The organism is Acinetobacter sp. Brlt_5, assembly GCF_051949055.1.
Taxonomy (GTDB): domain Bacteria; phylum Pseudomonadota; class Gammaproteobacteria; order Pseudomonadales; family Moraxellaceae; genus Acinetobacter; species Acinetobacter indicus.
In genome coordinates this window covers 1-57671 of record NZ_JAYJLP010000008.1, presented here as the reverse complement: position 1 = coordinate 57671, position 57671 = coordinate 1, and the positions used below count along the sequence as shown (strand labels likewise).

Annotated in this window: 58 protein-coding genes; 32 read left to right on the top strand and 26 right to left on the bottom strand. The window is 48.1% G+C overall.

The features are described from left to right. Window positions 1-16: 16 nt before the first annotated feature. Complete coding sequence (locus VF685_RS07070) at window positions 17-499, bottom strand: RNA pyrophosphohydrolase (protein WP_005182032.1); 483 nt, start codon at window positions 497-499, stop codon at window positions 17-19. A 183-nt stretch (window positions 500-682) separates the two neighbouring features. Between VF685_RS07070 and VF685_RS07065 the strand changes: the two genes are divergently transcribed. Next, the gene (locus VF685_RS07065) at window positions 683-1342 is read left to right on the top strand and encodes an HAD family hydrolase (RefSeq protein WP_005182034.1); all 660 of its coding nucleotides are present in this window, start codon (window positions 683-685) and stop codon (window positions 1340-1342) included. Between the two features lie 183 nt (window positions 1343-1525). Next, entirely contained in the window at window positions 1526-1774 is a 249-nt protein-coding gene (locus VF685_RS07060) for a DUF2789 family protein (RefSeq protein WP_005182035.1), read from the top strand. Between the two features lie 76 nt (window positions 1775-1850). Here VF685_RS07060 and ovoA read toward each other — a convergent pair whose 3' ends face one another. The 3 genes from ovoA to VF685_RS07045 all read right to left on the bottom strand — a co-directional run bounded on the left by ovoA (window position 1851) and on the right by VF685_RS07045 (window position 5470). Beyond that, complete coding sequence (gene ovoA, locus VF685_RS07055; RefSeq protein ID WP_286385022.1) at window positions 1851-4025, bottom strand: 5-histidylcysteine sulfoxide synthase; 2175 nt, start codon at window positions 4023-4025, stop codon at window positions 1851-1853. Between the two features lie 136 nt (window positions 4026-4161). Beyond that, window positions 4162-5028 carry a LysR family transcriptional regulator gene (locus tag VF685_RS07050; RefSeq protein WP_005182039.1) on the bottom strand — a complete coding sequence of 289 codons (867 nt, stop codon included), beginning with the start codon at window positions 5026-5028 and terminating at the stop codon, window positions 4162-4164. A 205-nt stretch (window positions 5029-5233) separates the two neighbouring features. Continuing rightward, the gene (locus VF685_RS07045) at window positions 5234-5470 is read right to left on the bottom strand and encodes a DUF2061 domain-containing protein (RefSeq protein WP_286385023.1); all 237 of its coding nucleotides are present in this window, start codon (window positions 5468-5470) and stop codon (window positions 5234-5236) included. A 257-nt stretch (window positions 5471-5727) separates the two neighbouring features. Between VF685_RS07045 and leuC the strand changes: the two genes are divergently transcribed. The 4 genes from leuC (at window position 5728) to leuB (ending at window position 9672) form a co-directional block, all read left to right on the top strand. Continuing rightward, window positions 5728-7161: a 3-isopropylmalate dehydratase large subunit gene (gene leuC / locus VF685_RS07040; RefSeq protein ID WP_005182046.1), complete on the top strand. Its 1434-nt coding sequence runs from the start codon at window positions 5728-5730 to the stop codon at window positions 7159-7161. Window positions 7162-7236: 75 nt separating this feature from the next. Further along, window positions 7237-7887 carry a 3-isopropylmalate dehydratase small subunit gene (leuD, locus tag VF685_RS07035; RefSeq protein WP_005182049.1) on the top strand — a complete coding sequence of 217 codons (651 nt, stop codon included), beginning with the start codon at window positions 7237-7239 and terminating at the stop codon, window positions 7885-7887. Between the two features lie 101 nt (window positions 7888-7988). After that, on the top strand, window positions 7989-8552 hold the full coding sequence (locus VF685_RS07030; protein ID WP_016659592.1) for a hypothetical protein: 564 nt from the start codon (window positions 7989-7991) through the stop codon (window positions 8550-8552). A gap of 40 nt (window positions 8553-8592) precedes the next feature. Next, a complete protein-coding gene (gene leuB, locus VF685_RS07025) occupies window positions 8593-9672 on the top strand; it encodes a 3-isopropylmalate dehydrogenase (RefSeq protein WP_005182055.1) in 1080 nt (359 codons plus the stop codon). Window positions 9673-9752: 80 nt separating this feature from the next. Here leuB and VF685_RS07020 read toward each other — a convergent pair whose 3' ends face one another. After that, window positions 9753-10148 carry a hypothetical protein gene (locus tag VF685_RS07020; protein WP_127799033.1) on the bottom strand — a complete coding sequence of 132 codons (396 nt, stop codon included), beginning with the start codon at window positions 10146-10148 and terminating at the stop codon, window positions 9753-9755. Window positions 10149-10311: 163 nt separating this feature from the next. Continuing rightward, entirely contained in the window at window positions 10312-10533 is a 222-nt protein-coding gene (infA, locus tag VF685_RS07015; RefSeq protein WP_001284370.1) for a translation initiation factor IF-1, read from the bottom strand. Between the two features lie 230 nt (window positions 10534-10763). Here infA and VF685_RS07010 point away from each other — a divergent pair, with 230 nt between their 5' ends. Continuing rightward, window positions 10764-11771: an AraC family transcriptional regulator gene (locus tag VF685_RS07010; RefSeq protein WP_152342197.1), complete on the top strand. Its 1008-nt coding sequence runs from the start codon at window positions 10764-10766 to the stop codon at window positions 11769-11771. A 135-nt stretch (window positions 11772-11906) separates the two neighbouring features. On the opposite strand, the gene truA is transcribed toward VF685_RS07010, so the two are convergent. From truA to asd, 5 genes are all read right to left on the bottom strand, one after another. Then, window positions 11907-12704: a tRNA pseudouridine(38-40) synthase TruA gene (truA, locus tag VF685_RS07005; RefSeq protein WP_152342198.1), complete on the bottom strand. Its 798-nt coding sequence runs from the start codon at window positions 12702-12704 to the stop codon at window positions 11907-11909. Window positions 12705-12722: 18 nt separating this feature from the next. Further along, window positions 12723-13691: an asparaginase domain-containing protein gene (locus VF685_RS07000; RefSeq protein ID WP_286385026.1), complete on the bottom strand. Its 969-nt coding sequence runs from the start codon at window positions 13689-13691 to the stop codon at window positions 12723-12725. Window positions 13692-13737: 46 nt separating this feature from the next. Continuing rightward, complete coding sequence (locus VF685_RS06995; RefSeq protein WP_152342200.1) at window positions 13738-15084, bottom strand: fimbrial protein FimV; 1347 nt, start codon at window positions 15082-15084, stop codon at window positions 13738-13740. Window positions 15085-15150: 66 nt separating this feature from the next. Beyond that, on the bottom strand, window positions 15151-16563 hold the full coding sequence (locus VF685_RS06990; RefSeq protein WP_286385030.1) for a type IV pilus assembly protein FimV: 1413 nt from the start codon (window positions 16561-16563) through the stop codon (window positions 15151-15153). A gap of 125 nt (window positions 16564-16688) precedes the next feature. Further along, a complete protein-coding gene (gene asd, locus VF685_RS06985; protein ID WP_005182074.1) occupies window positions 16689-17807 on the bottom strand; it encodes an aspartate-semialdehyde dehydrogenase in 1119 nt (372 codons plus the stop codon). Between the two features lie 194 nt (window positions 17808-18001). On the opposite strand from asd, the gene VF685_RS06980 reads away from it, so the two are divergent. Then, complete coding sequence (locus VF685_RS06980; protein WP_152342202.1) at window positions 18002-19129, top strand: endonuclease/exonuclease/phosphatase family protein; 1128 nt, start codon at window positions 18002-18004, stop codon at window positions 19127-19129. A 331-nt stretch (window positions 19130-19460) separates the two neighbouring features. Here the strand turns inward: VF685_RS06980 and lpxL are convergent, their stop codons facing one another. Both lpxL and VF685_RS06970 read right to left on the bottom strand, forming a co-directional pair. Continuing rightward, entirely contained in the window at window positions 19461-20396 is a 936-nt protein-coding gene (lpxL, locus tag VF685_RS06975) for an LpxL/LpxP family Kdo(2)-lipid IV(A) lauroyl/palmitoleoyl acyltransferase (protein WP_127801829.1), read from the bottom strand. Window positions 20397-20496: 100 nt separating this feature from the next. Then, on the bottom strand, window positions 20497-22407 hold the full coding sequence (locus VF685_RS06970) for an ATP-binding cassette domain-containing protein (protein WP_127799023.1): 1911 nt from the start codon (window positions 22405-22407) through the stop codon (window positions 20497-20499). A 35-nt stretch (window positions 22408-22442) separates the two neighbouring features. Between VF685_RS06970 and VF685_RS06965 the strand changes: the two genes are divergently transcribed. The 11 genes from VF685_RS06965 to VF685_RS06915 all read left to right on the top strand — a co-directional run bounded on the left by VF685_RS06965 (window position 22443) and on the right by VF685_RS06915 (window position 33848). Further along, entirely contained in the window at window positions 22443-22688 is a 246-nt protein-coding gene (locus VF685_RS06965) for a SlyX family protein (RefSeq protein ID WP_005182087.1), read from the top strand. Window positions 22689-22908: 220 nt separating this feature from the next. After that, window positions 22909-23931 carry a hypothetical protein gene (locus VF685_RS06960; protein WP_440203596.1) on the top strand — a complete coding sequence of 341 codons (1023 nt, stop codon included), beginning with the start codon at window positions 22909-22911 and terminating at the stop codon, window positions 23929-23931. A 70-nt stretch (window positions 23932-24001) separates the two neighbouring features. After that, window positions 24002-24451, top strand: a complete 450-nt coding sequence (locus VF685_RS06955; RefSeq protein WP_005182089.1) for an ammonium transporter — start codon at window positions 24002-24004, stop codon at window positions 24449-24451. A gap of 33 nt (window positions 24452-24484) precedes the next feature. Then, window positions 24485-27121: a type I DNA topoisomerase gene (gene topA, locus VF685_RS06950; protein ID WP_005182090.1), complete on the top strand. Its 2637-nt coding sequence runs from the start codon at window positions 24485-24487 to the stop codon at window positions 27119-27121. Window positions 27122-27214: 93 nt separating this feature from the next. After that, complete coding sequence (locus VF685_RS06945) at window positions 27215-28018, top strand: NYN domain-containing protein (protein ID WP_005182091.1); 804 nt, start codon at window positions 27215-27217, stop codon at window positions 28016-28018. A 4-nt stretch (window positions 28019-28022) separates the two neighbouring features. Further along, the gene (locus VF685_RS06940) at window positions 28023-28781 is read left to right on the top strand and encodes a hypothetical protein (protein ID WP_286385037.1); all 759 of its coding nucleotides are present in this window, start codon (window positions 28023-28025) and stop codon (window positions 28779-28781) included. Between the two features lie 56 nt (window positions 28782-28837). Then, the gene (locus VF685_RS06935) at window positions 28838-29977 is read left to right on the top strand and encodes a glycerate kinase (protein WP_440203595.1); all 1140 of its coding nucleotides are present in this window, start codon (window positions 28838-28840) and stop codon (window positions 29975-29977) included. 472 nt (window positions 29978-30449) lie between these two features. Next, the gene (locus tag VF685_RS06930; RefSeq protein ID WP_127799017.1) at window positions 30450-32441 is read left to right on the top strand and encodes an ATP-dependent helicase; all 1992 of its coding nucleotides are present in this window, start codon (window positions 30450-30452) and stop codon (window positions 32439-32441) included. A 92-nt stretch (window positions 32442-32533) separates the two neighbouring features. Next, the gene (locus VF685_RS06925) at window positions 32534-32785 is read left to right on the top strand and encodes an RNA recognition motif domain-containing protein (protein WP_005182105.1); all 252 of its coding nucleotides are present in this window, start codon (window positions 32534-32536) and stop codon (window positions 32783-32785) included. A gap of 178 nt (window positions 32786-32963) precedes the next feature. Then, the gene (locus VF685_RS06920) at window positions 32964-33467 is read left to right on the top strand and encodes a DUF6586 family protein (protein WP_005182107.1); all 504 of its coding nucleotides are present in this window, start codon (window positions 32964-32966) and stop codon (window positions 33465-33467) included. A 102-nt stretch (window positions 33468-33569) separates the two neighbouring features. Next, entirely contained in the window at window positions 33570-33848 is a 279-nt protein-coding gene (locus VF685_RS06915; protein WP_005182110.1) for a hypothetical protein, read from the top strand. Between the two features lie 60 nt (window positions 33849-33908). Here the strand turns inward: VF685_RS06915 and VF685_RS06910 are convergent, their stop codons facing one another. The 4 genes from VF685_RS06910 to VF685_RS06895 form a co-directional block, all read right to left on the bottom strand. Continuing rightward, a complete protein-coding gene (locus tag VF685_RS06910; protein WP_005182113.1) occupies window positions 33909-35627 on the bottom strand; it encodes a cation:proton antiporter in 1719 nt (572 codons plus the stop codon). Between the two features lie 147 nt (window positions 35628-35774). Continuing rightward, window positions 35775-35930, bottom strand: a complete 156-nt coding sequence (rpmG, locus tag VF685_RS06905; RefSeq protein ID WP_003654787.1) for a 50S ribosomal protein L33 — start codon at window positions 35928-35930, stop codon at window positions 35775-35777. 16 nt (window positions 35931-35946) lie between these two features. Next, window positions 35947-36183 (bottom strand): 50S ribosomal protein L28, encoded by a 237-nt coding sequence (gene rpmB / locus VF685_RS06900; protein ID WP_000048256.1) that lies wholly within the window; start codon window positions 36181-36183, stop codon window positions 35947-35949. Between the two features lie 164 nt (window positions 36184-36347). After that, a complete protein-coding gene (locus tag VF685_RS06895; protein WP_286385042.1) occupies window positions 36348-37811 on the bottom strand; it encodes a coniferyl aldehyde dehydrogenase in 1464 nt (487 codons plus the stop codon). A 115-nt stretch (window positions 37812-37926) separates the two neighbouring features. Between VF685_RS06895 and VF685_RS06890 the strand changes: the two genes are divergently transcribed. The 7 genes from VF685_RS06890 to yddG all read left to right on the top strand — a co-directional run bounded on the left by VF685_RS06890 (window position 37927) and on the right by yddG (window position 43578). Further along, window positions 37927-38637, top strand: a complete 711-nt coding sequence (locus tag VF685_RS06890) for a TetR/AcrR family transcriptional regulator (protein WP_005182118.1) — start codon at window positions 37927-37929, stop codon at window positions 38635-38637. 70 nt (window positions 38638-38707) lie between these two features. Next, window positions 38708-39574 (top strand): formyltetrahydrofolate deformylase, encoded by an 867-nt coding sequence (purU, locus tag VF685_RS06885; protein ID WP_005182122.1) that lies wholly within the window; start codon window positions 38708-38710, stop codon window positions 39572-39574. Window positions 39575-39781: 207 nt separating this feature from the next. Beyond that, entirely contained in the window at window positions 39782-40567 is a 786-nt protein-coding gene (locus tag VF685_RS06880; RefSeq protein WP_286385045.1) for an energy transducer TonB family protein, read from the top strand. A 20-nt stretch (window positions 40568-40587) separates the two neighbouring features. After that, window positions 40588-41211 (top strand): MotA/TolQ/ExbB proton channel family protein, encoded by a 624-nt coding sequence (locus tag VF685_RS06875; protein WP_005182127.1) that lies wholly within the window; start codon window positions 40588-40590, stop codon window positions 41209-41211. Beyond that, complete coding sequence (locus VF685_RS06870; protein WP_005182129.1) at window positions 41211-41615, top strand: ExbD/TolR family protein; 405 nt, start codon at window positions 41211-41213, stop codon at window positions 41613-41615. Before VF685_RS06875 ends, VF685_RS06870 begins: the two co-directional genes overlap by 1 nt. Before the next feature lie 158 nt (window positions 41616-41773). Then, window positions 41774-42688 carry a DMT family transporter gene (locus tag VF685_RS06865; protein WP_127799009.1) on the top strand — a complete coding sequence of 305 codons (915 nt, stop codon included), beginning with the start codon at window positions 41774-41776 and terminating at the stop codon, window positions 42686-42688. Beyond that, a complete protein-coding gene (gene yddG, locus VF685_RS06860) occupies window positions 42688-43578 on the top strand; it encodes an aromatic amino acid DMT transporter YddG (RefSeq protein ID WP_163146149.1) in 891 nt (296 codons plus the stop codon). Before VF685_RS06865 ends, yddG begins: the two co-directional genes overlap by 1 nt. Before the next feature lie 43 nt (window positions 43579-43621). On the opposite strand, the gene VF685_RS06855 is transcribed toward yddG, so the two are convergent. Further along, window positions 43622-44869 (bottom strand): YihY family inner membrane protein, encoded by a 1248-nt coding sequence (locus VF685_RS06855; protein ID WP_286385049.1) that lies wholly within the window; start codon window positions 44867-44869, stop codon window positions 43622-43624. Between the two features lie 112 nt (window positions 44870-44981). Between VF685_RS06855 and wrbA the strand changes: the two genes are divergently transcribed. Further along, a complete protein-coding gene (gene wrbA, locus VF685_RS06850; protein WP_286385051.1) occupies window positions 44982-45578 on the top strand; it encodes an NAD(P)H:quinone oxidoreductase in 597 nt (198 codons plus the stop codon). A gap of 302 nt (window positions 45579-45880) precedes the next feature. Next, window positions 45881-46063, top strand: coding sequence for a hypothetical protein (locus VF685_RS06845; RefSeq protein ID WP_045796412.1), 183 nt, complete (start codon window positions 45881-45883; stop codon window positions 46061-46063). 57 nt (window positions 46064-46120) lie between these two features. Here the strand turns inward: VF685_RS06845 and VF685_RS06840 are convergent, their stop codons facing one another. From VF685_RS06840 to VF685_RS06825, 4 genes are all read right to left on the bottom strand, one after another. Beyond that, window positions 46121-46501, bottom strand: coding sequence for a hypothetical protein (locus VF685_RS06840; protein WP_005182135.1), 381 nt, complete (start codon window positions 46499-46501; stop codon window positions 46121-46123). Between the two features lie 217 nt (window positions 46502-46718). Next, window positions 46719-47294, bottom strand: a complete 576-nt coding sequence (locus VF685_RS06835) for a xanthine phosphoribosyltransferase (RefSeq protein WP_005182137.1) — start codon at window positions 47292-47294, stop codon at window positions 46719-46721. An 89-nt stretch (window positions 47295-47383) separates the two neighbouring features. Continuing rightward, window positions 47384-48097 carry a DUF3108 domain-containing protein gene (locus VF685_RS06830; RefSeq protein WP_163146148.1) on the bottom strand — a complete coding sequence of 238 codons (714 nt, stop codon included), beginning with the start codon at window positions 48095-48097 and terminating at the stop codon, window positions 47384-47386. 153 nt (window positions 48098-48250) lie between these two features. Further along, complete coding sequence (locus VF685_RS06825; protein ID WP_016659565.1) at window positions 48251-48934, bottom strand: hypothetical protein; 684 nt, start codon at window positions 48932-48934, stop codon at window positions 48251-48253. Between the two features lie 239 nt (window positions 48935-49173). Between VF685_RS06825 and VF685_RS06820 the strand changes: the two genes are divergently transcribed. Further along, a complete protein-coding gene (locus VF685_RS06820) occupies window positions 49174-50052 on the top strand; it encodes an energy transducer TonB (RefSeq protein ID WP_005182159.1) in 879 nt (292 codons plus the stop codon). Here the strand turns inward: VF685_RS06820 and VF685_RS06815 are convergent. From VF685_RS06815 to miaB, 4 genes are all read right to left on the bottom strand, one after another. Further along, the gene (locus VF685_RS06815) at window positions 50049-50339 is read right to left on the bottom strand and encodes an antibiotic biosynthesis monooxygenase family protein (protein WP_163169943.1); all 291 of its coding nucleotides are present in this window, start codon (window positions 50337-50339) and stop codon (window positions 50049-50051) included. The genes VF685_RS06820 and VF685_RS06815 overlap by 4 nt on opposite strands. 88 nt (window positions 50340-50427) lie before the next feature. Further along, entirely contained in the window at window positions 50428-50910 is a 483-nt protein-coding gene (ybeY, locus tag VF685_RS06810) for an rRNA maturation RNase YbeY (protein ID WP_163146146.1), read from the bottom strand. Between the two features lie 19 nt (window positions 50911-50929). Then, the gene (locus VF685_RS06805) at window positions 50930-52003 is read right to left on the bottom strand and encodes a PhoH family protein (protein ID WP_016659561.1); all 1074 of its coding nucleotides are present in this window, start codon (window positions 52001-52003) and stop codon (window positions 50930-50932) included. Window positions 52004-52044: 41 nt separating this feature from the next. After that, window positions 52045-53499: a tRNA (N6-isopentenyl adenosine(37)-C2)-methylthiotransferase MiaB gene (gene miaB, locus VF685_RS06800; protein ID WP_005182171.1), complete on the bottom strand. Its 1455-nt coding sequence runs from the start codon at window positions 53497-53499 to the stop codon at window positions 52045-52047. Window positions 53500-53822: 323 nt separating this feature from the next. Between miaB and VF685_RS06795 the strand changes: the two genes are divergently transcribed. The 3 genes from VF685_RS06795 (at window position 53823) to VF685_RS06785 (ending at window position 57630) form a co-directional block, all read left to right on the top strand. Continuing rightward, the gene (locus VF685_RS06795) at window positions 53823-55736 is read left to right on the top strand and encodes a lytic transglycosylase domain-containing protein (RefSeq protein WP_286385055.1); all 1914 of its coding nucleotides are present in this window, start codon (window positions 53823-53825) and stop codon (window positions 55734-55736) included. A 75-nt stretch (window positions 55737-55811) separates the two neighbouring features. Next, complete coding sequence (locus tag VF685_RS06790; RefSeq protein ID WP_045796419.1) at window positions 55812-56465, top strand: ribonuclease T2 family protein; 654 nt, start codon at window positions 55812-55814, stop codon at window positions 56463-56465. A 178-nt stretch (window positions 56466-56643) separates the two neighbouring features. After that, complete coding sequence (locus VF685_RS06785) at window positions 56644-57630, top strand: malate dehydrogenase (protein ID WP_005182191.1); 987 nt, start codon at window positions 56644-56646, stop codon at window positions 57628-57630. Window positions 57631-57671: the final 41 nt, after the last annotated feature.

The following is a 57671-nucleotide window of genomic DNA, read 5'->3' as shown; positions in this document are numbered from 1 at the left end:
GATCATACAGCTTTTTTCAGGCTTTCTTAGATGGCAATTGATGACATAATTCCACCATCGCCTTGCGGTACACATCGCGTTTGAAATTCACGACCTGACCCAGTGGGTACCAGTAACTGACCCACTGCCATTGATCAAACTCGGGCGGATCGGACAGGTTGAGCTGAATCAACTGGGCCGAGGCCGTGAGTTTGAGTAAAAACCATTTCTGTTTTTGACCAATACATACCGGATCGGAATCGGGCCGGATGTAACGGTGCGGCAAACGGTAACGCAGCCAACCTTTCGTTTGTGCGATAATTTGAACGTGTTCGGGCAGTAAGCCAACTTCTTCTCTCAGCTCACGATAAAGTGCCTGCTCAGGGGTTTCTCCATGCTGGATACCTCCTTGTGGAAATTGCCATGCATTGTGTCCAATGCGTTTTGCCCATAAAACCTGTCCAAAGTCGTTTGCCAAAATGATCCCGACATTGGGTCGGAAACCTTCTGAGTCGATCATTTGGCTACCTAAATATTCTGTAAATTATGCCTTTGCTTCCGGGGATTTTTATTTCTGTATCCAACACGAAAAAAAGCAAAGTTTAAAAATGTTAAAATTGCTATGATCTTAACGAATTTCTATCGACTAGCGGAGATAGATTTACAAATTTTTTCTTAAATTTCAGTTTTTACGAGTATTTTCATGAAATTGGCGCTATTTGATCTCGATCACACCTTGTTAAATACAGATTCGGATCATTCCTGGGGTGAGTTTTTAGTCAATGAAGGTCTGGTCGATCCGGTTCATCACCGCGCCATGAATGACAAATTTTATGAAGATTACAAAGCTGGCCAGCTTGACCCGATTGCCTATAACGAATTTGTATTCGAATTTCTGACCCAGCACGAGTCACACTACCTGACCGAACTGCATGAGTTGTTTATGCAAAAAGTGATTCGTCCACAAATGCGCCCGGAAGGTTTTAAGGCGATTCAGCGTCATCGTGAGGCCGGACATGCCCTGGTCGGTATTACCGCGACTTCGGATTTTATTACTGCACCAATTTTCCGTGAATTTGGCATTAGCGAAATCATTGCCACCAATGCGGAAGTGGTCGATGGCAAATATACCGGTAAAGTGATCAATACCGCCTGTTATCAGCAGGGCAAACTGGTACGTCTGGAACAGTGGCTGGCCGGACGTGAGGTGACCGAATCCTGGGCCTATTCAGATTCAATTAATGACCGTTTCTTGCTGGAATATGCAGACCACGCTATTGCGGTGAATCCGGATGATCGTTTGCGAGCCTTGGCGGTTGAGCAGGGCTGGGAGATTCAGGACTGGTCGATTGCTGCCGAATAAAAGCGCAGTTCATCTACACCAAGATCAGCAGACAGGGCCGCTATAACTGGCCCTGTTTTTTGTCTGAGCTGGTTGTCATCTATCTTGCAAATTTATGAAAAGGTGAAATTTTTTTAACAACACTAGGATTTGCAGTTTTATATGCTATGGTGAAGACAAGAACAACAACAGGGAGATTCACGCATGCGCCAAACCCGACCAAGAATGACCAATCTGTTTGAACAACTGGGCCTGGACTCCAGCGAACAGGCGATTCAAGATTTTATCGGCCAGCATCAACTGGCGGCGGAAATTCATATTATGGATGCAGAATTCTGGAGTGATGGTCAACGTCAGTTTTTAGCTGAAAAAATTGCCTCGGATGGGGAGTGGGCCATTACGGTCGACCAGCTGAATGAAGCGCTGCATGAAGACTCTGTGCCTCGCCGTTAAATCGTTCGTTCAAATCTCCAGATCATCAGGCCAAATCCGGAATTTGGCCTGATCCCTCACTTTCTTTTCTATCCATTTAGGCAATCCGTTCCCAGAAGCTGACCTGCGCATAGGTATGCTGAAACTTGCGCTGGGTTTCCCGAATCACAAAGGGGATGTCTTGCGGTTCGGTTATTAAACGGAAATGCGGCTCTAGCAAGGCTTTTAAGCCATCCAGACTGCTCCAGTTTTCGCCATCTTTTTTAAAGCCACCCAGCCATTCACTGCGGACAGTGTGTTCTTCCATCCAGGTATAGGGTGAGCTGAGCATCAGAATGCCGCCCATATTCAGCCGTGTATGAATCTGGCTTAAAAACTGCGCCGGATGATGCAGCCGGTCAATTAAGTTGGCTGCCAGAATAAAATCATAGCCTCTGAAAATCGCTTTAAGATTACAGGCATCACCCTGGTAAAACTGGACTTTGTCCCGGACCTCCGCAAGTCCAAGCTGGGCTAAATCACAGGCATGATAATCCACCAGTTCACCTTCGGTGCAGATGCTGTAATGCAGGGTTTCGCCCTGTGCCAGTTTGACGCCGTTCTGGATAAAGCGCGCTGAAAAATCAATCCCGACCACTTCATCAAAATAACGGGCCAGTTCAAAGCTGGCGCGGCCGGTAGCACAGCCAATATCCAGTGCTTTACGTCGTGGTCTGTCGGCCAGCTGGGTCAGGGCCAGTTGCACCAGTGTCTGGGCAAAATTGGCCACGCCAAAATATTCACGGCCATACTGAAATTCCAGATATTCAGACACCAGTCGGTCGGTTTCATATTGTGAGTGAATCGCCGGCGGCTCCTGATCAGAAACCACATAGCGGAAACCGGCATGCTGGAAAAAATGCCGGCGAAAGGCATAGCGTGAGGCCAGCTCGGCTTCATTGCCGGCAGAAATCCAGGAGCCGCCTTTGAGCAGATTATGCCGGCCATCAAAGGTTGGGGTGCTGAAATCATCATAAATCGGATGCACCACAAAACCGGGAAATGGATAAATCGGGGTTTCGGTCCATTGCCAGACATTGCCGCGCAGGTCATAAAAATCGCCATGCGGGAAGGTATTGACCGGACAGGAGGAAGCACCATAGGCCAGCGCCAGATTGGCAGGTGCAGACGGCTCATTTACGCCAGCCAGCTGTACCAGCCGATACCATTCCTCTTCGGTGGGCAGTCGTACTGGCTGACCAGTTTGCTTCGCTTTCCAGTGGCAAAAGGCTTTGGCCTCATGATAATTTACCTCCGCCGGCCAGTCCCACGGCATTGGTACTTCTTCGGTCAGCAGCCGGAGTGACCAGTCCGGCCCGTGTTTACGCCAGAAGGTCGGATATTTGGCCTGGGCAAAGCTGCGCCATTGCCAGCCTTCATCTTCCCAATAGTTTGCGTTCTGATAGCCGGCATCTTCAACAAAGGCCAGAAATTCCTGATTGCTGACCAGATAGCGGCTGGCCGCAAACGCCGCTACCTCTGCCTGATATTGGCCATATTCATTGTCCCAGCCGTAAACCGGGTCGTGCCGCTCCTTACCGAGCTGTACCCGGCCGGCTGCCACTGGAAGCAACGCATTCTCTGGTGCGGTGTTAGTCAGGATATTTGGCCGCCATGGTGGCTGTGTCTGGACATAGTCAAGGGCATGCTGGCGAATCAGCACGGAGGAGGTTTCCAGATGAATCCGCTCGTGTTCAATGCCCATCAGAATCGACCACCACGAATGCTGCCAGTCAATTGGCGTGCTCAGCGGTGCCTTTTCAATAATTTCCAGCACCGTGGCACGCACCTGATCGCGGTAGTGTTTGACCTGCGCGGGTGTCGGCCAGTCATAACGGCTGTCATCCAGGTCATCCCAGCTCATCTCATCCACACCCACCGCAAAGATGGATTCAAAATGTGGATTGATACGCTGTTCAATCAGTTTGCTGAGCAGCAGTTTGTTGATGAAAAATGTCGCGGTATGGCCATAGTAAAAAATCAGCGGATGGCGCAGCGCAATCGGTTTGTGATAAAAGGCCTCATCGCCGTTGAGGCAGCTAAACAATGATTCATAACAGTCAAAGGTTTGCAGAAAATACTGCTTGAGGGTGGCACGTAGCGTATCGGCCTGCATAACATCCAGCCGTGGACTGGGCTGTAAAGGCGGTGCACTGCCGGCTAGGCGCTGCTGGAGCGCCTGGGCTGAACTGAACGAAGGGGAATAGGCAAGCGGGGAAGTGGTCTGGTTCATCACTCTGCTCCTGCATCATTTTTATAAAGATCCTGGTGTCTTGTGCGGGCACCTTGTCTTTTCAAATTACGCCAATTTGGAGCAGCGTGCTGTTTTGTTCAGTAACTGTACAGAAGGATGCGACCGGTCGATGAACCTAGTCCGGCTGCTGCATAAAGTTAACCAGCGCCTGCGCCGCTTTGGACTGTGTGCGTCCCGGATGCCAGACCATGCCCAGCTGGCGGTTCATTTCCAGATTAATATCCAGCTGTTGCAAGTCCTGATTAATCAGGGTTTTCGGTAACACTGACCAGCCCAGTCCAATCGACACCAGCATGCGGATGGATTCCAGCGGGTTATTGCTCATGGTGATCTTCGGCTTCACGCCCTGTTTTTCAAACTCGGCCAGGGTAATCTGGCTGGTATAGGTCTGTGCTGCTGGTAGCAGGCTCGGGAACTGGGTTAAATCTTCCAGTTTCAGTCTTTTCTGCTGGGCCAGCGGATGAAAAGGCGCAGCCACAAACACCAGCGGATCATTCCAGATGGTGACATATTGCAGCCGGTCATCACCTTGCGGCGGCAGGGTTAAAAAGGCCAGTTCCAGATCACCGGCCAGCACCTGTTCATGCGCCTGTTCCGAATCGACAAAATGCACATCTAAGGTGACATCGGGGAAATCTTGGACATAGCGACGCAAATGATCGGGCAGATGATGCAGGCCAATATGATGACTGGTGCCAATTTTCAGGCGACCCTGCACCTGGCCCTGTTCATGGCTTAAAGTATGATGAATATCGCCCAGTTCATTTAGCCAGTTTTTGACTTTGGGTAACAGCGAATGCGCAGCATGGGTTGCCTGCACGCCACGGCCGGCCGACTCAAACAGCTTGACCCCAAAATATTCTTCCAGGCTATGAATCCGTTTGGTGACTGCGGGCTGGGTAATAAACAGCTGATCGGCGGCCAGAGAAATCGAACCGGTTTCCATGACTTTTACAAAAGCTTCAAATGCTGCAAGATTCATCGCAATCACCTATAAAGATTTTTTATGCTTAAAATTATTATTTAGAAATTTTTAGAATTAATCAAAGATTATTTTTCTATAAATTGAAGTTCAACAACCATAACTTGAATATAAATATTTTAAAAACAGTAATTTAAGTTATATTAAAATAAAAAAGATCATCCTGAAGATGATCTTTTGGGAGGAACACCGGGCGAAAAATAGGCTAGGCGGTGATTTCCTCTGTGCCGTCTTGTGCTTTCTTTTCCCACATGCGTTCATGAATAAAATAGGCCACCGCCTGTACTGTTGGTTCCAATAAGCTTAAGGTAATGGCCATCCACAGACTGCCGGTAACGAAATAGCCGACAAGCATGGTCACCGTAATGTGCATCACATAGTAGCTAAAAGTCTTTTTAAACATTCGCTGGTTGTTTGCGACAAAGTTTTGAATATGCGCCATGATGATGTTCCTCGTATCTACAATTCAGTGCTGATAACATCATCATAGTCAGTACGAATTAATTTGTAAAAACGAATATTTTGTAAAATTCAATCGGAAAATTGAATTTTTAATCAGATGTTAATCTGAGCAAAAATCAATTATATTTATTCCATAAAGTTTTTTAACTGATAAAAATGATAAATTAGATTTATGTAATTGTGTGGTTATAATCGAAATTAATGACAGAATTACCCAGTCCAGTGGAGCACATCGACATGGCAGGCGAAACCCAAAAAGCAAAAACATTATATGACAAATTGTGGGATGACCACTTGGTAAAACAGCGTGATGATGGTTCGGCTTTATTGTACATCGACCGTCATTTGTTGCATGAAGTTACCTCTCCACAGGCCTTTGAAGGTTTGCAACTGGCTGGCCGTCAGCCATGGCGTTTAAGTGCCAATATTGCGACTCCGGACCATAATGTACCGACCTCGAAAAAAGAGCGTGAGCAGGGCGTAGCCGGTATTGAAGATGATACTTCGCGTATTCAGGTGCAAACCTTAGACGATAACTGTAAGACTTTTAATATCGTTGAATTTGATATTAACGATATCCGTCAGGGGATTGCTCACGTGGTTGGACCAGAGCAGGGTTTAACCTTGCCGGGAATGACGGTGGTATGTGGCGACTCGCATACCGCGACCCATGGTGCCTTTGGCTGTCTGGCACACGGGATCGGAACTTCAGAAGTTGAGCACGTGTTGGCCACGCAATGTTTAATTCAGAAGAAAATGAAAAACATGCTGGTACGCGTAGATGGTCAGTTGGGTCAGGGCGTGACCCCGAAAGACGTGGTGCTGGCGATTATTGCCAAAATCGGTACAGCAGGTGGTACGGGCCATGCCATTGAATTTGGCGGTCAGGTGTTCCGTGATATGTCGATTGAAGGCCGTATGACCGTGTGTAACATGGCAATTGAAGCCGGTGCACGTGTCGGTATGGTCGCGGTTGATGAAAAAACCATTGAATATGTAAAAGACCGTCCTTATGCACCAAAAGGCGAGCAATGGGATCAGGCTGTGGCGTACTGGAATACCTTGCATTCAGATGCCGATGCGCATTTTGATACTGTCGTGGTATTACAGGGTGAAGAGATTGAGCCGCAAGTGTCTTGGGGTACTTCACCTGAAATGGTCATTCCGGTTTCTCAGGCAGTACCAACTTTGGAACAGGCCAAAGATGAGGTACAGCGCAATGACTGGACCCGTGCTTATCAATATATGGGCTTAACTGCTGGTCAGGCTTTGGCAGATATCCAGCTGGATCGTGTTTTTATTGGTTCATGCACCAACTCGCGTATTGAAGATATCCGTGCTGCGGCAGATGTGATCAAAGGCCGTAAAGTGGCGCCAAGCATTAAACAGGCGATGGTGGTACCGGGTTCTGGTTTGGTCAAACAGCAGGCGGAAGCAGAAGGTTTGGACAAGGTCTTCCTGGAAGCCGGTTTTGAATGGCGTGAACCTGGCTGCTCGATGTGTCTGGCCATGAATGCCGACAAGTTACAGCCAGGCGAGCACTGTGCATCGACCTCAAACCGTAACTTTGAAGGTCGTCAGGGCAATGGTGGTCGTACCCATCTGGTCAGCCCGGCCATGGCAGCAGCAGCGGCAATTGCCGGTCACTTTGTGGATGTTCGTTCATTCTAAGTTTAAGCCCTCATCCCAGGCCGCTCCTTGCTGGAGCGGATGTGAGAGAGACTACGGATTCATTGGAACATAAATATGAAAGCTTATACCGTTGAACAGGGTATCGTTGCACCTTTAGACCGTGCCAATGTCGATACCGATTTAATTATTCCAAAACAGTTCTTGAAATCAATCAAACGTACCGGTTTCGGTGACAACCTGTTTGATGAATTGCGTTATTTAGATGAAGGCTATCCGGGTCAGGACAATTCAACCCGTCCTAAAAACCCAGATTTCGTCTTGAACCAGCCGCGTTATCAGGGCGCCAGCATTTTAATTTCACGTGCCAACTTTGGTTGCGGTTCCAGCCGTGAGCATGCGCCGTGGGCTTTAAGTGAATACGGCTTGCGTACAGTCATTGCCCCAAGTTTTGCGGATATCTTCTTTAATAACTGCTTTAAAAACGGCATGTTACCGGTGATTTTAACCGAAGCACAGGTTGATCAGCTATTTAAGGAATGTGCAGCCAATGAAGGTTATCAGTTAACTATTGACCTTGAAGCACAGGAAGTCCGTACGCCAAACGGTGAAGCATTCAAGTTTGAAGTTGATCCATTCCGTAAGCATTGCCTGTTAAACGGTCTGGATGATATTGGTTTGACCTTGCAAGATGCCGATGATATTCGCGCGTATGAGGAGAAAACCAAAGCCGCGCGTCCGTGGGTGTTTGCGGAAATTCAAGCTTAAGTTATTTCGTAAATAGGCATAGCACGTGCGTCGAACTCTTGTTAACATTCAAGGCATAATAATTTAAATATTCTGCTTTTTGATGAGGTTGGGCTCGGGCTATGTTGAAGGTTTTTCGTCGGCTTGCTGTATTGGGGGGAGTGGCTACGCTGTTAACAGCATGTCAAACCTGGGATACAGCACGTCTAAAACAGGTAAAAGAGACACAGGCATCCCAATCCAATGCACGTATTTATTGTTCAGGTACCGAGCATTGCGAGTTTGAACGCTTGAACCGGGTCATGATCATGGATGCTGAAAGTCAGCGTCTGAGTCGTGAAGCCATCAAGCAGGGACTGGTGCGCTTGCAGGCAGATTCACTACGGCAGCCTAATCCGCTATATCTGTCGGTTCCAGCTAAACAGCATGAAGTGGTGATCCGGTTCTATCCGATTTCCCGTGATCAGGCCGAAACCCTGCACGTCATTCATCAGTTTAAGCCGCGTCAAACGTACACTTTTAAAATGTACCGTGACCGCAGCAAGCATAAAGGCAGTCTGCTGAATGTTTCGGCGCCAGAGCCGCTGTGTGTGGATCTTTTACAAAACCAGAAAATTATTCGACGTTTCTGCAAACCTTATAATGTCTTACATGGACTGGGGGAATTTGTGGAACAGAAAATTTAGTCTCCACAGTCGTTGACTGCTACAGGAAATGGAAAAACTCATGTCAAAACATATTTTGATTCTTGCCGGTGACGGTATTGGCCCAGAAATCGTCACAGCAGCGGAGCAGGTGCTTACGCGTGTTAATGAAAAGTTCAATCTGGGCTTGACGTGGGAACAGGGATTGTTAGGTGGTGCCGCGATTGATGCGCATGGTTCACCTTATCCGGATGTGACGTCTGAACAGGCGAAAAAAGCCGATGCTTTATTGCTCGGTGCAGTTGGTGGTCCAAAATGGGATACGATTGAGCGTTCGATCCGCCCGGAACGTGGCCTGTTAAAATTACGTAGCGAATTAAACCTGTTTGCTAACCTGCGTCCAGCGATTCTGTATCCGCAACTGGCTGATGCGTCTAGCTTAAAGCCGGAAATTGTATCGGGTCTGGATATCCTGATTGTACGTGAACTGACGGGTGGGATTTACTTTGGTCAGCCACGTGGTATTCGCGAGCTGGAAAATGGCGAGAAACAGGGCTTTAACACCGACGTCTATGCTGAATCAGAAATCAAGCGTATTGCCAAAGTGGCTTTTGAAATGGCCAAACTGCGTGGTGGTAAAGTCTGCTCGGTGGACAAAGCCAACGTGCTGGAAGTAACTGAGCTGTGGAAACAGACCGTGACCCAGTTACACGCTGAACAATATCCAGAAATCAACCTGTCACACATGTATGTCGACAATGCGGCAATGCAATTGGTACGTGCACCAAAACAGTTTGACGTACTGGTAACCGGTAACCTGTTTGGTGACATCCTGTCTGATGAAGCAGCAATGCTAACCGGTTCTATAGGTATGTTGCCATCAGCGTCGCTAGATGAAAATGGCAAAGGTATGTATGAGCCATGTCATGGTTCAGCACCAGACATCGCTGGCCAGAACATTGCCAACCCGTTAGCGACCATCTTGTCTGTGGCAATGATGCTGCGTTATACCTTCCGTGAAGAAGCTGCCGCGAAAGCGATTGAAGATGCAGTGGGCAATGTGCTTGATCAAGGTTTACGTACGGCTGACATCATGTCTGAAGGCATGAATAAAGTGGGTACTCAGGAAATGGGTCAGGCTGTGGTTGCGGCATTGGGCTAAGTCTCGACAGCAAATCAAAAAACGCAGCTGCAGGCTGCGTTTTTTTATGGCTATTGAATAGCTAGGTCTAGATTCAGCGCTTAACAGGTGCGACCGGTATAGTGTACAGAGTGGGCAATATTCTGTTCCAGCCGGAACACAATCTGGCAGTGCAGGTTAACATCATAGCTGTTGGCTGGGCCAATGGGCGCTGGAATATGGGCTGGACCGGTGGCCGGGGCATTCGCTACAGGAATCGGAATGCTGATTGGGCGTATAACGGTGTAGGTGAGCGCCTGTGGGCTGATTTGTGGTGAACTGACCTGTTCGTAACCGAGCAGGCTTAAATCGAGCTGCTGGCGAATCTGCTGGCTGGACTGGCCGACAAATTGGGCCAGATAGGCATCACGTTCAGCTCGGGTACTGGACGGCGTGGTTACACAAGCGGAGAGACTGAACGCGAGGAGCGCCAAAGCAACGGAGCGAGAGACAAACATGCGCGATCTCCATTGAATAAAACTTCATTCTAGGCAAGGACAGCCTAAAAATATGTGTATATTCGATAAGCGGCAGATCTTGACGCCATTTTTCGCTATTACGCAGCATCAGCAGCCAATAAAAAAGCCACTGTTGAAGGTGGCTTTTTGCTTGCGCTAAAACTTAGCGTGCACGATAGGTAATACGACCTTTCGTTAAGTCATAAGGCGTCATTTCAACTTTCACGCTGTCGCCAGTTAAAATGCGAATATAGTGCTTGCGCATTTTACCTGAAATATGGGCAATCACCTCGTGACCGTTTTCTAAACGTACACGGAACATAGTATTAGGAAGCGTTTCGGTGACAACGCCTTCGAACTCGATGAGTTCCTCTTTATTGGCCATAGCCTACCTGATGATCAAATTGGAAAGGCGCAAATTATAGTCAATTTTTTTGAAAAAATCAAGGTGAAACCCGCCGCAGATGAATCATCTGTCAGTAAAATAAGCGAACAAAACATTTAAATTTTTTCTACAAAAAAACGTGGTGGATGGTTGTCAGTTTGGTCAATCACAGTTAATCTAAAATCAATCTTTTTAAGTATAAATGAAGAACATACAAGGAAGGTCTTTGCGTGGGTCAGCTAACTGATGCATCGGTTGTATTGCGATTAGGCTACCAAGCGATTCGTCGTGCCGGTTTGCCAACCGAAGAAATATTAACAAAAGCAGGTGTCGCACTTAATCAGGTTGAGGCCAATGATCGTACGCCTTTGGGCGCGCAGTATGCGTTTTGGGTGGCGGCGGAAGAAGTCAGCCGTGACCCGGATATTGGTTTGCATCTGGGTGAATATTTGCCGCTCTATCGTGGTCAGGTGATTGAGCATCTGTTTATTTCTTCGGAAAATTTTGGTGAAGGTTTAAAACGGGCATTGGCCTATCAGCGTTTAATCAGTGATGCCTTTGATGCCAAACTGGTGATTGAAGATGACCGCTGTTATTTAACCAATGGTCAACAGCCGTGGGCTGACAATATTGTCAATCGTCACTTTTCTGAATGTGCCATGTCGGGCATTTTGCGTTTCTTCAAGTTTATTACCGAAGGCAAATTCCAGCCGCTGTATATCGACTTTAATTTCCAGCAGGGCGCTGCCGATGATGAATATTTCCGGGTCTATGAGTGCCCGGTCAGTCTGGGGCAGAATGAAACACGACTGTATTTCGATCCCTCTATTTTAGAATATCCGCTGTGGCAGGCCGAGCCGGAGCTGTTGCAGTTACATGAGCAGCTGGCGCTGGAGAAGCTGCAGGAACTGGCGCGTTATGATCTGGTCGGTGAAGTACGCCGGGCGATTGGGTCGACCCTAGAAAGTGGGGAAACCACATTGGAAACCGTGGCAGCGCAGCTGAATATCACGCCGCGTCGTTTACGCACCCAGCTGAGTGAGGCCAATACCAGTTTCCAGCAGATTCTCTCGGATTATCGTTGCCGTCTGGCTAAAAAACTGCTGGCCAATACCAATGAAAGCGTGGAGCGGATTGTGTATCTGACCGGATTTTCTGAACCGAGCACCTTTTACCGGGCTTTTAAACGCTGGACCAATGAAACACCGGTCGAGTACCGGAAACGTAAACAGCGTTAAGCATCTCCGCAGTCCCCCTTGATTAAAGGGGGATTTTTTTAGAGTTGCCGCTTGATGCAAGGGTGACTTTCGTTTTTAAAGCTTGGAGTGGCAAGAATGAAACCACTCCCTGAGTAAAAGGGGGGCGGAATACAATTATTCCGGCATATTCAGCCAATGCGGACCTAAAGACACTTGAGGCAAGTCAAACTGCTCTGGATAGTGCGCCTGGATAAAGTACAGGCCATCGGGTGGGGCGGTAATGCCAGCCGCTTTACGATCCTGTGCGGCAAAAATTGTATCAATATGGTCAATATCATACATACCTTGGCCAATTTCCAGCAGACAGCCCATGATATTCCGCACCATATGATGCAGGAAACCATCGGCCTGAATATCGAGCACCAAATAATGCCCATGACGGATCAGGCGGCAATGGCTGACGGTACGGACCGGCTGATTGGACTGACAGGCTGCGGCACGAAAACTTTCAAAATTATGCGTGCCTTCAAACTTTTGCGCGGCAGCAATCATCTTGTCGACATCCAGCGCATAGTAGGCATGGGTGACCTGTTTATGCAGCAGGGCCGGGCGCTGTGGATGGTTATAGACCACATAACGGTAGCGGCGGGCACAGGCCTTAAAGCGGGCATGAAAATCCATGTCCATAGCCTTAATCCACTGAATGGCAATGTCTTTGGGTAGCTGGCTATTGGCTCCCATCAGCCAGCCGCGTTCAGGGCGAATGGCTGCCGTGTCGAAATGTGCCACCATATTGGTGGCATGCACGCCGGCATCGGTACGGCCAGCGCCATGCAGGATAATCGGTTCATCGGCAATTTTGGAGAGGACCTTTTCCAGCGTTTCCTGCACGCTCGGGACGCCTGGTTGCTGGGTTTGCCAGCCCCGGTAGCGAATACCACAAAATTCAATCCCGACCGCAAAACGTTGCATATTCACCTCAAATTGGCCTTAGTCATACCAATGCTGTTGCCATTGTTCTCTGCGCGGGTATTGTAAATACATTTTTAATGCTTTTGCATACAGATCTGCATGTCCAAAGCCATCATTGACTAAAATTTTACTGTTCTGGATCCAGCTGCTGATCGCATAACGCTGATCCAATGGGCCAAATGGCACTTGGGTGGTCAGAATCACGGCACAATCTTGCGCCTGTATGGACTGCAGCAACGTCAGGAGTGTTTCATTTACAGCCAGATTACCAGTACCAAAGCCTTGTAAAATCAGGCAATGCGGTGGCTGCTGGGCGATCAGTTTCAAATTGGCGAGCTGCTGCTCTAAACCAATCGGCTGCATCATCACACTCATGCAGTTGAAGTGTTGTGCTTTGTCCAGATCTGCAGCCTGTACCAAGTAGGCGGCTTGTTCTTTTTGATGTAAAGCACTGCTGGCGGCCTGACCCTGAAAAGCATCTAATTCAGTGGTGTGGCATTTTAAGGCGCTGCGACCATGGAAACATTGATGATGAAACGCCAGATACACGCCAACCGGCAATTGCAGCACCGATTCCAGGGCGAAATTCAGGTTATCCAGCGCATCGCTGAAGTCACGGGTGTTCTGTCCATCTATGGTCAGCAGTGGATACTGGCTGCCAGTCAGCACTACATGTGCAGACTGCGCGATAAAGTGTGCCAGCACGGCACAGGCATAGCTTAAAGTATCGGTGCCATGAATGACGACAAAATGCTGAAACTGTTGTAACTGCAGCTGCTGGATAAACTGCACCAGACGTAACCAGTCGGTCGCGGTACAGCGGCTGCTGTCCTGAATCACCGGCGCCACAAAACATTCTACCGATAGATGCAGCGGTAGCACATGACGCAGCTGGGGAAGAAACTGCTTTGCAGGCATGGGGCTGAGTGGCTCGCCGACACAGCCAAAGGTACCGCCCATATAAATTAATGCAATTTTTTTCATCATAAAAAAAGCAGCCAAGGATGACTGCTTTATCTTAGTGAGATTTGCTTCAAGAAGCTATTTGATTGAGTAACTGCGTGGCGTGTTGCTGCTGCGCTGCAGAATAGTTTGCTTCTTTTTCTGCCAGCAGGGCACGGGCCGCATCATAGGCACCCAGCTCAATATATTGCTGAGCTAGCTCCAGATTCAGCTGGATTTCATTGACTTCGGCCAGTTCAGGGAAGGACTGAATCAGCGGATCATGCGGATCAACCGCGGTTGCCGCCACCGCAGCAATAGCGGGCTCTTCAACCATTGGTGCTTCAGGTGCTGCTGGTGTCGCTTCAATGGTTGGTGCGCTATCTAAGTCAAACTGGAATAGCGGTGCAGTGTCTGCTGGTGCGGTAACTGCAGGCTCTACCGGCTGTTCAGCCACCGGTGTAGGACTGATCGAGAAGTCAAAACTAAAGTCTGATTTTTCTTCCGCAGGTGGGGTGGTGACGGCCGGTGTGGTCGCAGGTGTGGCTTCAGTTGCGGTCTTTTCCAGCTCAAACGAGAAATCCAGTGCCTGAGGTTCTTGTGCAGCCGGAGTCACTGGCTCAACCGGTGTTACCGGTGCAGCCACTTGGGTGCTGTCAGCCGAGTCAAAAGACAGATTAAATTCAAGAGGTTGAACCTCTTCTGCTTTTGCTGGCGCAGGGGTGTTAACAGGCGCAGCCGAGGTACTTGGGGTAAATTCCAGATCTGGTACCGGAGCACTTTCGGTTTTTGCGACTGGCGTTTCGGTTTTGAGTGACTGTTGTAACTGGTCAAATGACGTGCTGGCTGTGCTTGAACTGCTGGATTGAATCAGTGCATCAAAATCCGCAGGGGGTTGTGTTTTTGCGCTAACTGGTGTTTCAGAAAATGCTGCAGTAGTTGGCGCTGCAGAGGCCGGTGTTTCTGCTTTGGTTTGAGAAGCTTTCTGTGCTTCGATTTTAGCTTCAGCCTGAGCCAGAATATCTTCCAATCCCAGATTCTTCAGATGATCCAGCAATTGGCGGGTGGCAAATTCATCTTTTTGGGTCAGATGCACGTCCAGTAATAGCAGATACAGTTCATGCAACGACGGGTCACGTTTCAGCGCCTGATTAATCTGCGCTTCGGCCGAGAAAAAGTTACGGTCACGAATCTGGGTCTCAATGGTCTGGCGTAAATCTGCCGGAAGTGGTGTGCTTCCTTGTGGTTCGGCAACAGGCTCGGCCACTATAGTGCTTTTAAGCGTAGTTTTCTTCGTAGTGGTGCTTTTTTTGGCCTTGGTTTTACTGGCTGCAGCCGGTTTTTTTGCTGCTGGTTCGGATTCTTTATTGGCTTCACGCTTTTTTAACACCAGCGCGATGACCAGTAACAAAATAAATGGAATCACATAAATCAGCATGTTGCTACCCCTTAGGCAGAGAGGGATAAACCATCTCTCCTGAAAAAAATCATGTTGAGTAATACGTTAGAGTTTTGGCTTATTTTCGGCTTGTTGCTTTTTCAACTGTTGTTGCAATTCAGCAAGACGCGCATTGAGTAATTGAATTCTTTGATCCTTCTGACTTAATGCCAATTCTAACTGTGTTACGTTTCTCTGTAATTTAACGGTTTTCTCACGCGCTGTCATAACTTTTAGTGACAACTCTTCTGAGGTTTGCGCGCTTTGTGTGTTCTTTTTGGCAGAACCTTGGGCAGAATCTTGCTGATTTTCTGCCACCAGGCTCATTTCGGCCTGACTGATCCGGTATTTGGCCTTGCCAGACTGGCGTGAAGGCTGAGTTGCTGGGATCGGCACGGTCTTTTTCGCGGCTTTTTGCCCGCTGCTGACGGCCTGTAAATTCAAGGTGGCACCGCGGCGTAAACGGTTGGCATCGCCCTGAATAAAGGCATGTTCATTATGGGCTTTAATCTGTTGCATCACTTCGCCGACCGGCTGCTGGTTCTCTGCGGCGATACGTGAGGCAATGGCCCATAGCGATTCATTGGATTGCACCACATGCCGTGCTGTGGTTGATGCTGGCGCAGATGGAGCTGGCGCTTTGGGTGCTGTAACCGGTGCCGGCTTTGCCGGTGCTTGCTGTTGCTGCGCTTTTAACTGCTCGGCATATTTCTTGACCAGTGGATCTGCTGAAACCGAGGCAGATGTATTTACGGCAGCTGTGTTGCCCGCGTTATTTGTAGAGGCCGGTTGAGCTGATGTCGCCGGAGTTGATGGCGTAACCGCTGACACAGGGCTTGCAGCCGGCTGTGCTGCTGCGCTGACAGCTGGTGTGGTTGATGGACTTAAAGCCGGTGGCGGGCTGGCTTGAATCGCTAGGGGTGCTTCTACACTGCGCGTGGTGCTGGCAGATGCCGTGGCTGTGGTATAGGCGGTACTGGTCGGCAAGTTTAAGGCAATGTCCCGTTCATTCACGACCATGACCGGTGTTAGTGGCTGCTCTTTCGGTTGCAACTGCGCGCGTTGTTCTGCCAGGGTACTGCGTTTTAGTGAGGTTTTAATATGCTGTAAACGCGTGGCCGAGCCTTCACGAATTTTGACCACAATATTCAGTTCGGTATCGGTCAGTGGCCGAGAAGAGGTAATGGTAATCACCCCGTTGCCGGCACCATCACGTCGGGTAAAGAAATTTAAATGACCCGGTGGACGATGGCTGGCACCAATGGCCATCAAGTCTTCTGCCGAGGCCAGACTGACTTCAATTGGCGCATTGACATTGGACTGACGGAAGTTCATTTCAGCATACAGCAATTCCCCAGGTGCTGACTGAATCTGAACAGGATCGACATTAATCGCATGAATATGTTGTGAGGCAAGAATAGCTAAAATCGCGATCTTTAATTTGTTATATACGGTCATCTTAATCGTTAGCTCGGTCATTTATCGCATAGCGAAAAGAATAGATTAGCGAGTTGTAAGTCGATTGTAAAATATTTACAGGCTAGTTACATAAAAAGCCGATCTTTTCAGATCGGCTTTTTGTAATTTACTTTTGCTTAAAAGGCTTACGCGTTTTTGTAGTCAATTAAGATGCGTAGCATACGGCGTAACGGTTCTGCCGCACCCCACAGTAACTGGTCACCGACGGTGAACGCGCCCAGGTATTCTTTACCCATGTTCAGCTTGCGTAAACGGCCCACAGGAACAGTTAAGGTACCGGTTACTGCAACAGGGGTTAAATCTGTCATAGAGGCTTCACGGGTATTTGGTACCACTTTCGACCAGTCATTGGCACTGGCGATGATATCTTCGATTTCATCCAGAGGTACATCTTTACGCAGTTTCAGGGTAAGGGCCTGAGAGTGACAACGCATGGCACCAATACGGACACAGTGACCATCAATTGGTACGATTTGCTGGTTGCCTAAAATCTTGTTGGTTTCAGACTGACCTTTCCATTCTTCTTTCGACTGGCCATTTTCCAGCTGTTTGTCGATATATGGAATTAAAGAACCGGCAAGCGGTACACCGAAGTTGGCTGACGGGAAACCTTCGCCACGTTGCAGTTCAGCAATTTTAGAGTCGATGTCCAGAATTGGAGAGCGTGGGTCATCCAGCAGTTCTTTGGTGTTGTTATACAGGTAGCCCATACCGGTGATCAGTTCACGCATGTTTTGTGCGCCTGCACCCGAAGCTGCCTGATACGTCATCGAGGTTGCCCATTCTACCAGATTGTTCTGGAACAGACCGCCTAAGCCCATCAACATGAGTGAAACCGTACAGTTACCGCCAACAAATGTTTTGGTGCCTTTCACCAGACCGTCTTTAATCACGTTCATGTTCACCGGATCAAGTACGATAATTGCTTCATCATCCATACGCAGGGTAGATGCTGCATCAATCCAGTAACCGTTCCAGCCTTCGGCTTTCAGTTTCGGGAACACGTCTGAGGTATAGTCGCCACCTTGACAGGTAATAATGACATCCATTTGCTTCAGACTGTTAATGTCCGTTGCATCCATAAGTGCTGGGGCAGTTTTACCGCCAAACGCTGGTGCTTCACCACCGGCATTACTGGTAGAGAAATAAAATGGCTCAAAATGAGCAAAATCATTCTCTTCAACCATACGTTGCATAAGGACGGAACCTACCATCCCGCGCCAACCGACCAGACCTACTTTCATGTCACTTTGCCTCGGTGCGTAAAAAAACAAAAAGGAGTATGAGTGTATCAAAAGGGGACACAACTGCAAGCTCTACATAATCAAAACATCATTATTATTGAGTGAAATAACTTGTTTGTGTTACATACAAAATTGATAACGTTAGATTTCTATTTAAAAAAAACGAGAAAAATGAACTTTCTAAGTAGGTGCATATGATTTGGGTGGAAATGCTGGCCATTTTCGTCATCTGGATCAGCTTCTGGTCGCTGATTCCGCGGGATGAATGGTGGTTTCGAGGTGCCGATTTTCCCAGATTACAGGTTCTGGTGCTGGGGATTGTGGCCTTTGTGCTGATGCTGCTGTGGAATGCGGCCTGGGATACGCCGCGCTATGTGATTTTAACCGGTCTGATTGCCGCCCTGGCGTACCAGCTGAAAATGGTGCTGCCTTATACCTTTATCTGGAAAAAGCAGGTTAAAAAGGTTAAGCCGGAGCAGCTGAACCCTGATCAGCAAATTTCGTTAATGGTTTCCAATGTATTGACCACTAACCAGAAATATCACCTGCTCATTGCTGAAATCCGGAAATACCAGCCCGATTTGGTACTGACACTGGAAACCGATACGGTCTGGCAGCAGCAGCTGGCAGTGATTGAGCCGGATTATCCTTATCGCGTGCCGGTGCCGCTGGACAATTTATATGGCATGCATCTCTATAGCCGCCTGCCCTTAAAAGAAACCGAAGTGAAATTTATCCTTAGTGATGAAATTCCGTCAATTCACACCACAGTGATCCTGCGTTCAGGCCAGCCGGTGCAGCTGTATTGTCTGCATCCGAAACCGCCGAGTCCGACTGAAGCCAAAGATTCGACCCTGCGTGATGCCGAGCTATTAATTGTTGGCGATCAGATTAAAGATCTGGATGAAAGCTGTATTGTGATGGGCGACCTGAATGATGTGGCCTGGTCACGCACCACACGTCTGTTTCAGCGCATCAGTGGCCTGCTGGACCCGCGCGTCGGCCGGCATTATGTCAATACCTTCCATGCCGATTATCCCTTATTGCGCTGGTCGCTGGACCATGTGTTTCACAGTACCGATTTTGCCCTGGTGGAGATGAAGCGGCTGCCACATATGGGCTCAGATCATTTTCCGGTCTATGTGGTATTACAGACCAGTCGGGTGTTTGAGCACATTCAGGAAGAGCTGGAACAGACTGAAGCCGATGAAGAGGAAGCGCAGGAGGCAATTCAGGAAGGCATTGAAAAAGCCGAGCGGGAAGAAAAAATCGTGACCGATGATTTGGCTCAGGATTATAAGCAGGGTAGCAAGACGCCATGAAATTTGAGGAAAAGTGTAGGAAATGGCTTACACAGATTTAGGCCGATGGCCAATAGCTGAAACCGGGCAAGCTGCGTATTCTAAGCATATCGGCAGATGGAGTTGGGAAAGGAGAGTCCCGTTAAGGAAGTTGAAGCCGGTGGATTGTCATCATGGAGATGATGCAGGAATGGAAAGCCAGAGATAACAACAAAAAAGTTTTGAAAGCACAACCTCATAAGCCCGAGTTTTGCAGGATGCAGAACTCGGGTTTAACTTTATGGGCTGTCGTGTCCTTGTATTTTAATCAGTATATGGTATTTGGCTTGTAGAAAGATTGGCGCTGTATTGCTTAGTACAGCTGCTCATAGCCTTGTGGACGGGTCTTAAAACGGCGATGGAACCACATATATTGAGTCGGCGCGATGCGCAGCTGACGTTCAATAATCAAATTAACACGCGTCGCATCATCGACTTCATCCTCACTTGGTAAACGCTCAACCCGTGGCTCAATCAAGACATGATATTTCGGATTTTTAAGATCACCATGGCGGTAGAAATACAGCGGAATTGCGGCGGCTTTGGTCATTTTCAGTAAACGACGATGCGCAGTCACGGTGGCTGCCGGCACGCCAAAGAATGGCGCCATTACGCCTTGTTTCAGGCCAAAATCCTGATCCGGACTGTACCAGATGGCATGGCCATTTTTCAGGTTACGTACCAGACCACGCATATCATCATGGTCAATCTGATGGGCATAAATGGTGGCCCGGCAGCGGTAAATCAGCATATCTAACAGCGGATTGTTCTGCGGACGATAGACCACATCGGGTTCAAAATACTGGGCACATAAATAGCCGCCGGCATCAAGCAGGGTCGAGTGGGTGCCCAGCAACAAGACGCCTTTGCCTTCCGCTTGCGCCTGCTGAATATATTCCAGACCTTCAATACTGACCCGGCCCTGGAACCATTTCGGGCTATACCAGGCATTTAGGGTTTCAAATACGCCAATCATCTGGTCAACAAAAACCTGGCGCGCGTTGTCCTGCACCTCTTGCGCAGACCATTCTGGAAAGCAAAGCTCCAGATTGCGGACAGTGGTTTTACGGCGTGAATGCAGATAGCGAAACGCCAGCTGGCCCAGCCACTGGCCTAAACGGTACTGAATGGCCCACGGCAAGATTGCCAAAATCATCAGGAAGATAATACCGATCCAGATGCTCCAGTATTTCGGTAGCAGAAAGGACCATTGAAATTCACCAGGTTGATAATCTTGCGGTTGCGGCATAGTGACGTTTTAAAATGAAGGTTAAATGCAGTGTAGCATGAACGATTTTGAAGATGAAAAGCATCTGCCGCTGTCCGGCAGATGCTGTGAAGCGGGTGAATTAACTGCCTTTGCTCATATTTTCCAGCTCATCCCAGCGTTCCAATTTTTCCAGCAGAATCTCTTCAATTTCTGCCAGACGCTGCGAGGCTTGGGTTGCAGCTTCGGCATCGGATACAAACCAGGAACCATCAGCCAGTTTCTCTAACAGTTCAGCCTGTTCTGTTTCCAGCGCTTCAATTTCAGCCGGCAGCTGGTCCAGCTCACGCTGATCTTTATAGCTGAGTTTCTTTTTCACAGGCGCCGGAGCAGCTTCTACTTTTGCTGCTTCTGCCTTGGCCTGGGCTTTTTTCACCGCCATTTTCTGGTCAACCACGGTTTGATCCGGACGCTGCTGTAAATAGTCCTGATAGCCGCCGACATATTCTTCAATATGACCTTTGCCATCAAACACCCAGGTCGAGGTGACCACGTTGTCCATAAAGGCACGGTCATGCGAAATCAGCAGCAAGGTGCCTTTGTATTCAGCCAGCATTTCTTCCAGTAGTTCCAGCGTGACCATATCAAGATCGTTGGTCGGCTCATCCATCACAATTAAATTGGATGGTTTCAGCAAGAGTTTGGCCAGTAGCACGCGGTTACGTTCACCGCCGGACAAGGCTTTGACCGGGGTACGCGCACGTTCCGGGTTAAACAGGAAGTCTTGCAGATAGCTGTAGATATGACGGCGCTGTCCATTGACATCAACAAAGTCGGAACCTTCAGAAACGTTGTCCTTGACCGATTTTTCCAAATCGAGCTGGTTACGCAGCTGATCAAAATAGGCAATTTCCAGCTGGGTGCCGATTTTAACGGTACCGCTGTGTTCTACTTCATCCAAAATGGCTTTAATCAGGGTGGTTTTACCGACCCCGTTATCTCCGACCAGACCAATCCGGTCGCCACGCATGACAATGGCCGAGAAGTCTTTGATTAGCGGCTTGCCATCATAGCTGACGCCCAGATGTTCAATATCAAAGACCAGTTTGCCTGAACGCGTAGCTTCCTGTACGCCCATGTTGACTTTGCCTTGCTGGAAGCGACGCGCTTTGGATTCTTCGCGTAAGGCTTTCAGGGCACGAACACGACCTTCGTTGCGGGTACGACGCGCTTTAATACCCTGACGGATCCAGGCTTCTTCTTCGGCCAGTTTTTTCTCAAACAGGGCATTCTGTTTTTCTTCTGCTTCCAGCTGCTGGGCTTTGAGATCCAGATAGCGTGAATAGTTGCCTTCATAACTGCGCAGAATCCCGCGATCCAGTTCGACAATACGGGTTGCCAGACTGTCGACAAAGGTCCGGTCGTGCGAAATAAACAATAAGGTCAGGTTGTTCTGATCGAGCAGGAATTTTTCCAGCCATTCGATACTTTCAACATCTAAATGGTTAGTCGGCTCATCCAGTAACAGGATGTCCGGTTGGGTCAGCAGGGCACGGGCCAGCAGCACGCGGCGTTTACGGCCACCGGAAAGATCTGCCAGATCGGCATTCGGGTCCAGCCCCATTTTGCTTAAAATAGAGTTGACCTTGTTTTCCAGTGCCCAGCCATCAAGCTGATCCAGTTTGTGTTGCAGTTCACCCATGCGCTCGCAGGCGGCCATATCGCCCAGTACGCAGGCATCATTGGCGGCATGATAGGCACGCAGGACTTCTGCTGCTTCACCGGCACCATCGGCGACAATATCGGCAACCTTGCCCGAATCCATCGGGACATCCTGGGTGAGCATGGACACGGTTAAGCCATTTTGAATCGAGACTTCACCGGCATCGGGCAGTAAGCTTCCTTCAATCAGTTTAAGTAAGGTAGACTTACCTTCACCATTACGGCCAATCAAACACACTCGTTCGCCACGTTCAAGAGTAAAGTTCGCGCCGTCGAGCAGGGCGGGTCCACCAAACGCGAGTTGGACATCCCTTAGGGTAATATAGGCCATAGTGTTTCCTGAAAAATCTCAAATGAGGATTTAAAATGACTAAACAACAAAATCTAAATGATCAGGCGTCATTTTCCGCACCCATTGAAGATTTGCAAGTCCGAATTGCATTTTTAGATGATTTAGTTGAACAGCTGAATGAGCAGGTGACTAAACAGAATCTGGAAATTGCCGACCTCAAGAAACAAATGCAGCTGCTTTATCAACGGGTTGAGTCAGCTGACCTGTCTGAAGGCATTGCTCCCTTCGATCCGCTGACCAATATTCCGCCGCATTATTAATCTGTCAATTGCTAGAACATTCCGCACAATCTATGAATACACCCGCAGCCTGAATGCGGGTTTATTTTAAGGTATCCATATAAAGAAGATACTGGTAGATCGGTTTAGCTCCAGCCGCTTTTGAGGCAGCGATCACAGCGCCACAATAAAAAAATTTGACCTTTATCTCACTTCCGGCTCTAATGCCCACTTTCGGCTCTCAGATCCTTTATTTTTTGTCATGACCCAGAAAGTTGTACTTTTAGATCTTGAACAGAATATGCCTACGGCACAACTGCTGCGAGATATTCTGCAGCATTATTCGACACTCTACCTGTTTAACTGTGCCGGACGCTTTGAGTACGCGCTGGATGACCTGACTGAACTAGCCAGCTGGATGAACAGCGCTCAGGTGGTGGTACTGGACACCCCAGAAGCACCGCATAAAGAGTTTGAATATGCCGTGGTGGTCGGGCAGTTAATGGCATTACTTGAGCCAGATAGCCATGTCGAAATTATTTCGGCCCAGGACAGCAGCGATATTCTGGTGCAGATGCTACAGGCCTCGAATATCAGTGCCCATCTGATTTTGATTCAGCCAGAAGATGCGGCGCAGCCACTTCATACGCCAAAATACAGCTTGCCGAGTATTGCCACCATCCAGCAAAAACCGTATTTGCAACTGGTCAAAAAATACTGTGATGCTCTGGCAAAAATGAGCGGTAAACCGAATACGGTCGAGAAGCTGAAAAACTCTCTCAGCAATATTTTGCAGGTGGTGCCGGAAAAAGCCCAGCGTCTGGTCGGTTTGTTAATTAATCTGAAAATTATCAAGCGTTATGATGAGCAAATTGCCTTTCGCAAGAAGGTGCTGAAACAGTGGATTCAGCTGGATTTAAATGCCTCTGCTGAAAAAACACCGGTGGCCAGCAGTCTGGATCAGGCCTTAAAACAGTTACAGTCGACAGAAAGCGGAGCTGCTTCTGTTATTGAACAGGACTCTGTCGCCGCGCCGATTCAAAGTGCGCAGCAGCCGCTGTTTAAAAACTTTGACCAGATTGATCCGGTACAGCTGGAAGTGGCGCGTAAACTGCGCGAACTGAAAGCCGATAAACCCAAAGATATTTATGCCTTGCGCGACCTGTTAGAACAGATGTTTCCCCAGTCCGATGTGCGGTTATTGCTCAAGGAGCTGCTGGAAAAAGGCTATATCTACTGGAACGGGCATGAAGTGGTCTATAGCCACGAAATGTTCCTGAATTAATTTTGTCGTGCAAACTTGCGTTTTATATGGCGCTTATGCAACTCTAATAAAAGAACATAAAGGTTGAGCTATGGAAAATACTGGAATTTGGGTGGCACTGGCCATCATCATTTTTGTGCTGGGCTCGATTTTTGGTTTGCGTGTCAGTCCAAGAGAAAAAGCCCTCGGCCTGATGCGTGAAAAAGCCCGCAAGATGGGCCTACATCCGCGTCTGGTGGCTGCGCCGGACTGGACCAAAATTCCGATGGCCACAGAAAGCCGTGCCAGTATGGTGGCCTATTATAGCGTACTGATTCCAGAGGCCCGCTTGCCGTTAATGCGCGCCCGGGTGGTCGATCAGCAGCTTGAACTGGTGCATGGTGAGGAAAAATTTAATCATACACCCGTTGCATTAAAGGGCATTTATGCTATTGATATGCAGGCAAACTGTGTAGGACTCTATTGGGATGAAGAAGCTGATCTGAAAGCCACCCAACTGGATGACATCAAGGCATATTTACATTCTTTGGCTGAACTTTAATTTAAAACATTTTCACAGGAACTACGGTTAACTATGGCGAACGCTCCTCGCTCCACATCGAAAAGCACTACAGCAAAATCTGCCGATGGCGCTAAGCGTGCCTTGGTGATTGTGGAGTCGCCTGCAAAAGCGAAAACAATCAACAAATACCTCGGTTCGAATTACATTGTAAAGTCGTCGGTCGGTCACGTGCGTGATTTGCCTACAGGCGCCAGTAAAAGTACAGAAAAGAAAACCACCACACGTGCCAAACTGACCGAAGCACAAAAAGCAGAAAAAGCTCAGCAGGCCTTGGTCAACCGCATGGGGGTAGACCCGGAGCATGGCTGGAAAGCCCAGTATGAAGTGCTACCGGGCAAGGAAAATGTTGTTGCTGAATTGAAAAAACTGGCATCGCAGGTCGATGAAGTCTATCTGGCAACGGATTTGGACCGTGAAGGGGAAGCCATTGCCTGGCATTTAAAAGAAGTCATTGGCGGTGATGATGCGCGTTATCAGCGTGTGGTATTTAACGAAATTACCAAAAATGCCATTCAGGAAGCCTTTAAGCATCCGGCACGTCTAGACACCAATAAAGTCAATGCGCAGCAGGCGCGCCGTTTCCTGGACCGTGTGGTTGGCTTTATGATTTCGCCATTGCTGTGGGAAAAAATTGCCCGTGGTCTGTCAGCCGGTCGTGTCCAGTCAGTAGCCGTGAAACTGGTGGTAGAGCGTGAACGTGAAATTCGTGCCTTTATTCCGGAAGAATACTGGCAGGTATTTGCCGATACCAAATCTGCACAAGATGATATTCGTCTGGAAGCAGTCAAGCAAAATGGCAAGACCCTAAAGCTGCGTAACAAGGCTGAAACCGATGCCTTGCTGAACCTGATTAAAGATGCAGACTATACGGTGGCTGCACGTGAAGACAAGCCGACCAAGGTGAATCCGAGTGCGCCGTATATCACCTCAACGCTGCAACAGGCGGCCAGTACCCGCTTAGGTTTCTCGGTCAAGAAAACCATGATGCTGGCACAGCGTCTGTATGAAGCCGGTTTTATTACCTATATGCGTACCGACTCGACGTTCCTGAGTGATGACGCCGTGAATATGGTGCGTACGCATATTGAATCCGAGTACGGCCAGAAATATTTACCGGCCAAGCCAAACCGTTACGGCAACAAAGCCGGCGCACAAGAGGCTCACGAAGCGATTCGTCCATCCAATGTCGGTCTGAAAGGCGACAGCCTGGCCGGTGTCGAGCGTGATGCCCAGCGTTTATACGATTTAATCTGGCGTCAGTTTGTGGCCTGTCAGATGACTCCGGCCGAATATTTATCGTCGACCATTCTAGTCAATGCCAATGGGGTAGAACTGAAAGCCAAAGGCCGTACCCTGGTCTTTGATGGCTTTACCAAAGTGCGTGGTCAGAACAAGTCTGATGATGATGTATTGCTGCCTGCAGTGAAAGTCGGCGAAGTGCTGAAACTGCAAAAGCTGGACCCATCACAACACTTTACCAAGCCGCCGGCACGTTTTACCGAAGCCTCGCTGGTGAAAGAACTGGAAAAACGTGGCATTGGCCGTCCATCGACCTATGCGGCGATTATTTCCACCATTCAGGACCGTGGTTATGTCAAGCTGGAAAACCGCCGCCTGTTTGCGGAAAAGATGGGTGAAATTGTCACCGACCGTCTGGATGAAAGCTTTAACAACCTGATGAACTACGACTTTACCGCGGACTTAGAAGGTCAGCTGGATAAAGTGGCCGATGGTGAACGCAACTGGAAAGATCTGCTCGACAGCTTCTATGGTGATTTTAAAACCCGTTTGACCAATGCACAGGGCGAACAGGGTATGCGCCGTAATCTGCCGGTGGAAGTGGATGCCGTGCATTGTCCGGAATGCGAACGTCCAATGCAGATTCGTACCGGTACCACCGGGGTATTCCTGGGCTGTTCCGGTTATAACCTGCCGCCAAAAGAACGCTGTAAAGGCACTTTGAATTTAACGCCAGTTGAATCTCTGGCGGCCCTGTCAGATGATGACAGTGCTGAAACCGCCGACCTGATGTCGAAAAAACGCTGCCCGATCTGTGAAACTGCCATGGATAGCTACGTGATTGATGGGGGCCGTAAATTGCATATTTGCGGTAATAACCCGGACTGTGCCGGTTTTGAGCTGGAAGAAGGCGAGTTCAAGATTAAAGGCTATGATGGCCCGACCATTCCATGCGATAAATGTGATGGCGAAATGCAGCTGAAAACTGGCCGTTTTGGTCCGTATTTTGCCTGCACCAGCTGTGACAATACCCGTAAAGTCTTGAAAAACGGTCAGCCTGCGCCGCCGCGTGTCGACCCAATCAAGATGGAACATTTACGCTCGACCAAGCATGATGACTTTTTTGTCCTGCGTGATGGCGCTGCCGGTTTATTCCTGGCGGCCAGCAAGTTCCCGAAAGTGCGTGAAACCCGTGCACCGAAGGTGGCGGAACTGCGTACGGTTGCTGACCAGCTTGATCCAAAATATCAATTCATTTTGCAAGCACCCGATGTAGACCCAGAAGGCAACCCGACTCTGGTGAAATTCAGCCGTAAAAATCAGGCGCAATATATTGGCTCTGAAACCCCTGAAGGCAAGCAGACCAAATGGAGTCTGGTATATCAGGATGGCAAATGGGTTGAAGCCTAAAAGCTAAAAATAAAAAATGCCGACATCAGTCGGCATTTTTTATGTCAAAATCAACTCCACAATAAATTTGAATAATAAGCGTTTGGGGAACCGGTGGATATCCAAACAAAAAAATTTGCGGTGTTAATTGATGCCGATAACTCTTCGATTCACGCTATTGCTTCGGTGCTTGAAGAAGTCGCCAAATATGGCATTGCCAGCGTGAAACGGGTCTATGGGGACTGGAGCAGTGAAACCCTGAAAAAGTGGCGTGATGTGCTGTTGCCGCATGCCATTACCCCGGTACAGCAGTTTGCCTATACCAAAGGCAAAGATGCCACCGACATGATCCTGATTATTGATGCCATGGATTTGCTCTATGCCGGAGCGCTGGATGGTTTCTGTATTGTGTCCAGTGACAGTGACTTTACTCCGCTGGCCTCACGGATTCGTGAAAATGGCCTGAGTGTTTATGGATTTGGCAAAAAATCCACTCCGGAAGCCTTTAAAAAAGCCTGTGATAAATTTATTTATATTGAAAACCTGATCTCTGAAAATGAACTGAAAAATGCTGAAGAAGATGAAATCAGCCCGGTTCAGGACAAAAAGAACCTAGAAAGTGCAAAAAACTCCGAGCTAAAATCCAGCACTGTGCCGAAAGAAAACCCGGCTGCAGAGATGATGGATCGCGCCACACTGAATCTGATTTATAAAGCAGTCAAAGACAATGCCGATGAAAATGGCTGGGCCAATCTGGGCATGGTTGGGCAATATATCAGCGCGGTAAAACCGGATTTTGATTCCAGAAACTATGGTCGGGCCAAGCTCTCCGGACTCATTAAAACCCTGAATCTGTTTGAAACCAAAATTGAAATGAGTCAGATGTATCTGAGAAAACTCAAAAAACAGAGCGCTTAAGCCGATGTGGAAAAAGATTCGTATCCTGATCTTGTTGCTGATTCTTTTCATTGTGGCGGTAAATGCCTATCGTGACCAGAATCAGGACTGGACTAAACCGGTGCGGGTGCTCTTGCATCCGGTGAATGCTGATGGACAGGACAGCACGCAGCTTTATATCCAGCAGCTGTCTAACAGCAGTTTTCAAACGGTGCAGCAGTATTTGCAGCAGGCCGCAGCACAGTATCGCCAGCAACCGGTATATTTTTATCTGCAGCTTGGCCGGGAACTGAAACAGTTGCCGCCACAGGTACCGGAACAGGCTTCTTTACTCGATAGCATCATCTGGAGTCTCAAGTTCCGGTTTTATGCCTGGCGTCAGCATCAGTCAGTTGATGGCGCACCGCATGTGACCCTGTATTTAAACTATTATGATCCAGCTCATCAAAAAGCTTTAAAACATTCTACCGCGCTGGAAAAAGGCCGGATTGGTTCGGTTAACCTGTTTGCCGCCGAGCGTCAGAACCAGCAGAATCATGTGGTACTGGCACATGAATTACTGCATGCTTTTGGCGCCAGTGATAAATATGATCTGGTCACCGGACTGCCGATTTATCCGCTGGGTTATGCCAACCCGCAGCAACAGCCACGCTATCCACAGCAGAAAGCTGAGTTAATGGGCGGGCATATTCCGCTAAGTAGCAGCACCAGCAAAATGCCGGACAGCCTGCAATACACCGTCATTAATGACCTGACCGCTGCGGAAATTGGCTGGCTACGCTAATATGCGGATAAGTCAACACTTATCCACAATGGACACCCACGCTGGGGATAAACCACATGCCACTTCGTGTTGTGATTGCACCAGATTCCTTTAAAGAAAGCCTGAGCGCAGTACAGGCCGCCCAGGCCATGCAGCGCGGAATCTTGCGGCAGTTTCCGGATGCAATCTGTCGCTTGGTACCGCTGGCCGATGGCGGTGAAGGCACCGTCGATGCCCTGTTAAATGCATGTACCGGGCAGAAAGTTTCGTGTCGGGTACGCGGTCCTTTGCCGCAGCAACAGGTTGAAAGCTACTTTGCCCTGATTGACGACGGCAAAACTGCAGTCATTGAAATGGCCAAGGCCAATGGTATTCATCTTATTCCGTTGGCGCAGCGCAATCCGGCGCTTACTTCTACTTATGGCACTGGCGAGATGATCCGCCAGGCGCTGGATCTGGGCGTGTCTAAAATCGTGATTGGACTGGGCGGCAGTGTCACCAATGATGCCGGCAGTGGAATGGCGCAAGCGTTGGGGGTGAAATTTTTAGATCAGGCTGGCCTGGAGGTGCAACCTTGTGGCGGCAATTTAAAGCAGATCTGCGAGATTGACCTTAGTGCTTTGGATGCCCGTTTGGCAACCACCGAGATGCTGATTGCCAGCGATGTCAATAATCCGCTCTGTGGGGAATATGGTGCCTCGGCCATTTTTGGACCGCAAAAAGGTGCCACACAGGAGCTGGTCAAAATTCTCGATCAGAACTTGGGTTATTTTGCCAATCTGGTTGAAACAACGCTCGGGGTTAATGTGCAACATCAGGCCGGGGCCGGTGCAGCGGGTGGACTGGGCTTTGGCTTGCTTGCTTTTGCACGCGCAAAAATTCAGTCAGGTGTTGAACTGCTGATTCAGCAAACCGGGTTGACTGAAAAAATTACACAGGCCGATGTGGTCCTGACCGGCGAAGGGAAAATTGATCGGCAGACCTTCATGGGCAAAACCCCATTTGGCGTGGCACAGGTTGCGAAAAGCTTGAATAAACCGGTCTATGCGTTTGCAGGAATGATTGGTGAAGGTATTGAGCCACTGCTGGAGGCGGGATTTACACAGATTATTGGTATTAATCCACCTGATATTTCAGTGGAAGATGCGATTCGAAATGCAGAAAACAATTTAACCGACAGCGTCGAAAATGTCATGCAATCACTAAAGAAAGCGTGACAAACCCAGATGCCAATAGGGTTTAAAAATAAAATGCTAAATGGGGAAATGATGAAAAAGATCATCTTGGTTTTGATATTAAGCTGCATCACTGTACACAGTTTTGCAAAACCGGCCTACCGCGAAAATATGCAAAATTATCTCAAGAAAAACCCTGTGCAGCAGCACTCACAGCCGAGAGTGCTGTCTTTTCATTTTGATGAGATGCATCTGAGTGTTTTAAAAATCTGCTGGCAATTGAAAAGAAGGTCACGCTGATTGTGGATTCAGATGTCGACATGAATCATCAATTTCCCCTTCATTTACGCAATTCGAACTTTTTTGAATTTTTGGACGTAACGACCCGACAGCTGGGGCTGCAATACGAAGTACTCAATTCGAAAACGATCCGGGTTTACAAATAGGCTAGTTTTTATGTTGATGGGATGCTTATGATAAGATCTCGCTTTGAATTTTCGAGAAATGATTTGGTATGTCACTTGCACAGCTCATCGACGAGTTAAATCCCCAACAGAAAAATGCAGCCACCACTGAAGCAAAGCACAGTTTGGTCTTGGCTGGGGCTGGCTGTGGCAAAACCAAAACCATTGTGGCGCGTGCGGCTTATCTGATTGATCAGGGCGTTCCGGCCAATCAGATTCAGATTCTGACTTTTACCCGCCGTGCCGCTGCTGAAATTGTAGCGCGGGTCGAGCTGGCACTGGGCGAGCAGGCCAAGGGCTTACGTGCTTCGACCTTCCATACCTTCTGTATGTATCTGCTGCGCCGGATTCCAAAAGCCTTTGGGCTGGAACAGTTCTCGATTATTGATCGTGATGACCAGATCATGATGTTCCGTTTACTGCGTGGTAAAGATGACAAGAAAAATCCAAATGCCTTGCCCAAGCCGCAGCAGCTATGTGATCTGTATTCATTTGCCCGCAATACCCGGCAAAAACTGAGTATTGCCCTGGAAAAGCAGCTGCCGGAATGTCTAGATTATAAAGATCAGATTGCCGAGATCATGAAAGAATATGAAGCGCGCAAGCAGGTGCGTCATTTTCTGGATTATGACGATATTCTGGCAATTGTCGCCTCGGCGCTGGCCCAGTCAGAGGGGCTGGTCGATTATGTCGCGTCGTTGTGCCAGCACATGCTGGTCGATGAAATGCAGGACACCAATCCTTTGCAATGGGCCTTACTAGAGCCGTTAAAAGAGCGGGTGCAGCTGTTCTGTGTTGGTGATGATGCGCAGTCGATTTACGGTTTCCGTGGTGCAGACTTTGAAAACATTCATCACTTTAAAGAACGTGTTCCGGGTGCCCAGATTTATAAGCTGGAGCGTAATTATCGTTCAACCCAGGAAATTTTGGATCTGTCGAACTGGTTGCTGGAGCAAAGTCCGATCGGCTATGACAAGCGGCTGGAGGCGTATCGTGGCAGTGGCTTAAAACCGCGCATGCATATTTTCCCGAATGAGTTTGATGAAGCCAAATGGATTGCGATTGATATCAAAGAGCGTCACTTTATCCAGGGCGCAGCATGGCAGGAGCATATGGTGCTGGTGCGTTCCAGCTTTGCCGCGCGGCATATTGAAGCGGCCTTTATTGCGGCCAATGTTCCGTATCGTTTTATTGGCGGCATGAAATTACTGGAATCGGCACACGTTAAGGATTTGCTCAGTCTGCTGCGGGTCATTGCCAATCCGGCCGATGATATTGCCTGGATGCGTTTTCTGACCCTGTGGAATGGCGTTGGAGATGTCGGTGCCAGTAAATTGGCACAGCAGTTATTGTTGAATCCGGAAATGGAGCAGATTGCGGAAAAGCTGGAGAAATTTGGCCGGATTCCGGATAAAACCATTTTGATTATGAAGCAAATGGCGGTACTGAAACAGGAAGTCGACGTCTGTGTCAGTCTGGCGATTGAGGCACTGGTGGAGCAGCTGGAACAGAATTACGCCAAAAAAGACTGGTCAAAACGGCTTAAAGATTTTGATCTGGTCAAGCAGCTGGCCAGCAAACACGGTCAGCTCAGCGAGTTTCTGGAAGAATATGTACTCGATCCGATTTCGATTAGCGAGATTGAGCGCCAGTCAGATGATGATGTGGTCACGCTCATTACCATCCACTCGGCCAAAGGCACCGAGCAGAAGGTCTGCTATGTGGCCAATGTCACTGCCGGGCAGTATCCACATGCACGGGCGCAAGGGAATTTTGACGAAGTTGAAGAAGAACGCCGGGTGCTGTATGTGGCTTTAACCCGGGCGCAAAACGAGCTGATTCTGACCAAGCAGAACATCAGCTGGTGGGCCAGAGATACGGTCGATGAACAGGGACGTACTGTAGAAAGCTATTTTCTGAACGATTTGACCCGTAACCTGTGTCAAAGTGAAACCCATTATAAAACCCGTGAACAAACTGTTAAAAGTGCACTGATCGAACGCCAGAAGATTCGTTTAGATTTTGGGATTGATCTCGATTAAACTAGAGCCATGTGTGGTGCAGCTTGATGCACAATCTCCAGAGTAGAGTAGGCGCATGCTTTTGGATGATTTGGCCTATTTGGAAAAAGTAAATGAAAATTCTTGTACGTAATTTAGAGCGTTCTATCACCGATGCTGAACTGCTGGCGCTGTTTCAGCCGTTTGGCACAGTCGAATCTGCGGTGATTGTTAAAGAGGCTGACAGTGGCAAGTCCAAAGGGTTTGGCTTTGTGGAAATGCCGCATGGTCGTGAAGCCGTCAAAGCGATTAAGGGCCTGAATACCCTGAAAGTCAAAGGTGCTGGCATTCGCGTTAAAGCTGCGGAAGACAAGCCGAAAGCTTGAACATCAACAGGAGTCCTTAGTGGCTCCTTTTTTAACGCTGCATTTTTCTCTATTTAAACTTATCGTAGAAAATATCGATGCTGATGATAGCGCTCATATGTATTTTTTGTTGGGCATTTGGACGCAGAGCGTTTAAGCTTAATGTTGAAATAAAAGCCAAAATTTAGGAACGCTATTCATGTCCCGTGTTGCTCGCTTTCATGCCGACCGTACCAATCAAAAACTGTATTTTGCCCGTCTTTCATGTCAGCAAGCCGAACAAACCGAACATATCCAGCAGGCGCAGGCACATCGCGAAGCAGCGGTGTTTCATCTGCATGGTGCAGTACTGGCCTTTTTGCAGGAACTGGTGCGTTACTACCGCCTGAATGAGCTGCAGCCGACCTTAAAATCAATTGAAGAAGCTATGGCGGCCAAAGGTCAGGTATCGCCTGAAGTGGTGATTTTGCAAAAACTGGCCAAAGAAGGCTTTATTGCCGAATTAAAACGCGCTTATCGTCTTTGCCAGTACACACCGGAGCCAAGCGCACCAGAGCCGGAAGATGAAACCTCATCGAACCTGATTATTAAAGTCACCCAAACCCCGCAAGCATGGCTGCCAGATACCAAAATTCTGCGTGAATGGCATCGTGAGCTGATGCAGTTAATTGATGGTTTCAGAAATGAGATGGTGGAATTCTAAACCCGACCTGTGCCCCTTGAATTCTGAAAACCTGACATCATATTAACTATCTAAGCGATGCAAAGAGTCCATCTTTGCCACCATGTTGAACATGGAGGAATTATGTCTATAGAACAGTTAAAAGCCTTATTTGGAAATCAGGACGCGATTTTGGAATTGGTTCAGCTTGAAGGTGGTGAGTTGGCATTGCGTAATGCTGGTTCAGAACAGGAACCTCTGGTCAAAATCCAGTTTAATGATGAAGTCAAAGCCCTGCTGGGAGATCAGACGCCAATTGTCGCCCAGCACATGATTCAGGCCGCATTATTCGGGCTGCTGGAAAAGCAGGTCAATGAATGGCAGGCCGAAGTGGTTGATGAGCAGCCGAAGTATCTGAGCTAGTCGGCTCATGCTCTGGAATGCAAAAGCGCACCTGAAGGTGCGCTTGTTTGTGCCTGAGGCTTAATGTGAGGGTGGTTGATGATGGGCAATTTCAATCTGGTTTAAAATATGATTGCTCATGTTCTTGGCCATTTCTTCTTTGGCAAAGTACACCTCACCGATATTGTCACGGCGAATGACTTCGGCTTCTTCTTTGCTTTCCGCGCAGATCAGCACCTGAATTTGCGGATTCAAAGTGGTGGCAATATCAACAATTTTATGAATATCAATAATGTCCATCGGTGAAATCACCAGTAAACGGGCATGTTGAATATGTGCCTGAATCAGTACTCCAGGCTCAGTGGCCACACCAGATACCGCAGCAATGCCTTTTTCCCGCAGGTTTTCGACAATCTCACGGTTTTCTTCGGCAATCACCACCTTGATATTTTCTGCCATCAGGTTTTTGGTAATGCGGCGGCCAACTTCACCATGGCCAATAATCACCACCTGATCACGCAGGTAATCTTGTGAAACTTCATCGGGTAACATCGCCAGCGGGTCGCCACTGCGTTCCAGCAAACGGGCCAGATGTGAGCGCTCGCGAATCCAGCGCTGTACCGGTTCAATCGCCGAAAACAGGAAGGTGTTTAAGGTAATGGAAATCAGGGCACCGGCCAGAATCAGGTTTTGACCTTCTAGAGACAGCAGCTGTAACGATACGCCGAGCGTGGCCAGAATAAAGGAGAATTCACCAATCTGCGCCAGTGAAGCACCCACCGTTAATGCAGTGTTAATCGGGTAGCGGAAGAACAGGACCAGGGCCATGGCGGCAATGGTTTTACCAATCATGATAATGCCGACCACTGCCAGCACATGCAGCGGTTCTTCCAGCAGAATCCGCGGGTCAAACAGCATCCCCACCGACACGAAGAACAGGATCGAGAAAATCTCCCGTAGCGGCAGGGTTTCTTCTTCAGCACGATGGCTAAAGTCAGACTCTTTCACCACCATACCGGCAAAGAAGGCGCCCAGTGCCATCGACACACCAAAGACTTTATAGGCACCAAAGGCAATTGACACGGCCGCCGCGACCACAGTCAGGGTAAACAGTTCACGGGAACCCAGACGCGCCACTACCTGCATAATCCAGGGTACCAATCGTTTTCCGATAATCAGCATAAAGGCAATAAAGCCGGTGACTTTTAACAGGGTAATGCCCAGTGTCAGCCAGATGTTTTCATCAGCTGCACTACCGGCAAGTGCCTGTCCACCCAACAGGACCGCAGTAGCCGGTAACAGTACCAGCACCAGTACCATCACCAGATCTTCGACCAGCAGCCAGCCCACGGCAATCTTGCCGTTGACCGAGTCTAGCAGGCCGCGATCCCCCAGTGCTTTGAGTAGAACTACCGTACTGGCACAGGACAGGCTAAGACCGAACACCAGTGCAGAGCCGAAACTCCAGCCCCACATCATCGAGACTCCAATCCCCAGTAAAGTGGCGACAGTAATCTGCAGGATGGCACCGGGCAGGGCAATCCGTTTGACTTGCATCAGGTCATTGAGCGAGAAATGCATCCCGACGCCAAACATCAGGAACATCACACCCAGTTCAGCCAGCTGGTTGGCCAGGTGAATATCACCGACCACGCCGGGCGTATTTGGACTAATCAGGATACCGGCCACCAGATAACCGATCAGGGGCGGTAAACGTAAACGGGCGGCAATATAGCCGAACAGTAAGGCCAGTCCAAAGCCGACAGCCAATAAGATAATAAGTTCTACATCATGCGGCACTAACAACTCCTTAAGCCAAGGTTAAGGGTAAAAAAGACAAGCACAGAGAGTGCCAGATTGAAAAGATCAGGAAATTTTAACAACTGGAAGAAAAAAAGTGCAAAAAAAACGACCTGCAGAGAGGTCGTTTTTTTCAAAAAGCCAAAATTATTTGATTTTAGCTTCTTTGAAGATTACGTGTTGACGGATTTTTGGATCAAATTTTTTGATTTCCATTTTTTCCGGCATAGTACGTTTGTTTTTAGTCGTGGTATAGAAATAACCTGTACCAGCTGTAGAAACTAAGCGAATCTTATCACGCATTGTCCTGACTCCTTACTTAGATCTTTTGACCTTGAGCACGTAGGTCAGCAACAACCTTTTCAATGCCCAATTTGTCGATAATACGCATACCTTTAGTGGTTAAACGAAGACGTACAAAACGTTTTTCGCTTTCTAACCAGAAACGGTGGTGGTGCAGGTTCGGCTCGAACCGGCGCTTAGTTTTGTTGTTGGCGTGTGAGACGTTGTTACCAACGACTGGACGCTTGCCGGTAACTTGGCAAACCTTAGACATGGTGTAACTCCATTGATTTAGCCAACAGCAAATCTGTATGGCCAGTCAAAAATAAACGGATGAATTCATTCAAGGGGCGTTTTATACCAAAAATGCGCTTAAAAGACAAGCGATTTTCAGGAAAACGCAGCACGAGCCATGCTAATAGCTCATGCCTTGATCATTTAGCGAAGAAGCATCTTTGAAATTAGTCTGTGAATCGGCTTATTGAACGGCGGCAGGATGTATTTCAAGCTATACAGCTTCGGATTAGACATCACCGAGCGTTCATGCGACAAACTGAAGAATCCTTCGGGACCATGATATTTGCCCATCCCTGACGCACCGACACCACCAAATGGTAAGTCATCCTGTGCGACATGGGTCAGTACCATGTTTTGTCCGAAATGCCCTGAATGGGTACGCTGTGCGACATAGTCGGCACGCGCCTGATCAAAGTCGAAGTAGTATAATGCAAGTGGACGCGGACGGCTATTAATAAACTCGATTACATCATCAATTTGTTCATATTCCATGATGGGCAGCAGTGGTCCGAAAATTTCCTCTTTCATGATGCGCATTTCGGTGGTGACCCCGGTCAGTACGGTCGGAGCGACTTTGCGTACATCGTCCAGCAGTTCATTTTGCGGATTGATTTCAATCAGTTGGGCGCCCTGTTCACGGGCATTGTCTAAATAGCCCTGCAGCCGGTTGTACTGCTTGTCATTAATAATGGAGGTGTAATCCTGATTGTCGCGCAGACTTGGATACATCTGCTTAATATATTGTTCATAATGACCCAGGAATTCGGCGGTTTTGCCTTTAGGCAGGAACATATAGTCCGGTGCCACGCAGGTCTGTCCGGCATTCCAGAGTTTACCAACCGCAATCCGCTCGGCAACATCGGCCATATCACTTGATGGATGCACCAGCACGGGCGATTTACCGCCCAGCTCTAAAATCACCGGCACCAGATTTTCGGCTGCCGCCGCCATCACGGTTTTACCGACATTGGTCGAACCGGTAAAAATCATTTTATCGAAGGACAGATGACTAAAGGTATCGGAAATCGCACCGCCGCCGGTAATGACCGCCACCAGTTCCTGCGGGAAAGCTTCAGCAATAGCATTTTCCAGCACGCGGCCAAAATGCATCGAGGCACTGGAAATTTTAATCATGGCATGGTTGCCGGCTGCTAAAGCGCAGATTAACGGACCGACCGACAGTAACAGCGGATAATTCCACGGTGCAATAATGCCGACCACACCCAAAGGCTGATATTGCACCCAGGCTTTGGCCGGCTGATGAATAATTCCGACGTGTCGCTTGGACGGTTTCATCCAGCCGCTAAGGTTTTTGCTGTAGTATTTGATATGTTCAAGGCAGGTGAGTAATTCGCCAATTTTGGTCTCGTCCATCGAACGGTTACCATAGTCTTCATTAATTGCTTCGGCAAACTGATCCTGATATTTCACCAGCACCCGTTTTAACCGTGCCAGGCGGTCAATCCGTTCTTTGGCAGTTGGCAGCGGATAGCGCTGATAGGCGTATTTCTGCAAGGCCAGAACATCATGTAAACGTTGTGCATCAAGGTTATGGGGCGTGCTGTCGGGAGTGGTCATCGAAGTTGTTTTTGTTTGACTGTTCATGGCGTGTTACCATTCGATTGAATCAATTAATTTAGTTTTTAGAGTATTTACTCTAAATAGTCAAGTTACTTTATCTGTTAGTTTCTTAACAGTTTGAAAGAATGGTTACTTTAGGATGTCACACTCGAAAACGGTGAAAACCAAAGAACGTATTTTGCAGTTAAGCCTGCAACTTTTTAATGAACGTGGCGAACGTGTCGTGACGACCAATCATATTGCAGCTGAATTGGGTATGAGTCCGGGTAATTTGTACTATCATTTCCGCAATAAAAACGAAATTATTAAAGAGCTGATGGAGCAGTATCAGGCCGAAACCCTGAGCATGCTGGCCTTGCCGGATGACCGTCCGCTGGATGCCAATGATAAGATTCATTACTTTCAGGTCCTCAGCAGCCAGTTATGGAACTACCGCTTTTTGCATCGGGATGTCTATCATCTGGTGGAAAATAACGAAGATTTCCGCAAAATGTATCCGCGTTTTGCCGGACAGGTGATGCAGCAGGGACAAAAAATTTATAAAGCTTTCGTAGAAGCCGGTTTAATGGAAATGACCGACTCGGAAATTGAAGCCTTAATTATTAACCTGTGGATTGTGCTGACCAACTGGACCAACTTCCTGTATATGTCGGGGCATATTACCGACTCGAATACGCTGGAAGAGAAGTGGGTCTGGCAGGCGCTGCGTCAGATGGTATTCCTGGAAGGGGCGTATTTGCGTGGTGAAAGCCGTCAAACCTATGAAGGCCTGTTACAGACCCTGGGTTCATCGGAACTGTTTGCCAGCTTATCTTCAAGCAAGAATACAGAAACTGATTCCCCTATTTAGTCTGTTAAGGAAACGCGCTAGAATAGCCGGCTTATTTTTTCAATTTAACTGATTAGTGATATAAACCAACATGAATATGACGACTGCGAATACTGCACGTTTACTGATTACTTGTGAGGATAAGCCAGGTATCGTGCAGGCTGTATCGAGCTTTTTGTATCATCAGGGAGCAAATATTACCGCACTTGATCAATACGCGACTGAAGCTCAGGGCGGGCGTTATTTCATGCGCGTTGAATTCGAGCTGGATCATCTGCAAAGCCGTCGTGAAAGCCTGATCCAGACCTTTGCCAGCAATGTGGCCGAGCGTTATGAAATGCAATGGCGTCTGGCCTTGGTGGCCGATGTGAAAAAGGTCGGTATTTTAGTGTCTAAAGTCGATCATGCCTTGCTGGAACTGTTATGGCGTCATGCGCGTGGTGGTCTGCCGTGTGAAATCACCAAAGTGGTGTCGAATCACGAAACTTTACGTGAAGCGGTTGAGAACTTTGGTATTCCATTTGAAGTGGTGCCGGTTAACAAGGAAAATAAACGCGAAGCCTATGCCAAAATTGATGAATTGATGCAGGGCAATGATGTACTGGTGCTGGCACGTTATATGCAGATTCTGGATGAAGAATTTGTCAGCAAATGGGAAATGAAAGTGATCAATATTCACCATTCCTTCCTGCCAGCTTTCGTTGGCGCCAACCCGTATCAGCAAGCCTATGACAAAGGCGTGAAACTGATTGGGGCAACTGCGCACTATGTGACCGCAGATTTAGATCAGGGCCCGATTATCGAGCAGGATGTGGAGCGTGTTAGCCACGATTTTACGGTCGAGCAGCTGCGTGAACTGGGTCAGGATGTGGAGCGTAACGTGCTGGCGCGTGCAGTGAAATGGCATCTGGAAGACCGGATTATTGTTGATGGCAATAAAACAGTGGTATTCCAATAAGTTGTTGTGAATCACCAGATTTAAAGGCATACTTTTAGTATGCCTTTTTTTATTGATTATTTGAAAAAGCCATTAAAATAGCCAAATTAATTGTTGCAAATGAAAACACTTCTCATTTATCATTGCGGTACTTTAATTGTGCTAACCGATGAGCTTGATAGGTCAAATCTGAAACTGGCTATCACCTCTTTAAGGTAATTGAGTTTAATGAGTCCATCTTCTACTCCCATGATGCAATCTCCTCATCCCATGAAAAAGAAAGTGCTGTCTGCACTGGTGGCCGTGGTTATTGGCCATATCGGGGTGTTGTGGGCGGTTAGCCAGATGGAATCACCGGAACTGAAACCGATTGACAAGGAGCCGCTAAAAGTCCGCTTTGTCAAAATTCAGGAACCACCAAAACCTTTACCGCCACAACCAAAAGCAGAACCAAAACCGGCACAGCCTAAGCCACCAGAAGTCAAAGAAGTGAAAGTGGTTGAAAAACCATTGCCACCACCACCGAAAAAAGTGGAAAAAGTCCAGCAGGTGAAAAAGGTCGAAGCGCCAAAACCTGTGGTCAAACCGGTTGAGCCAACGCCGCAGCCAACCCCAACGGTTACCACCACGGTTTCTGAAACCAAAGTGGTGAAACCGGCACCGCAACCGGTGGTACAGCCTGCGCCAGTAGCGCCGCCTGCACCGGCTGTGCCAGCAACCAAATCGGTATCCATTGGGGGTTCGGGCGTGCAGTGGAGCCGCTCACCAAAACCATCGTATACCAACCGAGATTTACAGGGTGAAACCCGTAGCGTGGTGGTCTTAATTGAAGCCAATGAAAAAGGCTCAATCACCAGTGCGCGGATCACCCGTTCAAGCGGCATTGCTGCTTTAGATGAAAAGATTTTACGCGCTGTGCGTAGTGCAAAATTCAAACCGTACAAGGAAAATGGCGTTGCTTATCCAATTCGTGCCGAGCAACCCTTTGAATTGACATTGAATCCTAACGGCTAACTTTAATCAGGAGTTCGAGTATGAACTTTTCAGTTTATTGGCAACATGCAGATGCAGTCAGCAAAACACTGTATTTCGTGTTACTGGCAATGTCGATTGCGACCTGGACAATTTTTGTGCTGCGTCTGATGGGCACCCGCCAACTTAAACAGCAAGCCTATGCTCAACTCGCTCAAGCGCTGAACAGCCTGAAAGCCAAATTTGCGCCTTTAAGTTTTGAACAGCGCAAGGCCGTGGCAGAGCAGGCGCTGTTACGCCAGATTTCGGCAGAAAAAGCCTCTGCAGAAAAAGGTGTATCGGTACTCGGAACTATTGCATCGCTGGCACCGTTTGTCGGTCTGTTTGGTACCGTATGGGGGATTTTCCACGCGCTGGTAGCGGTGGGTAAAAGCGGTCAGGCTGGCCTTGCCCAAGTGGCGACGCCTGTCGGTGAAGCACTGATCATGACCGGTTTTGGTCTGGCTGTCGCGATTCCAGCAGTTATTGCCTATAACATCTGTAGCCGTTTTAACCGGACCTTGTCACATGAGCTGCAAGATCATGCACACAACCTGTTAATTGACACCATGCTACAGCAGGATTCTGCGACCGCTCAGGCTGAAGTGAAAACTGCACAGCAAGGTTTAGTGGGAGGTCAAGCTTAATGGCATTTCAATTGGGTGAAGACAACGATAGCGGCATGAATGAGATGAACCTCATTCCGCTCATCGACATTATGCTGGTCTTGATGATCATCTTCCTGGTGACAGCGACCGTTGCCAACCCATCAATACCATTAACCTTGCCAGAAACCACGGCAGAAATTATTGATCCACCACCACAGGCGATTACCGTTAGCATTAATGCTTCGGGTGAAGTGGCCTGGGATGATCAGATCATCAGTCTGGATGAGCTGGAAAACCGTTTAAATGCGGCAGGCGAGCAGGAACGTAAGCCAACGGTACAATTACGTGCCGACAAAGATGCCCGTTATGATACCGTTGCCCAGGTAATGTCACGTGCGAGTGAAGCCGGACTCAGTGATATTGCCTTTGTCAGCGATAACTAAACGTGACAGGCCAGACTCAGGACGACCCATCACGGGTCGTTTTTTTATGGCAGCTGTTTATGTGTAAATTGCAGGAAAAGCGTGCAGCACATATTTTAAATGCCTGCCAATTCAATTAAGGTAGGCTAGGGAAAAACGAGAATTTTCAAGGAATTTTGGTGAAACAACGACAGGCACTGGATGCCAGAGCAGCCAGCATAATGTTTGTGCTGTGTATTTTCTGGGGACTGCAGCAGGTGGTGCTGAAAATTGCCGCGCCTGATATTTCACCGCTAATGCAAATGGCGCTGCGTTCCGGGATTTCTGCGCTGCTGGTCTGGCCGTTAATCCGGCTGGCTCAAGGTGTGCATTTATGGACACCGACGTATTTGTATCCGGGCTTGCTGGTCGGGCTGCTATTTGCCGCCGAATTTTTTATGCTGGCTGAAGCCATCCGCTTTACCTCGGCCTCCCATACCGTGGTGCTGCTGTATACCGCGCCAATTTTTGTAGCTTTAGGCCTGCACTGGAAGCTGCCCAGTGAACGGCTTTCCCTGCTGCAATGGAGCGGTATTCTGCTGGCTTTTCTGGGCATTGTGGTGACTTTTTTGGGGCGTGACAGTCAGCTCAGTGCCGCAACCAGTTCCATGCTCTATGGCGACTTTCTGGCTTTATGTGCCGGTATTTTATGGGCGGCCACTACCATAGCGGTGCGCTTAACCCCGCTGGCCGAAGCACCAGCCACCCAAACCTTGTTCTATCAGCTGCTGGGCGGTTTTATCGTGCTATTCCCTTTGGCCTACTGGTCCGGACAGGCGGTGGTGCACTGGAGTCCGGTCGCTATTGGCAGCTTGTTGTTTCATGCCATTCTGATTTCTTTTGCCAGTTATTTAATCTGGTTCTGGTTACTGAAAAACTATCTGGCCTCACGCTTGGGGGTATTTTCTTTTTTAACCCCATTATTTGGGGTGCTGTTCGGCGTGTGGCTGCTGGGTGAGCAACTGGAACACAGCTTTATTATGGGTGCTATCCTGGTGATGCTGGGCGTGGTTATGGTCAGCGCACAGGGCTGGTTCAAGCGGCGCGTGGCCTGATGCTGAGCCAATCACAACGCTTTACTGCACTGGGCTTGAGCTCACTGCTGATCTGGGCCAGCCTAGTAGGTGTGGTCAAGCTGATTAGTGAGCAGCTCAGTCCGGTGCTGGCACTTGCGCTTATTTATAGTGTCAGTGCGCTGGTGATTCTGCTGCACCAAGGTTGGCCCAAACTTAGCCAGATGCCGAAAATCTATCTCTGGGGGAGTGGGGCATTATTTGTCAGCTATGAAATTCTGTTCCTGCTGTCGATTGCTTTATCGACACAGCGCGAACAGGTGCTGATGATTGCCATGATCAATTATCTGTGGCCGCCGCTGAGTATTGTGCTGGCGATTCTGGCCAAACAGCTGCGTTATCACTGGGCGGTAATTCCAGGCTTTTTGCTGGCCGTACTGGGCTTGATGCTGGTGGTCAATCCGGAGATCTGGAACTTGGCCCAGCTCTGGAGCGTACTGACGGAAAATCCGTTGGCTTATAGTCTGGCATTTTTAGCGGCCTTGTTATGGCCCTGCTACGGTGTGCTGACCCGGGCCTATGCCCAAGGCAGCAATGCAGTGTCGCTGTTTTTTGTGGTGACTGCGGCTTTGCTGTGGGCGCTGCATGTGGGGCTGGATGAACCATGGCAATGGCCAAGCCTTTCGCTATGGGGATGGATTGTGCTGGCCGGTGCCCTGATCGGAATGGCTTATCATAACTGGAACCAGAGTATTCAGTTTGGCCGTATTCAGCTGCTAATTCTGGCCACCTATTTTATTCCGGTGCTGTCTTCATTGATCTCGATGTGGCTGTTGCAGTTACAGCCCGGCTGGGTGTTCTGGCTCGGCTGTAGTCTGGTCAGTCTGGGTGCACTGATCTGCTGGAAAAGCACCAGCGAAATTTCCGCTTAGCTGGCGCTTATTTCCCGGCCTTAAAGATCAGCAGGTGCTACCTCTATTTTTCTTCAAAAATTTTCGACAATGGAATCGACAGCTTGGCTGCCAGATAGTCATCGGCTTCAATCAGCGCCGGTCCGAGTTTCTGCATCCATTCATCATCCGGATGAATATTGCCGACATCTTTGCGCTGCGGCAGCGGATAAGGCAGCTGGGTATAAAAACTCCAGAAATTGACCTGCGATAAATTTCGTACCAGCACCAGTTCATCGTTATCGGTGCGTTTAATCAGGTTTTGCTGCTCCAGCATCCAGATATAATTTGGTAAGCGGCCAATTTCATCGCGGCCCAGTACTTCCAGTGCTTCCTGCTCGGTCACGCTTTCGCCTTTTTTCTGTTTTTGATAAAACAGCTCCAGCAGGTCCAGCAGCATAATCATCGGATGGCGTTTCTGGTCTTTGCTGGAATTAAAAGCGGTGAGGGCAAAGCTGATTTCCACGCCCAGCAAAATAATATTCCACGACAGAAAAATCCACAGCAGGAAAATCGGCACGGCAGCAAAGGCGCCATAGACAATTTCATAACTGGTGAAATTCGACATGATAAAGCCGAACAGGTTTTTTAATGCCTCAAACACCACCGCACTAAAGACGCCGGCAATCAGCGCGGCTTTAATCGGCACATTGCGGTTGGGAATGGTCCAGTACAGAATAAAAAAGCCGACAATGGTCAGGGAAAAGGAAATGATCCACAGAATAAAAGCACCGTTGACCTCATAACCGGCAAAGTTATTGCTCAGTACATTCATCGAGGCAACGGTAGATGACAGCACAAAGGCGCTGCCAAGTAAAATCGGCCCCAGCGAAATAATGGTCCAGTAGCGCATAAAGCCCATAATCCCGCCTCGGGTTTCTTTTACCCGCCAAATCCGGTTAAAGGCAGTTTCGATACTGGTCAGCATCAGTACAGTGGTAATGAACAGGAACAGAATCCCGATAATGGTGAGATTGCTGGATTTATCGGTAAAGGCATTCAGGGCCTTATCAAAGGCGATGGTGGTTTTGGGCAGAAAGTTGCTGTAAATCAGCTGCTGTAACTGCTGACGCGCCGGTTCTAAAGCTTTAATCGAGGAGATGATGACCAGAAAAACCGTCAGCATTGGCACCACCGCAAACAGTGTGGTATAGGTGAGCGAGCCGGCCTGTTCACGACAGCGGTCTGCTTCAAAACGGCGTAATACAAACAGCACGAATTGAAACCACTGGTGGTCATAAAAGGGCAGCTTTTTTAAATACTCAACAATCATGCGGCTAAAGTCTCGATTTTTTTAGTGATCTTTCTGTGTTTTCCTGTGCCAGCTTAACCAAAAATACAGCAAAATACCGTATAGTTTTCTTTTTTACTCTACAGATAACATTATGCAACTCTATGTTTTAGTTCTGTATTACAGCAAATATGGCAGCACCCGTGAAATGGCCCATCTGATTGCCAACGGGGTAGAAGCAGCAGGCGTAGCGGTAAAAATACGTACAGTACCGAATATTGCCCCGGTGGTCAAAACTGCCGAGCCGAGTATTCCGGCCGAAGGCGATATTTACTGTAGCCTAGATGACCTGGCCAACTGCGCTGGTCTTGCGCTTGGTTCGCCGACCCGTTTTGGCAATATGGCCTCGGAAATGAAATTCTTCTGGGATCAGACCACCAGTCTGTGGCTGAGCGGCGCCCTGCATGATAAACCGGCCTGTGTATTTACTTCATCGGGTTCACAGCACGGTGGCCAGGAAAGTACCTTGCTGACCATGCTACCGCCGTTATTCCATCATGGCATGATGATTATGGGACTCAGCAATGCTCATCCGGCTTTATCCAATACCAAAACCGGCGGTACACCGTATGGTGCATCGCATGTCAGCGGCCCGCGTCATGACCAGAGCTTAAGTCAGGATGAAAAGAAACTTTGTGAAGCGCAAGGATTACGTTTAGCAGACGTGGTGAAAAAACTGCACAGCGCTTAAAAAATAGCTTTAAAAAAAATAGCAGCAGCAAGGCCAAAATAGCGCTCAGATCCGTTAATGGCTTTCTGCTGTTGATGCTGGTTTTTTGATTGTTAATTTAAATGAATTTCATGTGAAAATGACTGCTTCTGGTGATTTTCGACCACCCCAATTCGGCGTCTATCTAATAGTCTTTCTATACACAGCCTATGCTGTGACGGTTCTCTCCCTATTCATGATCGGTTGGGTGCTTTCCTGTGGAGGAAAAGAGCACCTTGCCGTCATGCACACTGAGAAAAATCCAAACTACTGAGGAATACGAGATGAAAATGTGGTTCGTTATGGGATTCAGTGTGCTGAGTCTAAGTCTGGTGCTGTCCAATGCAGTAGCAAGCGTGGTGCATCATCCGGATTATCCTGAAGAAAAAGCACAAACCAAAGCCAAAGATCAGGCCAGCTCAAAAGAGCCAGCGGCGACTGAACAAGGCGCCCCGACACAGAAGTAATGTATGCGGTGCTCCGTTGGTGAGCTCGCACCCTCCATCGACCTCACCTCAAAGGTGTTAGAGTTTTTCTTTAAAGCGGTGTTTGCAGTTGAGGCACTGAAAATCCAGGAAGATATTCTGGTCCACAATGACCCCGGCTTTTTTACCAAAGCGATGACCCAGAAAACCGCCGGTAATGCCGACACTAATTGCACCCACAAAGGTACCAATGGTACCGCCCATAATCACCCCCAACGGTCCGGCCACGGTGCCTATGGCAGCGCCTAAAGAGGCACCGGAGGCGGCCCCGCCGACAGTTCCGGCTGCTGTTCCGGCCGACCCGAGCAATACTCCGCCAATTTTTTGTAAGTTTTGTTCATGGTTGCGCTTTTCAACCTGATTTGAGCCACATTTCGGACAGACGATACTGTGTTCCATCAACGGATTGTCTTGTGTCATGAGTGTAGAGTGCCTTCTAAAAATGCTGGGTCAATCCAAAGAGCCAATAGCTTAGGACAAAAGGCGTTAGCTGACCTTGGTCAAAACGCTCAGAATTTGCCGTTAGGCTTATGCTAAGCCATTCGGTCTGGAGCGTGGTAGAGAATTTTGTAAATCACATCGCCATAAAAAAAAGAGCACCTGAGTGCTCTTTTAGATATAAATTGCAGACAAAGTCTTAGTCGCGAACAAATTCAACCGTACCATTGGCCAGTGACTTCACACGCGCCAGAGATTCAACCCGGTAGCCTTTTTCCAGGAGCAGGTCACGACCTGGCTGGAAGGATTTTTCAATCACAATACCAATACCGACCACTTCCGCTTGGGCCTGATGAATCAGATCAGCCAGACCTAAAGCCGCCTGACCATTGGCCAGGAAGTCATCAATCACCAGCACTTTGTCGCTTGAGCTGATGTGCTTGTTCGAAATTGCGATGGTGCTTTCAACCTGTTTGGTGAATGAGAACACTTTAGAGCGATACAGGTCATCTTTTAGGGTTAAAGACTGATATTTACGTGCAAAAATCACGGGAACACCCAGCTCTAAACCTGCCATGACTGCCGGTGCAATACCTGATGCTTCAATGGTAATAATTTTGGTGATGCCGGCATCTTTAAACAAACGCGCAAATTCTTGACCAATTTGCTGCATCATGACCGGATCAATTTGATGGTTTAGGAAAGAATCGACTTTCAGAACTTCTTCAGACAGAACGATACCTTCAGCTAAGATTTTCTGTTCTAGTGCGTGCACGGGAGAATCCTCAACAGCAGGTGCTTTTTAAAGCAAAAGCGTATTTTAAAAAGCACCTGAAAAAATGCAAGCAAAAATCGAGAAAATGATTAACTTGTTGGGCCTTTATAGCCGGTTAACAGCAGGCCATACGAGTTCTTCTTGTCCAGATGGGTCACTTTCACCGGTAAGTAGTCCAGTTTTGGTGCCAACCAGAAAATGGTTTCACGGCCCGGCTTGTCGTGCTTAATCGCCACTTTAATGGTGTCAAAGGTACCATAATTGGTTTTTACGCTTTCACTGCCTTGGCGTACAAATTTACGTGCTTCGACTTCCTTGGCATCGGCCAGGTAATAGGTCGATTTGAGCGAGCCATTTTTTAAGTCTTCACGAATCTGCAATTCGGCATTTAGCTCATCGAGTACACCGGCTTTCCAGGCAAATGAATGCGATTCTTTGTCTTTTTTGGTATTAATCTTTTTCGCAGCCGGATTAAAGTGAATACTCATGGTGTTGTTATGAATCAGGATTTTGCTGCTGCGGCTAAAGCTGGAAGAACCAATTTTGCCATTTTCAAAGGTGAAGCGGCTGGTTTCCGTGGCCGAAGCAATCCCGCCGGCTTTGGCGGCAAAAACATAGTTCCACTGATTGCCGGATTTGCTTAGGGTCCGGGTGGCAGAGCCAAGGTTTTTGCCGTTATAGCTGAACTGATAACTGGCCTGGAATGGACTCATGGCAAAAGTCTGGCTTGAGAACCCTGCAAATAACAGTGCAGTCGAAACTCCCGCTGCCATGCCCATCGTTTTCAATACGTGTTTAGCCATAAGTAAATTGTTTCCTATTGCTGTAAATAAGCGCACATTGTGCTTTGTTCTATTATGCGTTTGAATGATGAAGAGAAAATTTGCAAATATGCACTTTATGTAACGCTTGTGTAGCAATCCTGATCGGCATCTGCAATCTCTCTGTTTGAGCTTTTAGCTCTTTTTCTGTTTGATGGGCGTCACTTCTGTGGCCGTTTGTGCTTCTTCGGCTTCTTCACGATCGCGATCTTCAGCAATTTTTCGAAATAGGGTGGTTAGGTTGACATTGCCCATGACCACCAGTTCGGCTTCACGCAACACCGCATGATTGACATGCACTTTGCCCAGAGTGTCAATGATCGAGCGGTTCTTGCCCAGCCAGCGGTTCAGGTCTAAATGTAATAGATCATCTTTAACTTTAATCACATTCAGTTTTTGCAGAATCATGCCCAGTGGATCTTTGTTCAGCACTTTCTGATAGAAGAACAGCGCAAACCGCACACCCAGCTTATGCAGGATGCTTGGATATTTGGCTTCAATCACCTGGGTATCACTAATCTGTTCAAATACAATCAGCTGGACATTTTTATTCAGTTCCATCTGCACCAGTTTCAAATCTACCGACAAAGTAATATACAGCCCGTTGTAGTCCAGGGTCGCATACAGACGCAGCCAGTCGTCATGTAAATCGGCATGTAAGTCTTTCAGCATTTTGACATTGTCGGTGACAAAGCGCTGAAAGGTCGCATTCAGAAAAACCTGAGACATTGGAAATTCGCGCTCATCTTCAATAAATCCTTCAGCCTTCTGATACATCTGACGTAAACGTTTTGAAATGAGAGAGATAAGAGGGGACATACAGGGCATTCCAATGGGTTAATCTTTATTAACTTTGCAGAGATCTTGTCGAATTGTATTAAAAATACGCCAATTGAAGCTTGCAGTTTAGCAAAATAAACTGCACCATTTTCAAGATTTTATTTATCGTGACACGACATGTTGACGGGTGTCTCGCTTTTTTTCAAAAGTAAAAACCAGTCTTATTTTATCTCGTTTTATACGATTTGGGGAATCCGCGATTTTGTCGGATTAATGTGATGTTAAAGAAATTTCATTTTGCACCTTTGACGCAACAGTGGTGGAAAGATCCACTATTTGGCACCGTACTGACGCTGGCGGCACTTTCGCATCTGGCTGTGTTAACGGTGCAATTTGTCATGCCACAGCAAAGCGATGCCGCGGTCAAGGAAATTGCGGTCAGCTTAAGGCCAAGTGCCACCGAAATTAAGGACGCCGACTTTTTAGCACAGGCCGATCAGCAAGGTTCTGGCACCTTCCGGGAAGCGCACCGCATGTCCAGCGATATGCCCGCACCAATGATTGAACAGAGTGCCGGTGATCAGCAGCTGGAAAGTCTGGAGCGTTTGCAGCAGCAGCGTGAACTGAGCTTTGAAGAAAAAGTGCTAATGACTACCTTAAGCTGGCAAAAGCAGGCGGCGGAAAACCAGCGTAAAAAAGCGCTAGAAGAATTGAACAGCCAGTTTCAGGCCAAAGCGGCGATGGTGGCCAGTCTAGAAGCGCAGTATTTACAGCGTCAGCAAAATTTTAGCCGTCAGCAGAAAATTAAAACCGTAGATGGAATTCAGGCCAAGCAGGATGTCGCGGCCGGTTATCTGGAAAAATTCCGTCAGAAAGTCGAATTTTATGGTAATCGTTATTATCCGGAAGCGGCCAAGCAGCAACAGCTGGCCGGTGAAGTACGTTTAATGGTGATTTTAAATGCCAACGGCGGGATTCGCGCGATTCGTTTAATTGAAAGCTCGGGACATGCCATGCTGGATGAAGCTGCTAAAGCCTCAGTACGAAAAGCTGCTCCTTTTGGTGCCTTTGATGCCAAGATGAAAGATATTTCCGAGCTACGCATTATCCGGACCTGGCGTTTTGACCCGGCTGAGGCGGAGTTTGAGGTGCGCTAGCGTTTGTAGTGACGTAATACTTCACAAACTTCAACACTGAAATTTTCATACCAAGTGTTATGTCCGAGTTGTTGTGCGACTTGGTGTTCCGCATCTAAATGCCAAGCGTGTATATCTGAAAGATCATGCCAATAGGATAGGGCGATTTCAGATAAACCTTCTGTTAATGCTTCAAAATGAATGCAGCGGAATTGGCTTAAGGCTTTCTGACGTAACTGCTGTGCTGTGGCAAAATACAGAGGATCAAGTGTTTTAATTTTCGCTTTAAAAATAACAACGTATTTCATGATTGTGGCTTATCTATTTTTATTCATCTCATCATAAAATAAACCCTATAAAAAAAGCGAGCCTAAGCCCGCTTCTTCATTTTTTACTTTAATCGCGTTCTAAATACGGGTTTTCAAAACCGAGCTTATCCAGAATTTCAATTTCAATGCCTTCCATTTCTTCAGCATCTTCATCTGAAGTTTCATGGTCATAACCCATCAAATGCAAGGTGCCATGCACTAGCATATGGGTGAAATGGGTTAGCGGTGCTTTGCCTTGCTCATTCGCTTCGCGTAGCACCACCGGAATACAGATCACTAAATCCCCAATGGGGAAGGCATCAAGAAATTCGGCCATTTCATCGGGCAGTTCACTTGGGAAAGACAGCACGTTGGTCGGTTTGTCTTTCTGGCGATATTCCAGATTCAGTTTATGGCTTTCTTCATTGTCGACACAGGCGATCCCGATTTCACAGTCACTTTGGGTGCCAATATGTCGCAAGGTGGTTTCTACAACTTTTTTGATATAGCTACGTTTCAAGACCAGTTCAGGGGCTTGAACATCCTGTTGTAGAGAAAGACTCAGTTTCAAAATATATCCTTAGATCAGTTTAGTCCTGCGCATCGGCCTTGGCATCGTTTTCTGCAATCAGCGCTTCCTGACGGGCTTTGCGTTCGGCACGGGCTTCTGCACTCAGACGTTGTTGCTCACTGTCCCAGCCTTCGTAGGCTTCAACAATTTTTTGCACCAGTTGATGACGCACCACATCACGTGAATGGAAACGGGTAATATGAATTTCCTTGACGTGCTCCAGCACGCGCAGGGCATGCGCCAGACCAGACTGCTGACCACGCGGTAAATCGACCTGAGTCACGTCACCGGTAATTACGGCACGTGAGCCAAAGCCCAAACGGGTCAGGAACATTTTCATCTGTTCTGGTGTGGTGTTCTGCGCTTCATCCAGAATCACAAAAGAATGGTTCAGGGTACGACCACGCATATAGGCCAGTGGCGCGACTTCAATCACCTGACGTTCAATCAGCTTGGCGACTTTTTCAAAGCCGAGCATTTCATATAACGCGTCATACAGCGGGCGCAAATACGGGTCAATTTTCTGGGTTAAATCACCCGGCAGGAAACCGAGTTTTTCACCGGCTTCAACCGCAGGGCGGACCAGTAAAATCCGCTGGATTTCATTACGCTCCAGCATATCGACGGCTGCAGCTACCGCCAGGTAGGTTTTACCGGTTCCTGCTGGGCCAATCCCGAACGAAATATCGCTTTGTAAAATACGCTGCACATAACGTTTCTGGTTGGCACCGCGCGGGTTAATCCGGCCTTTGCGGGTCTGTAACCAGACCGCATCTAAACCGGTATGTTCCTGCTCTTCATCAATCTGCAATTCACGGTCAGTCTGGCTGCCCTGAATCATCATGTGTAAGGTGTCGGCACTAATCTGGCTGGAATTTTCCGATTCTTCATATAAACGCTGAAGCAAGAGCTCGGCTCTCTCAACTGCATCTATTTCACCATCAATAAAAAAGGCATCACCTCGATGAGAAATTTGCACATCTAGACGCTGTCCAATCTGTTTCAAGTGGCCGTTATAAGCACCGAGCATGCTTTTGAGACGTTCCATTGAAATGCCAGGAAAATTTACTGTACGTCGAATTGCTGCAGTCAAGAGAATTCCTTATTCAGAAGTAGTCGTATTGTTCCCTTACATTACGCCACGTCTGGTTCAAGATTCAAGAGTTCACCATAAACTAAATTTAAAGTTTTAATCTCGGTAATCTCAATCTCCGCAAAGCGTCCGACCCAAGCCGGATCACCAATAAATGTTACCAAACGTGTATTGTCCGCCGTGCCGACCAGTACATTCGGATCTTTGTTCGACACGCTCTCAATTAACACACGTTGCACGGTGCCGAGCATGGCATCAGTTTTGTCAATACTGGACTGTTTAATCCATTGCTGCACTTTGGCCAGACGTTCTTTTTTGACATCTTCCGGGGTGTTGTCCGGCAGTTCAGACGCCGGCGTGCCCGGACGTTTTGAATAGACAAAGCTGTACGAATGGTCGAAGTCCATATCTTGAATAAACTGATAGGTTTCTTCAAAGTTCTCGTCGGTTTCGCCCGGGAAGCCAATAATAAAGTCGGAAGACAAATGCATGTCCGGACGCACTTTACGTAACTTGGCAATTTTTTCGATGTAAACATCAATGGTGTGGTTACGTTTCATGGCCTGTAATACATCATTGGAACCACTTTGTACTGGCAAGTGCAAATGCGACACCATTTGTGGCAAGTCGCGGTAGCATTGAATCAGGTCATCATTAAATTCTAGCGGATGCGAAGTGGTATAACGTAAACGGCCAATCCCCGGAATTTCGGCGACCAAACGCAACAGGTCAGCAAAGGTACAGATGTTGCCGTCAAAAGTTTCACCGCGGTAACCATTCACGTTCTGACCGAGCAGTGAAATCTCACGCACACCTTTTTCTGCTAAACCGGCAATTTCCGCCAGTACGTCATCGAGTGGACGTGAAACTTCTTCACCACGGGTATAGGGCACCACGCAGAAAGAACAGTATTTGGAACAGCCTTCCATAATCGACACAAAGGCTTTAAAACCTTCGACGCGCGGTTCTGGCAGGAAGTCGAATTTTTCAATGTCCGGGAAGGAAATATCCACCAGCTTGATTTTTTCTTTTTTCGGTTTTTCAACCTGATCATTATGCTGATCCAGCATTTGTGGCAAACGGTGCAAGGTTTGTGGGCCAAACACCATGTCGACATACGGCGCACGTTTTTGAATATTGTCACCTTCCTGAGAAGCAACACAGCCACCCACGCCAATCACCAGATCCGGATTTTTTTCTTTCAGTTTGCGCCAGCGGCCCAGTTCCGAGAACACTTTTTCCTGTGCCTTTTCGCGGATGGAACAGGTGTTCATCAGCAGGATATCGGCATCGGCCGGATTGCTGGTCAGCACATAGCCGTGAGAATCGCCTAAAAGGTCTGCCATACGATGACTGTCATACTCATTCATCTGACACCCTTGCGTTTCGATGTACAGCTTTTTCACTGAACCGTCGGCTGGGGTGTGCTGTGGCTGGGTAACAGTGTTTTCTGAGGCAGCTTTGGCACCATTTGGAATGAAGGTTTGAACCGTCATGTAGGCTCCTGAAGGATAAAATCGAGATCGTCCGTTCTGAAATGTTTGAACGGCAGAGGTGATAGAAAAACGCGTATTTTAACAGGAACTGGGTATAAACTTATAGCCCTAAATGAGGGAAGCAGAAGATTGATTTATCAATTAAAATTGTTCGAAAATTAATATTGTTTAATCATGAGGTTACATAACACAACAATTGAGGTGTTTGAGAATAATGAAACTGTTTTAGTATATTGCGGTAAGAGAGGAGAGGCGAAGTAATGACTGAAAATAGGCACATGCGCACATGGACTGAAAAGAAAAGAATTTTTTGCAAAAAGCTTATGTTAGGTTTGGCATCACTGAGCATTTTCCCAACCTTGTACGCAGCCGAAGAGCAGTTTAATGATGCGCTGCGGGCAGCCAATGCCAGTAACCTCTCTTTATTGCAGCAATATCAAAGTGCCATGCAAAATGATGTGCTCGGCTATTATCCGGAATACTGGATTTTAAATACCAATCTGGCCACTCAGTCACCCGCCTCGATTGTGCAGTTTGCCCAGCGTTATCCACAGTCGGCCATGGCCGAAAAACTGGCCGCTGACTATGTCGAAGAAAAAGTCAAACAGGCCGATTTTAGCAATGCTGTATCAGTGCTGCCCTATGTGACCAATGCCGACCGTGCCGAAAGCTGTGCCGTGGCGCAGGTGCGTGCCCAGTCGGGTGATCCGCTGGTTTTTGCCGAATTTAAAGATGTCTGGCTAACCACCAATTCGCAGCCGGAATCCTGTACCGGTCTGGGCCGGATGATGTTATCCAGCCCACTGATGACCCAGGAAGATAAACAGCAGCGTTTGTGGGTGCAGCTGCGTGCCGGCCAATCCGGACAGGCGCTTGCCACTGCACAGGGACTAGGTTTAAACCTGAGTCTGTCGCAGCTTAACAGCATTCAGGCCAACCCGCTTAACTATTTATGGTCTGCACCAAAAGCTAGTGCTGAAGATCAGGCTTATCTGATTTATGCCTTGGGCCGCCTGGCCGATACCGACCTGAACTCGGCTCTATCTGCGGTGAAACGTGCTGCAGAAGGTACCCCGCAGTCGGTGCAGCGCGCCTTGTATCGTGCTGTGGGCTATATTGGCGGCACCACCGTCATGAAGAACAATTTTAACCGTGAAGTACTGAATGCGCTGGATGCCAGCTATGGACTGCCATTTAGCCCGGAAGAAGCGGAAATTTATGCCCGTCAGGCGATTCGTTTTGGTGCTTGGGAAAGTGTAATTCGCGCGATTGATGCCATGAGCGTGTCGCAAAAGCAGGAAGACCGCTGGCAGTACTGGCTGGCGCGTGCCTCTGAGCAGCGTGGCGATGCCACTTCAAAACGCAGTGCTGACGCGATTTATAAACGTTTGGCTCAGGGTGATGATTACCACAATTTGCTGGCCAAAGATCAGCTCGGATACAGCTATTCTTCGATTCCTGTGAGCCGTGAGCCAAGTTCGCAGGATATGCAGCGTTTAAATCAGGATATTCACTTTAGACGCGCCTTTGCCTTGCGCCAGATTAATGCACCGGCCAGTTATATTAACCGTGAATGGAACTGGGCTGTGCGTCAGGCCTATTTAAAACATGATGATGGTCTGTTATTGGCTGCAGCCAAACGCGCCACCGATATGGGCTGGTATGACAGGGCCATTTATGCGGCAGACCGCACCACCAAGCAGCATAACTATCAGTACCGTTATGCTATGCCGCACAAGAATTATGTGGTCAGCCACAGCCAGAACGCCGGAATTGATCCGGCTTGGGCCTATGGCCTGATGCGTCAGGAAAGCCGTTTTGTGACTACGGCGCGTTCGCATGTCGGGGCGGGTGGTTTAATGCAGATTATGCCGGATACCGCGCGTTTAATTGCCCGCCAAATGGGGGAAACCTATAATCCGGCGGCACTCACCGATATGAATACCAATATTCGTTATGGCACGTTTTATCTGTCGACCATCCAGGGTCAGCTTAGCAATAACTCGGTTTTAGCAACTGCGGGCTATAATGCCGGGCCAAACCGTGCCCGTCGCTGGCAGCCTGAATTTCAAAACATGGCAGCGGATCAATATACCGAATCCATTCCGTTGCTGGAAACACGCGATTACGTTAAACACGTCATGACCAATGCCACGCACTATGGATTATTGCTGGGTCAGGGCGCGCAATCAATCAGTAAACGTATGCAGCAGATTCCAATGCGCAATACGCAGTAAACAAGATGGGGTGTCTCCTGCATGGATGCAGGAGGATGGGACTCAAAACGACACGAGAAGGTGCTAAGTTTGAGAATGAAGAAATTGACAGCCGGGGGGCAGCCAGCGGGAATCCTCATCCTGATTTCGGGTGGGGCGGGGGTATTGCTCAGTAGTGCTGCATGTGCTGCCACGGTGCAGGGCTATGTCATGGATGTACAAATGACACCCGCCGTGTGCATGTTTGACAGCAACCGCGCCAAGCAGCGGAAATGCCTGCAAGGCTACTCGCTGAATATTACCGGGCTGTATCCGGAAACCTCCCGTCGTGACTGCGAAACCAGCTCTTCAGCCAAACTGTCTCCCATTCAGGCCAAAGTGGTGGCACGGGTCATGCCCGATGAACATGCCCGGGTGCAATTGTGGCAGGGTATTGGTGGCTGCGTACCGATGAATGCCAGCCAGTATTTCCGTACCATCATTAACTATGCCGACCGGCTGAAAGTCCCGGCGGTGCTGACCGGTCAGGAAACTACCGTGGTGCAGCAGAATGAACTGAACCGGCTGTTTATTCGCCTGAATCCGGGCATGCATTCCAAGAGCATTCACTTTCAGTGCACTTCGCATCAGGCCAAAAGTTATTTAACTGAATTGAAAATCTGCTATAGCCCGAATGGGCGCTATAAACAGTGCAGCAGTAGCGTGGAAACCCAGTGTCCATCGGCCTTTATTATTAAAGGTTCATACTAAAACCCGACGTTTTTCGGCATTTTATTTATATTTCCTATCAGACTTTTGTTGAAATCCATAGCCTTTTACATGCATCTGACAAAGGATTGGAGTACAATCTTTGCCGTTTATGATTATTAAGATTAGATAGAACAGCTATTTAATCGCATTAACTATCCTCTCAACTGGAGATAATTACATGAAGCAACCTGTTCGCGTTGCCGTTACTGGCGCTGCTGGTCAAATTGGTTACAGCCTATTATTCCGTATCGCTAGCGGTGAAATGTTGGGTAAAGACCAACCAGTTATTCTTCAATTATTAGAAATTCCTGTTGAGAAAGCTCAACAAGCGCTGAAAGGCGTAATGATGGAACTTGACGACTGTGCTTTCCCATTATTGGCTGGCATGATCGGTACTGATGATCCTAAAGTTGCATTCAAAGATGCTGACTATGCACTTTTAGTTGGTTCACGTCCACGTGGTCCAGGTATGGAACGTGCTGACCTTCTTAAAGTCAACGGTGAAATCTTCATCGGTCAAGGTCAAGCGCTGAACGAAGTTGCGAGCCGTGACGTTAAAGTTCTTGTTGTAGGTAACCCTGCGAACACGAATGCTTACATCGCAATGAAATCTGCTCCAGATCTTCCAGCGAAGAACTTCACAGCAATGTTACGTCTTGACCACAACCGTGCGTTGACTCAACTTGCTCAAAAAGCTGGTGTTGCAGTTTCTGACATCAAAAACATGACAGTTTGGGGTAACCACTCTCCAACAATGTATGCTGACTACCGTTTTGCGAACGTAAACGGCGAAAGCTTGAAAGACAAAATCAACGATGCTGAATGGAACAAAGACGTATTCCTTCCAACTGTTGGTAAACGTGGTGCTGCAATCATCGAAGCGCGTGGTCTGTCTTCTGCTGCTTCTGCTGCAAACGCTGCAATCGACCATATGCGTGACTGGGCGCTTGGCACAAACGGCGAATGGGTAACTATGGGTATTCCTTCTGACGGTTCTTACGGTATCCCTGAAGGCGTAATGTTCGGTTTCCCTGTAACTTGCGAAAATGGCGAATACAAGATCGTTCAAGGTCTTGAAATCGACGAATTCAGCCGTGAGCGTATCAACTTCACGCTAAACGAGCTTGAAGAAGAACGTGCAGCAATTGCTGACATGGTGAAATAATTTAGTGTTGAACTAAGTTAGAAAAAGCACTCCATTTGGGG

Excerpts from the sequence above, each read along its gene's own strand:
- VF685_RS07020 (WP_127799033.1), bottom strand. The coding sequence starts at position 10,148 with ATGTTTGTCTCTCGCTCCGTTGCTTTGGCGCTCCTCGCGTTCAGTCTC.
- purU (WP_005182122.1), top strand. The coding sequence starts at position 38,708 with ATGAATATGACGACTGCGAATACTGCACGTTTACTGATTACTTGTGAG.
- VF685_RS07045 (WP_286385023.1), bottom strand. The coding sequence starts at position 5,470 with ATGGCGCATATTCAAAACTTTGTCGCAAACAACCAGCGAATGTTTAAA.
- VF685_RS06880 (WP_286385045.1), top strand. The coding sequence starts at position 39,782 with ATGAGTCCATCTTCTACTCCCATGATGCAATCTCCTCATCCCATGAAA.
- VF685_RS06955 (WP_005182089.1), top strand. The coding sequence starts at position 24,002 with ATGGAAAATACTGGAATTTGGGTGGCACTGGCCATCATCATTTTTGTG.
- topA (WP_005182090.1), top strand. The coding sequence starts at position 24,485 with ATGGCGAACGCTCCTCGCTCCACATCGAAAAGCACTACAGCAAAATCT.
- VF685_RS06925 (WP_005182105.1), top strand. The coding sequence starts at position 32,534 with ATGAAAATTCTTGTACGTAATTTAGAGCGTTCTATCACCGATGCTGAA.
- wrbA (WP_286385051.1), top strand. The coding sequence starts at position 44,982 with ATGCAACTCTATGTTTTAGTTCTGTATTACAGCAAATATGGCAGCACC.
- yddG (WP_163146149.1), top strand. The coding sequence starts at position 42,688 with ATGCTGAGCCAATCACAACGCTTTACTGCACTGGGCTTGAGCTCACTG.
- leuC (WP_005182046.1), top strand. The coding sequence starts at position 5,728 with ATGGCAGGCGAAACCCAAAAAGCAAAAACATTATATGACAAATTGTGG.
- VF685_RS06960 (WP_440203596.1), top strand. The coding sequence starts at position 22,909 with ATGACCCAGAAAGTTGTACTTTTAGATCTTGAACAGAATATGCCTACG.
- VF685_RS06980 (WP_152342202.1), top strand. The coding sequence starts at position 18,002 with ATGATTTGGGTGGAAATGCTGGCCATTTTCGTCATCTGGATCAGCTTC.
- VF685_RS06930 (WP_127799017.1), top strand. The coding sequence starts at position 30,450 with ATGTCACTTGCACAGCTCATCGACGAGTTAAATCCCCAACAGAAAAAT.
- VF685_RS06825 (WP_016659565.1), bottom strand. The coding sequence starts at position 48,934 with ATGTCCCCTCTTATCTCTCTCATTTCAAAACGTTTACGTCAGATGTAT.
- VF685_RS06990 (WP_286385030.1), bottom strand. The coding sequence starts at position 16,563 with ATGACCGAGCTAACGATTAAGATGACCGTATATAACAAATTAAAGATC.
- VF685_RS06820 (WP_005182159.1), top strand. The coding sequence starts at position 49,174 with ATGTTAAAGAAATTTCATTTTGCACCTTTGACGCAACAGTGGTGGAAA.
- VF685_RS07050 (WP_005182039.1), bottom strand. The coding sequence starts at position 5,028 with ATGAATCTTGCAGCATTTGAAGCTTTTGTAAAAGTCATGGAAACCGGT.
- VF685_RS06845 (WP_045796412.1), top strand. The coding sequence starts at position 45,881 with ATGAAAATGTGGTTCGTTATGGGATTCAGTGTGCTGAGTCTAAGTCTG.
- VF685_RS06890 (WP_005182118.1), top strand. The coding sequence starts at position 37,927 with ATGTCACACTCGAAAACGGTGAAAACCAAAGAACGTATTTTGCAGTTA.
- VF685_RS06965 (WP_005182087.1), top strand. The coding sequence starts at position 22,443 with ATGACTAAACAACAAAATCTAAATGATCAGGCGTCATTTTCCGCACCC.
- VF685_RS06790 (WP_045796419.1), top strand. The coding sequence starts at position 55,812 with ATGAAGAAATTGACAGCCGGGGGGCAGCCAGCGGGAATCCTCATCCTG.
- VF685_RS06840 (WP_005182135.1), bottom strand. The coding sequence starts at position 46,501 with ATGACACAAGACAATCCGTTGATGGAACACAGTATCGTCTGTCCGAAA.
- rpmG (WP_003654787.1), bottom strand. The coding sequence starts at position 35,930 with ATGCGTGATAAGATTCGCTTAGTTTCTACAGCTGGTACAGGTTATTTC.
- ovoA (WP_286385022.1), bottom strand. The coding sequence starts at position 4,025 with ATGAACCAGACCACTTCCCCGCTTGCCTATTCCCCTTCGTTCAGTTCA.
- miaB (WP_005182171.1), bottom strand. The coding sequence starts at position 53,499 with ATGACGGTTCAAACCTTCATTCCAAATGGTGCCAAAGCTGCCTCAGAA.
- VF685_RS06870 (WP_005182129.1), top strand. The coding sequence starts at position 41,211 with ATGGCATTTCAATTGGGTGAAGACAACGATAGCGGCATGAATGAGATG.
- leuD (WP_005182049.1), top strand. The coding sequence starts at position 7,237 with ATGAAAGCTTATACCGTTGAACAGGGTATCGTTGCACCTTTAGACCGT.
- asd (WP_005182074.1), bottom strand. The coding sequence starts at position 17,807 with ATGAAAGTAGGTCTGGTCGGTTGGCGCGGGATGGTAGGTTCCGTCCTT.
- VF685_RS06815 (WP_163169943.1), bottom strand. The coding sequence starts at position 50,339 with ATGAAATACGTTGTTATTTTTAAAGCGAAAATTAAAACACTTGATCCT.
- VF685_RS06795 (WP_286385055.1), top strand. The coding sequence starts at position 53,823 with ATGTTAGGTTTGGCATCACTGAGCATTTTCCCAACCTTGTACGCAGCC.
- infA (WP_001284370.1), bottom strand. The coding sequence starts at position 10,533 with ATGGCCAATAAAGAGGAACTCATCGAGTTCGAAGGCGTTGTCACCGAA.
- VF685_RS06830 (WP_163146148.1), bottom strand. The coding sequence starts at position 48,097 with ATGGCTAAACACGTATTGAAAACGATGGGCATGGCAGCGGGAGTTTCG.
- VF685_RS06920 (WP_005182107.1), top strand. The coding sequence starts at position 32,964 with ATGTCCCGTGTTGCTCGCTTTCATGCCGACCGTACCAATCAAAAACTG.
- VF685_RS06855 (WP_286385049.1), bottom strand. The coding sequence starts at position 44,869 with ATGATTGTTGAGTATTTAAAAAAGCTGCCCTTTTATGACCACCAGTGG.
- rpmB (WP_000048256.1), bottom strand. The coding sequence starts at position 36,183 with ATGTCTAAGGTTTGCCAAGTTACCGGCAAGCGTCCAGTCGTTGGTAAC.
- VF685_RS07060 (WP_005182035.1), top strand. The coding sequence starts at position 1,526 with ATGCGCCAAACCCGACCAAGAATGACCAATCTGTTTGAACAACTGGGC.
- VF685_RS07000 (WP_286385026.1), bottom strand. The coding sequence starts at position 13,691 with ATGATGAAAAAAATTGCATTAATTTATATGGGCGGTACCTTTGGCTGT.
- VF685_RS06940 (WP_286385037.1), top strand. The coding sequence starts at position 28,023 with ATGTGGAAAAAGATTCGTATCCTGATCTTGTTGCTGATTCTTTTCATT.
- VF685_RS06935 (WP_440203595.1), top strand. The coding sequence starts at position 28,838 with ATGCCACTTCGTGTTGTGATTGCACCAGATTCCTTTAAAGAAAGCCTG.
- VF685_RS07030 (WP_016659592.1), top strand. The coding sequence starts at position 7,989 with ATGTTGAAGGTTTTTCGTCGGCTTGCTGTATTGGGGGGAGTGGCTACG.
- VF685_RS06785 (WP_005182191.1), top strand. The coding sequence starts at position 56,644 with ATGAAGCAACCTGTTCGCGTTGCCGTTACTGGCGCTGCTGGTCAAATT.
- VF685_RS06915 (WP_005182110.1), top strand. The coding sequence starts at position 33,570 with ATGTCTATAGAACAGTTAAAAGCCTTATTTGGAAATCAGGACGCGATT.
- VF685_RS07065 (WP_005182034.1), top strand. The coding sequence starts at position 683 with ATGAAATTGGCGCTATTTGATCTCGATCACACCTTGTTAAATACAGAT.
- VF685_RS06895 (WP_286385042.1), bottom strand. The coding sequence starts at position 37,811 with ATGAACAGTCAAACAAAAACAACTTCGATGACCACTCCCGACAGCACG.
- VF685_RS07070 (WP_005182032.1), bottom strand. The coding sequence starts at position 499 with ATGATCGACTCAGAAGGTTTCCGACCCAATGTCGGGATCATTTTGGCA.
- truA (WP_152342198.1), bottom strand. The coding sequence starts at position 12,704 with ATGCAACGTTTTGCGGTCGGGATTGAATTTTGTGGTATTCGCTACCGG.
- leuB (WP_005182055.1), top strand. The coding sequence starts at position 8,593 with ATGTCAAAACATATTTTGATTCTTGCCGGTGACGGTATTGGCCCAGAA.
- VF685_RS06970 (WP_127799023.1), bottom strand. The coding sequence starts at position 22,407 with ATGGCCTATATTACCCTAAGGGATGTCCAACTCGCGTTTGGTGGACCC.
- lpxL (WP_127801829.1), bottom strand. The coding sequence starts at position 20,396 with ATGCCGCAACCGCAAGATTATCAACCTGGTGAATTTCAATGGTCCTTT.
- VF685_RS06875 (WP_005182127.1), top strand. The coding sequence starts at position 40,588 with ATGAACTTTTCAGTTTATTGGCAACATGCAGATGCAGTCAGCAAAACA.
- VF685_RS06995 (WP_152342200.1), bottom strand. The coding sequence starts at position 15,084 with ATGCTGATTTATGTGATTCCATTTATTTTGTTACTGGTCATCGCGCTG.